The sequence below is a fragment of the Dinghuibacter sp. genome (assembly GCF_035492835.1).
Lineage (GTDB): Bacteria > Bacteroidota > Bacteroidia > Chitinophagales > Chitinophagaceae > Dinghuibacter.
The window spans coordinates 1-50038 of the sequence record NZ_DATJIY010000182.1 but is presented as its reverse complement, the minus strand read 5'-3'; the positions used below and the strand labels follow the sequence as shown (position 1 = coordinate 50038).

Genomic DNA, 50038 nt, shown 5'->3' with positions numbered 1-50038 from the left:
GAAACGTTTCGCAAAACGGGGTAAAAGAGGCACCCCACCCCTCAGACACCGCCGGCAGGCTTTAGACAAGAGAGCCCCTGGACAGGGGCCCTCTGGGTAGGACTTAAACATCAAAAATTGAGAAAACTACCTTAACCGTGTCATGACTTCCTGAACGACGGACGAATCCCCCGAATAAGGATCGACAAAGCCGTAACTGAGCGTGAACACGTGTTTAACAGGATCATAGGTCGAAGACCCTCCCACGAGGTTATACGTCTGTTTCCCAAATCCGTAAATATTGTCATTCGTCACTGACACCGAGTTATCCGGGTTGACCGTCAGGTCCATTTGCTGCCCGATCGAGAGATAGATCGTCTGGTCCGCGGCGTTAGCGACCACAGCATTACCGATCAGGGAGCTGACGTAGGGCCCGTAGGGATTGGGATTCGGCGCCGTGGGATAGCCACCTTGCACCACGAAAAATGCCGACAGGTCGTACACCTGTTTGAGGTCGTTGATGGAGTATACATTGTCTCCCATCACGCGGTTGCCCACGGACTGATAGAGACCCATGTACTGGTTCCCGGGGATGAGGGTATAGATCGTGGTGCCGTAGTTACCGCTGATCGTCTGACCCTGGGCGTCGGTGATGGCGATGGGGAGGACATAGGGCTGGGTGAAGTCGATCTGGTCGGTGTGAAAGGTCAGGTAACAGGCCGCGGTGCCCTTACCCGCCGGGATCGTCGCGGTATTACCGTTGGTCCACGTGTAGGCGGTGGAAGGCAACAACACATAATTGCCCCCATTGGCGGTGTTGAAGGCATTGAAAGCGTCGGTGTCCACCCCAAGCGTCACCGTTACGTTCTGACCGATCAACGGCCCCCCGACGTCTACGGTGATCGAATCCGAAGCGGCGTGCGTGCTGTCGACGCGCAGCTGCATGAAGTAGGAATAGAGGTTGGCGATACCCGCGGTATTTTGATTGAGGTAGTTGGCGGAATTCAACTGCTCTATGACCGGTTTTACGGTATTGAAATTCACCGTGGAGGCGGTGTCCTTGAGACAGGCGCTTAAAGAGCAAAGCGCCAGCAAGGATCCAATTGTTCTCTTCATATTAAAAAATTTATGGCATCCAGAAAATCTTCGGCGACACCGGGGATACGGTGCCTTCCTTGTCTACATTGTCTTTGTTGGAGTCATACTCGCTCTGCGGATAGATAAAGCGGAGCACCCGGGGGTACAGGGCCGCCGGGTCTGTAGACAGGGGCAGGTCGCCCGGGTAACCGGTGCGCCGGTAGTCCGTCCAGGCCTCTTCCACGTTGGTAAAACAAAGCGAAATGTACTTCTGGGTGATGATCGCCTGGATCTTGTCCGGGCTCGACGTCCAGCCGACGTTGACCAAAGGCTGCCCGAAATAGGCGCTGGCAAAGGACGACGGGTCGCCGCTGATATTGCCGTCGGTGTACACGTTGAGATAGGTGAAATCGTCGGTGATTGCCGCTTCGTAATCCGAACGCGCCGCCGCGTCCCCGCCCGGCAATAACCCGCGCTCTACGGCCTCGGCCTGAAGGAACAGGCTTTCCCAGGAAGAGACCAGGATGGACGGCTGGGTCGGGCTTTGCAGGATACCCCACAGGCTTTGCGACGTGGCGATATTATACGGATAGATCGTGTTGCCATTCGCATCGGTCTGCGCCCCGCTGCCCACATAGGTGGAAGAGGCGTTGGTGGGTATGCCGAAAGGGTTGCCCGCCGGCAGTCCGGTGGACGGGTTACACAGATAAAAGAAGCCGACCCGCGGATCGTTGTACGCCCTCAGCTTGGCGATAAAGTAGGAGTTCGCGCTTTGGTCCGCGTTGGCCAGCGCCCCGGTGATGGTATATCCCATGGTCGACCAGAGCGGGTTGAGGTGGCTGGAGGCGTCCGTGGCATAGCCGGGATTGACGAAGGCCGTCTGACCCGCCCCGAGACAACCGTTGGCGTCGGACGCGATTTTGGCCGCCTCGGCTTGTATGGTAGCCGACTGCGACGACACGTTGACCTCGTGAAGCAGGATACGCAGCTTGATGGTATTGGCCAGCTGTACCCATGACGTGGAGGCCCCGCCAAACATGGGGTCCGCGCTACCGGGGTTGTACATGCCCGGACCGGTTACGCTGTCGCTTTCCAGGATCGTGATCGCCGTGTCCAGTTCACCCAGACAGGCATTATATACCCCCTGCGCGGCATCATACGCGGGATTCGTAACCCCGCCTGGCAGCTGGAGCGCCTGAGAAAAGGGTACGTCGTTGTACGCGTCCACCAGCATCTGGTAGTCCAATGCCTCCATGACCTTCGCCGACGCCACCAGGAAAGGTTCGCCGCCGACGGAAGCGCCCTGCTCGACCTGGAGATAGTCGTTCAGGTTATGGTATATGTCCGTCCATACACCCGCGAAATCGGTGCTGGTATAGTTATTCCGCGTGATGTTGTAGGCCACCTGGTAGTTGCTGCTCAGGGCCTCGTACGACATGGGGTAGTTCAGGTTGAAAAAGTCCCCGTACCCCGAGCCGCCGTTGCCGTTGATGATGGTCGCCGTAAAGGTGACGGCGTTGGTAAAGATCAGAGAGGGCGCTCCGCTCGATGGCGCGTTGGGGTTATTGTTGACGTTCAGGAAGTTTTTGTTGCACGCCAGCGCGAATAAAACCAGGCCGCAAAAAGTATACTTCATGGTGTAAGAATTAAAAGGTGATGTTGAGATTGGCTCCGTACGTCCGTGTGGGCGGTGCCTCGTTGATACTGTTCGTACCCGTGGCGTTCCCCTTGTCCTCGCTGAATTCCGGGTCCTGCCAGGTGTTGAGCTTGGGCAGGAAGAGGAGGAGGTTGGAGCCGACGATACCGATCTGTATGCCTTGCACGACCTTCAAACGACGCAGCGCACTCTTGGGCAGGTCGTAGGTCAGGCTAACATTCCTGAGCGACCAGAAGGCGGCGCTGGTGATGAACATGGAGGGTGGGAAATACCCGAAGTTCCCCCAGAACCCTACGCCCCCGTCGTTGATGGTGACATTGGTGTTGGGTACGTATTTACCTGGGGAGACTTCGATCACCGAATTGGGATACACAAACCGGCTGTGCTGGAACATCGCGGACCGGGCCGATAAGCCGTCCACGTCCAGGAAGGTGCCCGTCCCGTTGTAGATCACGTTCCCACCACGGTACTCCGCCACCGCGCCGAGCGTAAAGCCCTTGAAGGAGACCGACGTGTTGATCCCCAGCGTATGCGTGGGGTTGGTGGCCCCGAAGTTGACCAGGGTAGAGTTGACCGAAGGCAGACCCGTATTGGCGTTGACGATGACCCTGCCCAGGCTGTCCTTGTTCCAGTCCGGCACCTGGAGGACCGGGTAGGGATTGCCCTTGACAGCATAGGCGTTGCTCTGGTTGACGCTGGGTATGAAAAGCGAGTTCGTAGGCCCCAGGTCGACGGCCACGTTCTTGTAGTGCGTGTAGTGGAGGCCGACGTCCCAGCGGAGGCCGTTGTTCAACCGGAGGATGTTCGCCTTGAGGTCGAGCTCCAACCCGCGGTTGTCCATGCGACCCACGTTCTCCAGGTAGCTCTGGTATCCCGACGCGTCGGACACGCTGACCGATACGGTTTCATCCGTAGTCTTCTCATAAAAATAGGTGCCCTGCAGGTCGAAGCGGTTGTGTAAAAACGCTATCTCGGCCCCGACTTCGTTGGACAGGGTGAACTCCGGCTTCAGGTTGTTGTTAGCATACGTCGAAGAGGTCGTCAGACCCGTCGTTTGTCCGTAGGGGAAACCGGGACCCGCGCTCTGGACGTTTTGTATCTGGTAGGGGTTTACATTGAGGTTCCCCGTCTTGGTCACCCCGCCCCGGATCTTGATATAGGAAATGACCCGGCTGTTTTTGACGTCCGGGATCACGTCGCTCAACACCAGCGACGCGTCCACGCCCGGGTAAAAATAGCTCCGGTTTGCCGCGTTGAGGAGCGACGTCTTGTCCTGGCGGCCGCTGGCGTGGATAAACGCCCAGTCCTTGTAGTTCAGCGTCAGGTCGGCATAGTTCCCGTAGTTCCGGGTAAGGAAGGAGTATTGGTTGACGCTGGGCGTACCCGAACGGAAGTTGACGTTATACAACCCCGAGATGTTCAGGAGCGTGGTCGATCCGTTGAGCAGGTAGTTCTGTTTCTCCTGGTTGATCGTGTTCCCCAGGATCAGCTGTCCGCCAAAGTTCCCGATGCTTTTGTGCAGGGTCGCCTTGAAATTGGAATAGATTTTCCGGTCGGTAACGTTGTCTGTGGACACCGAAGGCAGCGCGTCCCCTACATAGACCGACTCGTTCCCCGCCAGCGTGGCGCTGGCCAGATAAAAGGCGTATGGGCTGAAATTCAGGGCGGCCACTGTGGTTTGCTCGTAGTAGGAATAGTTCTCTATACCCAGCTGGTAGTCGATGTTGAGCCATTTGGTGGCATCCAGCGACAGATCGCCGTTCGCCAGCAGGTCCTGGCGGTTACGCGTATAGCGGTCGTTGTCGATGTACCAGTACGGGTTCAACGCATAAGCGTTGTAATAGGTGTTGATGTCGCCAAAGAGCGCGTCGCTATTGGCGTAGTTGGTAAAGGGCACGGAGGTCGCTATGTTCTGCACCTGGTAGTAGGTGTTATAGAGGCTCCCCGCCTGGTTCAGGTTCGACTCCCCATAGCTGACATTGCCGGTGGCCTTGAAGGCCCCGTACCGCTTGGAACCGTTGAACCGCACGGTGGTCCGGTTGTAGGTGTCTCCCGGCGTGATCCCCGTTTTCTTGATATTCTGGCCGCTCAGGAAGTATGACCCGTTGTCGTCCCCTTGCGAATAGGAAATACCGTTCTGGTAGGTTGCGCCCGTCTTCCAGAATTTTTTGATTTCATCCGCCAGGGGCTCGTAGGGGATCTTTTGCACTTGTCCGTCGGGACCGGGAAAACCGATGATCACCGAATCCCCGCCCCAGGGTGAACCGCTGGCGTAGGGCGAAGCAAAACTTTGGTTTTCGAAGGGCACATAGCCGTTCTGGTTGTTGGCCGGGTTTGAATAGGAAATTGCGTCCGTCGACGAGTATTCGCTGGATGCGGGGCCGTTATAATACTGCATTTTCGGAAAGAAGGAAACCCTGTCGAAGGTCACGGTCGAGCTCAGCTGGATCGTCGGTTTCCGCGAACCCATCCGGGTGGTGACGACCATGACCCCGTTAGCGGCCGAGGAACCGTAGAGCGCCGCCGCGGTCGCCCCTTTGAGGACGTTGACGCTGGCGATGTCCGCGGAGTTGATCTCCGCCAGGTAGGAGATGTCCACCGGCACCCCGTCCACGACCAGCAGGGGCTCGTTGTTCCCCAGGAAGGACCGGTTACCCCGGAGCGTTATCCGGATGTTGTCCGGGTCCACCCCACTGTTGGTCAGGTCCACGTTCATCCCCGATACCTTACCGGTGATACCATTGGCAAAGTTGACCGGTTGCGAGGCGTTCAGGTCCTTGTTGTCGATCTGTGCAGTGGCATATCCGAGCGAGCGGGCCTCCCGCTTGATCCCCAGCGCCGTCACCACCACGGCGGCCAGCTCCTGGGACGTCTTTGCCAGGGTCACGACCAGCGTGCCGCTACCCGTCACTGTTGCCTGTTTGTTATCATAACCGGCGGAAGACAAGATAAGTACGTCACCCTGTTTTGCCTTCAGGCTAAAGACCCCGTCGGCGTCGGCGACGGTCCCTCCCCTGGACCCCTTGATTTTTACCGAAACAAAGGGGATCACCGCCCCCTGTTCATCGACCGCCTTTCCTCTGACGGTCAGCACCTGCGCATGCAAAGCACTGGCATAGAAGCAAATAGCCCCTAAAAAGACTAGAAGTTTACTCATATCTCTGAAAGTTTAAGCCATGGGTATCCCCATCCGCAAACCAGCGTTTACAGACAAAAGGGAGTGATTAAGCAGCGAAACGCAAGGTGGGTAAATCGGCGAGAGTGAGAAAAAACAAGATAAGTATAAGACATGAGCTTAGCAAGCCTGATGACATAAAAAAACCGGTCCAAATTTGGACCGGTTTCCTAACTGTATAGGTTATTCTTTTAATTATCATCGTCGATCTGCCCGGTACGCGCATACCCCGACACCACGAAGGTATCCACCGGATTCTTGGAGAAGACGATCTGGAAATAGATACTATCGGTCTTGACGCCGGTCCTGGAGGTCGTCCCCTTGGGAAAAACCCGGCCATTATAGATGGACAACGTCTCGGAGGAAGAGGTATCCCCGGACCAGTAGTTGTTTTCCAGGTTCGTCCCGCTAAAGGTCAGGGCGGTGTATTGCAACCCGGCTTTTACCTTGAAGCTGGCATAGCTTATACCATAGGTATAATAGACGAGGTTGCCGCCATCCAGGTCCGCGTTCAGGCTTTGGAGCGGATCGTCCACCCAGATCGAATCCTCCGTGTTGGAGGAGGTGTTGTACGTCGTCAGGAAAAAGTAAGGCGACAGCGTCGTCGATCCCTGCTGCAGCGTCACCCACCAGTTCCCCGCGGCGTTCTGCGCCATGGTCTGACCCGGGCTGGGCAACGTCCTTTTACAGGCCGTCATGGACAGGAGGGTCAGGATGCCGAGGCCGTATATGATGTTTATCTTTTTCATTGTCTACTGTTTTGTTGATGATCCAATCCTTACTTTCCCCACCATACCGGCGTCTGCATCGGTACCTGGGCTGGTGTGTTTGTGTTCCGGGAACGCTCGTCGTAAGGGAAGACAAAGCGCTTGGGCAATTCGCCTGCCGGCAGCACCGAGTTCTTGCCGACGACCAGCTGGCCGGGGATATAGTTGGGATCGGTGGAATACACCGGGCTTTGGGTGGGGAAACCGGTCCGTACGAAATCGAAATAACTTTCGATCCCGTGACAGCCATAGGGCGCCGCGGCCCATTTCTGCCGGAGGATTTGCTGGAGCGGGGTCAGGGCCGCGCCATTCTCCATTTCAGCCCCCCAGGCATAAACGCCGCCGGGCGCGATGTAGGAAGACGCGTCGAGGCCTAACGCGGAGAAAGCAGCGGTTACCCCTTGCTCGTACAGCCCTTTCGCTTTAGACCCGCCAAAGTACCGGACGTCGGCCTCGGCTTGCATGAAATACGACTCCGCCGTGGAAATGAATTCCACGGGGTCGGTCGAGGTCTCTACGAATACGGCGGCCTTTGAATACGTGGGATCGGCGCCGTGGTAGTCGCCCTGGTTGACGGAATAGGGGTTTGATGAACCGAAGAAGGAATTCACGCGTGGGTCGCTGTTCTGCACCAGCCAGGACACGAAAGTGGTGCTCGCCCGCAGGTTGTCCCCGGTATTCAATTCCCGGATGTTCTGCTCGTACATCGGGTTTTCTTTCCCAGGGTTGTCGGTGAAGTTGGTGAAAGCGGCGTCCTTCGTAAGAAAGGTTGCGCCGCCGGTGTACAAGGCCTGGATACCCGACTGCGCGAGGGCCGGCTGGGCGTTCACCATCCGGAGGTACATCTTCAGCTTGAGCGTATTGGCAAAAGCGATCCAGCTGTCGATGTCGCCCGAAAAGATCGGGTCGAGGGAGGCCGACGATACCGTACTGTTTGTATTGGCCGTAAAATCCTTACCCATCGCGTCATCCAGGCTTGCGATCAGCGCCTGGTATACGGTAAAGCCGCTATCGAACTTGGGCTGCAGGTTGTCCTTGCCTTCCAATGCCTGGGTATACGGTATCTGGTCGTACAGGTCTACGAGCACTTCCGTGGTATAAGCCTTCATGACCGTCGCCATCAGGTAGTACGTCCAGTCCTGGGTGGAATCGGCACTGTTGATACAGAACTGGTAGTTGAGCAGACCGCCCGTATACAGGTTGTCCCACGGCCCGTCGACGAATCCGTCCGTGGCGGGCATGTTATAAGAGTCGACGTCGGTGTACTGGTTCGCAAACGCGCTTTGGGCGAAAAATTGCGACCACATCCCGCCGACGATGGCGAGGTCGCCGCCCACATATCCGGTCGTGGCCAGGACGCCTGCGGGAAAGACCACCGCGGGTGTGCCCTGATCGTAGGTCGGGAAGTTCGGGTTGGTGTTGATGTTCAAAGTCCTTTTGCAGCCGGGACCCATGAACGCCATGGCTGCCAAACCCATGCCCGCCGCTATATATTTATTCAAGAGTTTCATACGCTGTTGTTTAGAAAGACAGTTTTAAGATGAGACCATATTCCTTGGTGAGCGGAGCAGCGGCGAATTCACCCAGTTCACCCGTCAGGTCGTTGCCGAGGTTGGTGGCTTCGGGATCGACATAGACGTTATTCTTCGGCGTCCACAGCAGGAAGTTCCGGCCGTATACCCCGATTTGCGCGTTCGACGCGTGGATACGGGTGGCGAAATGGCTCGGCAAGGTATACGTGAGGTTGACGTCGCGCAGCTTCAGGAAGGAGCGGTCGATCATCCGCATCTGGGAAGCGGTACCGGCGTTTTGCGTGGGATAGTAGTAACCCCAGGTGTTGTCGGATTGACCGGAGCCGAGGCCGCCGATGTAGGTGGTATTTTCCTGGTAACCGGTCACCTTACCACTGGCGTCCGTAAGAGCGTTAACGGAATTGGGTATGATAAAGGGCCTGCGGTCGTTGTAGGTCGTCACGACGCTGTTGCCAACGAACATCGACAAGTCGGCGGTTTCGCTATACATCACCCCGCCATAGCGGAAGTCGAGCGAACCGGACAGGGAGAAATCCTTATACGTAAAGGTGTTGGATAAGCCCATCATGTACGTGTACAATCCCGTGCCATAATACCCGTTGGCATTGCCGAACTGGTCCAGCGCCTGGAGGTTCTGGGTCGGGTAACCGGTCGTGGCGTCCACGATGGTTTGACCGTTGGGCGTCTTGGCGGCCACCGGTCCGTAAATAGAGGCCACGGTCTTGCCGACCACCGCCCGCATTTCCACGGCATACGCCGAGGTCAGCAGCGGATTCTGTGTAGCGCCCGAAAGACTCAGCACCTTGTTCCAGTCCCTCGAAAAGGTATAGGTAAAGTTCCAGGTAAAGTTCCGGGTCTCTACCGGTTTGACGTTCAGCGTCAGCTCGATCCCCTTGTTGCCGACCGTACCGAGGTTTTCGACCAGGTACAGATAGCCCGAGGAGGGCGCGATGGGCACGGGGAAGATCTGGCCTTTTGTCTTCTTATCATACAACGATACGTCGAGTCCGATCCGGTCCTTCAGGAACCTTGCTTCGGCGCCCACCTCGAATTCATTGGTAAAGATGGGCTGCAGGCTTTGGTTCCCGATCGTGGTATTCACGCCAAAGGCGCCGATGCTGTTAAAGGGAGCGGTCATCGTACCATACGGCAAGGTTACGGACCCGGTACCCAGCGAGGGCAACACCAGGTAGGGGCTGGGGTCGGAGCCCGTACGACCGTAGGCCGCGCGGAGCTTGAGGAAAGAGATCGCGCTGTTGGAGCCCAGTAGCTGCGATGCCACCCAGCTCAGGTTGGCCCCGGGATAGAAAATGGAGTTGTTGTTGATCGGCAGGGTGGAAGACCAATCGTTCCGGATGTTCCCCGTCAGGAACAACTGGTCCTTGTACCCCAGGGTAGCCTGGGCGTAAGCCCCGATGCGCCGCTGGTTGAAGCTGGCGTCGAGGGGTACCGCCGGGCTGGTGGTATTGGATAGGTTGAAGAAGCTCGGTACCAGCAGGTTGGTGATCGTCGTCGACACCGACTTGGTCTGGCTCTGGTAGAAGTTACCGCCGGCAAGCGCGTCCAGGTGGAAACTGGAGCCCAGGTCGGTTACATATTTTACGATCAGGTCTCCGTTGATGATCCCGAAGTGGTCGAGCCCCTGGGTAACCTGGCCGATGTCGGGCGTCCGGGAAGAACCTTCGGGATTGGTCGCGTCGGGACCATCCCAGGTGCCCGCCAGGGCGGACGCCTTCTGTTTCCAAATGAAGGTGTTGGCGTCCGTGAAGTCGCCACCCAACCGGAACTCGGCGCTCAGGGCGTTGGTGAACTTGTAGTTCATGTCCACGTTCCCGAAGAAACGATCCAGCTTCTGCTGGTTACCGTTCTCGTTGACCCCGAAATACGGGTTCTCCGCGTAGGGGGTGAAGAAGTTGTTGATGTTGTTGTATACGCTGTTGTAGTCCTTGAAGCTCTTGATGGGAATGTCGACCGGGATCTGGAGGAGTGACTCGAAAACGCCCCCGCCGCTGCTGGTGCTTTGCCCGGTGTTGGGCACGTTCAGCTTCTGGTTGACATAATTGAAGGAGGTATTGATCGAGAACCGGCCGTAGTTGCTGTTGGTGCGGAGCGAAAAGGTATTCCGCTGCTGCTGGTCGGACTTGCCAGGGACGACGCCGTCCGCGGTCACGTTGCCATACGAAAAATAGAAACGGTTGGTTTCGGTACCGCCGGAGAGCGACAGGTTGTTGTTGTAGGCAGTCCCGGTCGTGTAGAAGTCGCGGATATTATTGTTGACGAAAGAGAAGGGCTTCTCTTGGCTGACACCGTTGACTTCCGCACCCCAGGGACGGACGACGCCATCCAGGCGCGGACCCCAGCTGCCGTTCTCGTCGGATACGAATACGCCGCCCCACCCTTGTCCGAATTCCTTTTGCATGTCGGGGAGCTTACCCACCCGGCTGAAGTTCGCGGAGCCGCTGTAGTCGACGTGCAGCTTCCCGGCGCGGCCGCGGCGGGTGGTGATGATGATGGCCCCGTTTTTGGCCAGGCCGCCATACAGGGAGGAGGCCGCCGTGCCCTTCAGGACCGTGATGGATTCGATGTCGGCGGGGTTGATGTTGTTCATCCCGTTACCGAAGTCGGCCCCGTCGGTACCCATGACGGATTGTTGGTACTGCCCGTCGCTCATCGGTACGCCGTCGATGACGTACAGCGGTTGGTTGCTCCCCCCGCTGATGACACCATAGCCCCGAAGCACCACTTTCGTGGAAGAACCCGGACCACCGGTGTTGGAGATGTCGGCCCCGGCGATCTTTCCTTCCAGGCCGTCAAGGGCGCCTGTCACACCGTTCTTGGTGATCGCCGTATTGTTAAAGGTCTGGGTGGCATAACCGATCCGCGCCTTCTGTTGGGTCTGTCCCAGCGCGGTTACGACGACTTCCGTCATCGACGTGCTTTTGCGCGACAGGGAGACGTCCAGGCGGTCCTGGTTGGTGATGGTGATTTCCTTACTTTCAAAGCCGGTACCGCTGATAACCAGCACGTCACCGCTTTTTACCTGGAGGGCGAACCGACCGTCGGGGTCTGCGCTTACGCCTTTATGGGTCTTTCTGAACTGGACGGAGGCGAATGCCGCCGGCTGTCCCTGGTCATCTGTAATCCGTCCTTGTAACAGTCTGGTCTGCGCATAGGTCCATAGGGAGCAAAGAAGCATTGCCCCCATTATCGAGAATTTTCTCATGAAAAATGCAGTTTAAGTCGTTTGGAAAAAAGCTGTCTTGAAAAAGGGGAGGTAGGGGCATAGGACAGGTAGCCCCCCAGGAGGAATAGGGATTCTCTCATAATCTCTGATGTTTAGTTTTTACAATGGTCCCATAGCATACTATGGGGAATTAGTCGTCAAATGTATATTAAAGGAATATTAATTCGGAAATCATTAACCATTTTTTTATAGACATTTAAGATTATCCAGATGCTGCATATTATTTTTTTCATTAAAGCTTGCCCACCCGCTACCTGAATTCGATACCTTTGCGGCATGCAAAAAATCGACGGCAAACTGGTCTCCCAGGCAGTGCGGGATGACCTGGCCCAAAAGGTTAAGGAACTGGCAGCCAAAGGACAACGAGCCCCACACCTGGCGGCCATCCTGGTGGGGAACGATGGCGGGAGCGAGACGTATGTAGCCGCCAAGGTCAAGGATTGCGAAGAGATCGGCTTTGGCTCCACGCTCACCCGGCTCCCCGACACCATAACCGAACACGCCTTGCTGGACGAGATCCGGAAGCTCAATCAGGATTCCGAAATAGACGGTATAATCGTCCAACTACCCCTCCCCCGACATATTTCACCGGAAAAAGTCATCAATACCATCGACCCCGGTAAGGACGTCGACGGGTTCCACCCCGAAAGCGTGGGCCGGATGGTCGGGGGCATGCCCACCTTCGTGTCGGCCACGCCCTTCGGGATCATGATGCTGCTGGAGTACTATAAAATTGAAACAAAGGGTAAGCATGCCGTGGTGATCGGACGGAGCGCGATCGTCGGGACCCCGGTGAGCATCCTCCTGAGCAGGAACGCCTACCCCGGTAACTGTACCGTGACCCTGTGCCACTCCGCCACACCGAATATCCGTGACCTTTGCCTCCAGGCTGACATCGTCGTCGCAGCCATCGGCAAGCCCGGTTTTGTCACCGGCGACATGGTCAAACCGGGAGCGGTCGTCATCGACGTGGGCACCACCCGCGTTGCCGACCCATCCAAAAAAACGGGCTTTAGCCTCAAAGGCGACGTGGCCTTTGACGAGGTCGCGCCCCTGGCTTCCTTTATCACCCCCGTCCCGGGGGGGGTGGGACCGATGACCCGCGCGGCGCTGATGAAAAATACGTTCCTTGCCTACGAAGCAAGGCGTACCTTTACACCATGATCGCCCCTGCCGATACCGAAGTTTTACTGCCCGTCATGGAGTCCTTCTACACCCTTCAGGGTGAGGGCGCCTATCAGGGCCGGGCCGCCTGGTTTATCCGCCTGGGCGGCTGCGACGTGGGTTGTGTATGGTGCGACGTCAAGGACAGCTGGGACGCCGCCAGGCACCCGCTCAAAAGCGTACGGGCGCTCGTGGCGGAAGCCTCCGCCCAACCGGGCCGCATAGCCGTTGTCACGGGGGGCGAGCCCCTCCTCCACGACTGTGGCCCGCTCACCCGGGCCCTCCACGAAGCAGGCTTCCGTACGCACATCGAGACCTCCGGGTCCGCGCCCCTCACGGGCGACTGGGACTGGATTTGCCTGTCCCCCAAGAAATTCAAGGCGCCCCTGCCGGAGATACTGCCCCTGGCTGACGAGCTCAAGGTCGTCCTCTACAACCAGCACGACTTCGCCTGGGCGGAACAATACGCGGCCCAGGCCGGCCCCTCCTGCCGGTTGTTCCTGCAACCGGAATGGAGCAGGGCGGACCGGATGACGCCCCTGATCGTCGATTATGTCAAGGCACACCCGGAATGGACCCTGTCCGCCCAGGTGCATAAATTCATCCATGTGCCCTAATCCCATGCGCATCATTCTCTTACTCATATCGCTTTCGTTTTTCCTGCCCACCCGCGCGCAACACTACAACCCCGACAAGATCGATCGCAAGGCCGTCGACTGGTACAACATGGCCCTGAACGAGCTGTCCTCCAGCAATGACCGTAGAAGGGCGTTGCAATACCTGAACGAGGCCCTCGACGCCGACACCGGGTACATAAACGCCCACCTCACCAAGGCGGGCATCTACGCCGATATGAAGGACTACCGCGCATCGGTCGCAGAATACGAAAGGGCCCGGTCCATGGACACCGCCTATTTTTTCGATATGGACCTACCCTACTCCATATCCCTGGCCGGGGTAGGCGACTTCAACTCGGCGCTCATAGCGGTGAAACGATACCTGACGATCCCCAAGTTGAACGACCGCGCCCGGGGAGCGGCCCTGTACCGGCAGCAAACCTACCAGTTCGCCCTCGACATGGCACGGGAGCAACACCTGTCCAGTTACGTATTTGCCCCGGTCAACCTCGGGGACAGCATCAATTCCAAAGCTTCCGAATACCTGCCGTCCCTGACCCTGGACGGCAAGACCCTCGTCTTTACCCGTAACGTGAACGGGAACAACGAAGACTTTTACGAGAGCCACCTGGGCGCGGACGGCAAATGGAGCCTGGCCCGTCCCCTGGGCGGCAACATCAATACCCCTGACAACGAGGGCGCGCAGAACATTTCGCAGGATGGGAAGATGCTCGTTTTCACCGGTTGCAACCGGCCCGACGGCTATGGCAGCTGCGACATCTACTACGCCCTCAAAACCCGCCAGGGCTGGTCCACCCCCTTGAACATCGGCGAGCCGATCAATACCGAGTTCTGGGAATCCCAGCCCAGCCTCTCCCCCGATCAACGCGACCTTTATTTTGCCGCGCGGGACCCCAGCGGTTTTGGCGGAAGCGACATCTGGGTCAGCCACCGGTTACCCAACGGCGCCTGGGGCAACCCACAAAACCTCGGACCGAACATCAACACCAAGGGCGACGAAAGCTGCCCCTTCATCCACCCGGACAACCAAACCCTGTACTTCACCTCCAACGGCCTTCCCGGCTATGGAGGCACCGACCTTTTCGTCGTCCACAAGGACTCCACGGGCCGCTGGGGGAAACCGGTCAACCTCGGCTACCCGATCAATACCATCGACAACGAAGGCGCGCTCACCATCGCCGCCGACGGCAAGACAGCCTACTACGCCACCGACCGTAGCGACAGCCGCGGCGGTCTGGACATCTATACCTTCGAGCTGCGGGAAGGCATACGTCCCTTCCGGACCCTCTGGGTAAGGGGAAAGGTGTTCGACAAAAAGACAAAGGAAGGACTGCCCTCCAGCGTGGACCTCACCGACGTCCACGGCGGCCAGGCCATCGCCCGGGCGCAGACGGACGAGGACGGCAACTACCTCATCACGCTCCCGGTGGGCAAGGAGTACGCCTTTGCCGTCCACCGCAAGGGCTATCTGCTGTATTCGGAGCACTACGACTTTTCCCAAAAAGCGCCCGACTCCACCTATGAGGTCAATATCCCCCTCCAGCCGTTGGAGCCCAACGCCAGCATCATCCTCAAAAACATCTTCTTCGACACCCGGAAATTCGACCTCAAACCCGAGTCCGTCGTGGAGCTGGACGCCGTCGTACAGTTGATGAAAGAGAACCCCACGCTTAAGATCCAGATCAGCGGTCATACGGACAACGTGGGGTCCGATAAGGATAACATGGTACTCTCGAATGCGCGCGCGATTTCTGTCATCAACTACCTGATGGTCCACGGCATCGCCCCCAATCGTCTGGTCGCCAAAGGCTATGGCGCTACCAAACCCATAGCCGACAACGCTACCGAGGCCGGCCGCGCCCAGAACCGCCGCACCGAGCTCACCGTCATCGCCAATTAGCTCCTAGCTTGCACGTCATAACAGACGTAGCATGATCTCCGATGAAGAAAAGTATTACCGCATCGCGCTCTCCGTCACACCCCGGTGCGGCCCCGTGCAGGTCCGCCGTCTGCTCGACCAATACGGTTCGGCCACGGCGATATTCCGTTCGAAAGCGGTCCGCGCCGGCACCGACTTTGCCGCGGTAGACCAAACCCTCGACTTTGCGCGGCGTCACGACATACGCCTGATCTGCCCCGGGGAAAGCGCCTATCCCTGGCTCCTGTCTCAATGTTATGACGCCCCGATCATATTATTTTACAAGGGCGTCGCGGACCTCAACCCCGCTCACACTATCTCGATCGTAGGGACCCGTACGCCCAGCGACTATGGTCGAAAGGCCGTCGGCAAACTGGTGGGGGAGCTCGCGCCCTATGGTCCCACAATCGTCAGCGGGCTGGCCGACGGCATCGATACGCTGGCCCACCGGCTCGCCCTGGAGCACGGGCTGCCGACGATAGGCGTCCTCGGCCATGGTTTGGACATCGTCTATCCCGCGGGTAGCCGGCAACTTTCCAAAGCCATGGCAAAAAAAGGCGGGCTGCTGACCGAGTTCCGCACGGGAGTCAAACCGGAAGCATTTCGTTTCCCGCTGCGAAACCGGATCATCGCCGGTATGACCGAAGCCACCGTGGTGATCGAATCGGGACAAAAGGGCGGCAGCCTGATTACCCTCGAGCTGGCGCGCGGCTATGAACGTACGGTCTTCGTCGTCCCCGGACGGATCACAGACAAAAACAGTACCGGCTGTAACGACCTGCTGGCTACCGGCCATGTACACTGCCTCACGGGCGCGGCCGACATCGCGCAGCAACTGAATTGGCCCCAACCAACCACACCGTCGGATGACCGTGATCCGCTGACGCACCTCCGCCAAAATAGCGACGCCCTCCACATCGACGATCTCCTTACCCTTTCCGGCCTCCCTCCCGCCGAGCTTGCCACAAAACTCCTCGACCTGGAGATGAGACGCGTTGTCGACCGCCTACCGGGAAACCGCTACAGGCTTCATTCCTAGCCGGAAGCAAGCTCGCCATTTGGGTCGAATACCAATTTTACCATACCTTTGCACATGGCGACAAGAATTATTCCCTCGGATTCGCAATCCCTTTCCTCCAGATTTTATGGTGAAGGTCTGACCTTCGATGATGTGCTCCTGATGCCTTCCTATTCCCAGGTACTGCCCCGGGAAGTGGATATCCGTTCCAGGCTTACAGCCTCGATCACCCTGAATGTGCCGATGCTCTCGGCGGCCATGGACACCGTTACCGAAGCCACTTTGGCGATCGCGCTGGCGCGGGAAGGCGGTATCGGCATCCTCCACAAGAATATGCCCATCGACAGACAGGCCGAGCAGGTGCGGAAGGTGAAGCGCAGTGAATCGGGCATGATCATCGATCCCATCACCCTGCACCATGACGCCACCATCGGCGACGCCCTGAAGCTGATGAAGGATAACAAGATCGGGGGAATACCCATCGTCGACAACGCCGGTAAGCTGTCCGGCATCCTCACCAACCGGGACCTGCGCTTCGAAGACGACGTCCGTCGCAAGGTTTCGGAAGTCATGACCGTCGAAAACCTCATTACCGCCCCCGAAGGCACCGACCTGAAGGGCGCGGCCATCATACTCCGCCACCATAAGATCGAAAAACTGCCGGTCATCAAAAACGACGGGACGCTGGTGGGCCTGATCACCTACCGGGACATCCTGCAGGTCCAAAGCCACCCCAACGCCAACAAGGACGGCTATGGACGCCTCCTGACCGGGGCGGCCCTCGGGATTACCCAGGACATGCTCGACCGGGCGTCCGCGCTGCAGCACGTGGGCGTGGACGTGGTGGTGCTGGACAGCGCGCACGGTCATTCGAAGGGTGTCATCGACGCCCTCAGGCGTCTGAAGAATGCCTTTCCAAAATTACAGGTCGTCGCCGGGAACGTGGGTACCGCGGAAGGCGCCAAGGCGCTGGCGGAAGCCGGGGCGGACGCCGTCAAGGTTGGGATCGGCCCCGGGTCCATCTGCACCACCCGTATCGTGGCGGGAACGGGCGTTCCCCAGCTCACCGCCATCCTGGAAGCAGCAGCCGCCACCAAACCGTTGGGCGTACCGGTCATCGCCGACGGGGGTATTCGGTATACGGGGGACATGGTCAAGGCGCTGGCAGCCGGCGCCGGTGCAGTTATGATGGGGAGCGTTTTCGCCGGGACGGAAGAGAGCCCCGGGGAAACCATCATCTACGAAGGCCGCAAATTCAAACAATACCGCGGGATGGGCTCCATTGGAGCGATGCAGCAGGGCAGCGGGGACCGGTACTTCCAGGACGTGGAAGACGGGATAAAGAAATTGGTGCCGGAGGGAATCGAGGGGCGTGTCCCGTATAAAGGTTACCTTTCGGAAATCGTCCAGCAGTTCACGGGCGGTCTCCGGGCGGGGATGGGTTACTGCGGGGCCGGCGATATATCGGCCCTCCAGAGCGCCACGTTCGTCAAGATCACCAATGCCGGGATGAAAGAAAGCCACGCTCACGACGTGGAGATCACCAAAGAATCCCCCAACTATCATCGCTAAACATATGCAAAGAAAAAGCCTCTGGCAGCACCCGGTATTTCTTTCGGTAATATCGGGTGTTTTATTGTGGGGAAGCTGGCCCACCTCCCCCCTGACCCCGCTGATCTTTTTCGCCTGGGTACCCTTGCTCTCGCTGGAGGCGCGCAGCACCCGGCTGTTGCGGTTCTGGCTCCTGACCTGGCTGACGATGCTCGTCTGGAACGTCGCGACTACCTGGTGGGTCGGCAATACCACCGTGCCTACCAGCGGCATCCTGGCCAACGTCCTGAACGCGCTGATCATGACGGTCCCCTGGCTCGGCTATTGGAAGACCCGGCGGCGTTTTGGACAGACGGCGGGTTTCGTGTCGCTGATCGCCTATTGGCTCACGTTCGAGTACATCCATCTCAATTGGGAGCTCAGCTGGCCATGGCTGACGCTGGGGAACGTCTTCGCCCTGCACCCCGGTTGGGTACAGTGGTATGAATGGACCGGCGCCAGCGGCGGAACCATTTGGGTATGGGCGGTGAATATCCTGATATTCGTTTCGCTCAACAGTCCGCGCCGCGCCCGCGCGGCGGCCCTCGCGATCGCCCTCCCGCTCCTGTTGTCGATCAGCATCCGCGCCTACCGGGCCCCGCTCAGGGACATCCCGAAGAACGGGCCCAATATCGTCGTCGTCCAACCCAACATAGACCCCTATAACGAGAAGTTCCAAAACGGCACCGAGGTCCAGCAGCTGGCAAAGCTCATCGCCCTGAGCGACACTGCCGTCGATACCGCCACCGACGCGGTGATCTGGCCCGAAACCGCCATCCCCTTCGCGGTCGACGAGAGCCGCTTCTGGCAAACCCCCGTACTGAAACCGATCGAGGCTTTCCTGGAGCGGCACCCCCGGGTGCGGCTGCTCACGGGTCTGGCGGGGTACCGCACGCTCCCCGCCGATACCAGTACCGCGGCCATGCGGCACGACGACGCGACCGGGCAGAACTACGAAGAGTACAATACCGCCCTCGAAACCGACACCTCCGGTCGTTTGGAGTTCTACCATAAAGGCAAACTCGTTCCCGGGGCGGAGATCATACCCTATACCTGGCTCTTCGGCTTCCTGGAAAAAATGTCCCTGGACATGGGCGGCACCAGCGGCACCCTGGGCAGGGGTGCCGACCGCGTCGTCTTCAGCCCGACCGCCAGCGGCTACCGGCTGGCGCCGATCATCTGTTATGAAAGCATCTACGGCGCTTACGTTACCGGTTACGTCCGCAACGGCGCCACCGTCCTGGCCGTCATCACCAACGATGGCTGGTGGGGGGACACCGAAGGCTATCGCCAGCACCAGCAATACGCCCGCCTGCGCGCCATCGAGACCCGCCGCTGGGTGGCGCGGAGCGCCAATACAGGTATTTCCTGCTTTATCGACCCGCTGGGAAAAGTATACGACGCTCAGCCTTATAATACAATGGCCGCGATCAAGATGCGCGTCCGGCCCCTGACCGTCATGACCCTGTTCGACCGTTGGGGCGACTGGCTGAGCGTCCTGGCTACGGCGTGGACGCTCTTGGCACTGGGCGCCGCGGTGGTGCTCCGCGTACAGCGGCTCTTCGGCCGGCGAGTTCCCGGGCCCAAACCATAGCCCATGCAAAAAACACACAACGCGATCGCATACGAAGACACCGGCAAAGGCCCCATCGTCGTGCTCCTGCACGGCTTCGCCGAAGACAGCACCGTCTGGAAACACCAGGTCGCCCATCTCTCGGTGCACTACCGCGTCATCGCGCCCGACTGGCCTGGTAGCGGCCTGTCGCCCAAAAAGGATACCGCCCCGTCGATGGAACACTTCGCCGACCTCCTCCACGCGATCCTGTCGCACGAATCCATCGACCGCTGTGCCGTCATCGGGCATTCGATGGGCGGATACGTCGCCCTCGCCTTTGCCGAGGCCTATGCGGGGTTACTGACCGGTCTGGGACTCTTCCACTCGACCGCCTTCCCCGACACAAAAGAAAAAATCCAACTCCGGCGGCGCGCCCAGGAATTCATGCGCGAGAACGGCGCCGCGCCTTTCGTACGCCAGTCGACACCCAACCTTTTCGCCGCGACGTTTAAAGAGCAGCACCCGGATGAAGTGACGGCGCTTGTAGACCGCTCGTCCGTCTTTACCGCGGACACGCTCATCGGATATTATGAAGCCATGATCGAAAGGCCCGACAGGACTCGCGTGCTCGCAGCATGCGATGTCCCGGTGCTGCTTATCGGCGGCGCGCAAGACAACGCCGTACCCATCGCCGACACGCTGCGCCAGTCGCCCATGGCCGCCACCACTTTCCTCCACGTGCTGGAAGACGTCGCGCACATGGGTATGTGGGAAGCGCCGATCGCCTCGGAAAAGATCCTGACCGACTATCTTGGATACATCTACAAACGCACTATATGACAAAGATCGTTCTCGTCACCGGCGCTACCTCGGGTATCGGCGCCGCCTGCGCCCGTAAATTCTCCGCCGAAGGATACAACGTGATCGCCACCGGACGTCGTGCCGACCGGCTCGACGAGCTCAAAGCGTCCCTGAAAACTGACATGCTCCCGCTCGTATTCGACGTACAGGACAAGGCCGCCGTATTCCAAACGCTACAGAACCTACCCAAAGCCTGGCAGCCGATCGACGTCCTCGTCAACAACGCCGGTCTCGCCCTCGGCCGGGACTACTTCGATGAAGCCAGCCTCGACGACTGGGAAACCATGATCGACACCAACGTCAAGGGCCTTTTGTACGTATCCCGCGCGATCCTCCCGCTGATGACCGCCCGCGGCCGCGGTCACATCATCAACCTGGGGTCGACCGCCGGAAAGGAGGTCTATGAAAAAGGGAATGTTTATTGCGCTACCAAGTTCTCCGTCGCCGCCATCAGCCAGGCCATGCGCATCGACCTCCTCCGTCACGGGATAAAGGTCACCGCCATCCACCCCGGCGCGGTCGAGACCGAATTCTCCGTGGTCCGTTTCAAGGGCGATAAAACCACCGCCGATTCGGTCTACGCCGGCATCGAGCCCCTGGTTGCCGAAGACGTGGCGGACACCATCTATTACACGACCACCCTGCCCGACCACGTCTGTATCAACGACCTGGTCATGACCTGCACCCAGCAGGCGAATTCAATGTATATGTACCGGAAATAACAGCCCCGCGCGGGCGCCGCCGCCCTCGTTACTGAGACAGGCTCACCTTGAACTCCAACCCCATCCGCGTCAGGCTCGTCGGCGGTGACGACGATATGTACGGTATGATCCGTTGCTTGTCGTAATACAGCCGTACGTTGATCCGCTTGTTGACCGCGTAGTCGATGCTGGGATCGATCTTGATCTGCCGGCTGCCGGCCACGGGCGTCGTCAGGTTCTGGTCGAGGATGCTGTTCGACGTAGCGTTGTTGGAGAAGGTCAGGTCCAGTTTAAAGACCAGGTCGTTGTCCAACCGGTGGGTGTCCTTACCCGTGAACGGCACCTTGAAAGGGAGCAACAGGCCCTTTTTCCGCCACGTCCCGCCGATCGTCACCTGGGAATTGTGAACCTCGCTCACCTGGTAGTCGACGAGGCTCAGGCTGATTGTCCTTCCCTTGGAATAGGAGAACCGGATGTTGGCATTGTTCATCGTCGTCACGTCGATGCCGATCAGGGGGCTGAACTGCTCTGAAATCGTCGTGTTGGGTACGTAAAAGAACGGTACGAAGCTGCGGGAGATAGTATCGATAAAACCGGGCCAGCCGTATCCCATGGGGTCGTCGTACGTCAGGTTCGTGGAAAAGCCGTTCATGGCCAGGTTGCCGACATAGTTGTCGGTTATGTTGATGCTCCGGAATATGTCCGAAAGGAAAGGCAGCTTCGCCAGGCCGCTATACGTGATCTTCCAGTTGGGCAATGGCTTATACCCCGCGAAGGGATCGGTCCTGATGTTCTTGTTCTCCTGGCCCATCAACGCGATCTTGTTGGGGTCCTGACCCGTATAGGCGGCGATAAAGGCCGGCACCAGCACGTCCTGGGCGTACTGTCCATAACCCAGGTAGTAACCGCCGGTGGGGAAGTAGCCCTGGCTGTAGGGATTGGACATCCCCAGGCGTTTGGACAGCGCGCCCCGGTAGGTCTGGAAGTTGAGGAACGTCTGCGACGTCACGTTCGGGTTGAACGGCTTGAACAATGTCTTGAGCGCGATGTATGAAACGTTGAACCCGCCGCTGGCATAGGGCGTCAGGTGACTGAAGTCGCCGTTGCCCAGGGTATCCTTGAACAGCTCCGAGTAGTTCTTCTGGAACGACTTCGTCATCGTCAGGGTTATCTGCAGGTCGCGTATGGGCGAAAGGACAGCTTCGGCCGTAAGCTCCTGGTCATACGTCTGCTGGAGCATCTGGTTGAACGACGTATCCCTCGTCAGCCAGCCCTTTCTGGCCGCGCCTTCCAGCCAATTGGCGTTGGGCTGGCTCCCGAAAACGAAGGGGACCCCCGGGGCGCCCGTGTGCCAGTCGCCGCCAAAGGCGACGGCGCTGTCCGTAAAGCCGGGGAGATAGGTCGAGTAGTTTTCCGAATAGGTAACGCTGACCGTCTTTAGCGAAGTGATCAGGTGCCCGAAGATCACCGCCAGGTCGTTCCTGGCCAGGTTGGAGACCTTGGGCGCCGGGGGTTGGGAAGGCGGCCGTTTATTTTTGGCGGTGGACGTGTCCTTCTTGGGTTTGTTCTGGGCCGCCAGGTCGAGCGCGTTGAGGTCCCGGAAGAACCGCAGCTTGCTGTACAGCTTGTCCATGCTGATCTGCACCTTCGCCGACCGGGCGGAGCTGTTCTGGATCGTGTTCCCGAAATTCAGCCCCAGCTCCTGCTGCAGCTGGCTGGCCGCGGTCCATTGATAGGTCGAATTGTAGCCGATCGCCGCCGTGGTGACCCAGTCGAGCGCCGGTATCTTCGACAAGGGCAGGTTGTACGTAACGCTCGTGGTCTGCCGCCACATCGTATTGCGGCCGCCTTTGAAGAAGTTGTGCCAGACGCTGTCCTTCTTATGGCCGTTGTCGATACGCCCGTCCGGTTCGTCGACGCGCGCGCTGTCCAACGCCTGGATCGAGACGTTGATGGATTTGGTGGGGTCCCAGCCCAGACCGTACGTCTTGGCGATGCTGAAATACTTGTTATAGGTTTCCGGTATCTGGTATACGTTGGAGTCGACCACGCCGGGGACGAGGATGTTCCTGGACTGCTGGGCGCCGAACTGCCGGTTGACGTCTTCCCGGAACAGCAGCAGGGAGGGGCGTCCGTTCACGTTGAAGTCCCGGATGGCATTCAACCACGGTGACTTCCACTTGGGTTTTACTTTTTTGAAGGGTTGCCAGAAGTGCGGCTGACCGTTATAGGTGTACCCGATACCGGCATAGTATTTTTTCAGGAAGTCCTCGCTCAGCGTGGGGCTGTGGTGTTTGCTCTCGGTGAAGGAAAAGCTGAAGTCCAGGTTGGAAATATCCAGCAGCTTCGGTTTCTTGCCGTTGGTCTTCAGCTTTTTGACGTTGGTGAAGTTCACCGTCGTGATCGACTGGGCCTCCACCGCGTAGTTCTTGATCGAGTCCTTGGCCGCCTTGCCCTTGATCAGGCTGTATTCTTCCTTCAGCTTTACGTCCTCGTTGAACGGATCGTACTCCGGCGTACTGACCGTCTGCGAATAATCCGCGAAAAAGGGAACCGATATATTGGCCTTCTTGGGCAGCAGCTTGCCCAGCTCCAGGGTGGTGGATACGTCCAGCTGGGTCGTGGTCGCCAGTGAGCGCTCGCCGACGTTCTGGTCGATCGTCCCCCACCCCACGGTCTTGACGCTCCCCGAGGCGCTGACGCGACCCAGGTCGGCCAGTTGTATGTCGACCCTGCCCTGGGCGGCATACCCGCCCTTTTCGTTCAGCCCGCTCAACCGGAGCTCGTCCACCCACACCTCGGTGCTGATGGGCGTCACCCCCCCGGAGTTCTGGATCGAGATCAATACCCCGCTCACCTGCCCCAGGTTGGGAACACCCATGACCGAATATGTGACGCCGCCGCCGTGCGGTTCGGTATACTTGGCCGTTACCGGCCGCCCGCCACGGCGCAGCTTTAGTTGCACCAGGTCATCCAGCGTGAGGTCGAGCTGGTTGGCCGTGGGCCAGATCGTGGTATCCACCGTAGAGCCGGGCGGAGTTACCTGAAGGGGTATCTTGATTTCATAAAAGTTGTTCACGAAGTCCTGCCCGATACGGATGACGGCCGTCGTCTGCCCGTTTTGCAGGTTGCCTCCCCCGGCTACCGCCTCGGAGTGGATGAACATTTGCATCCGCTTGTACTGGCGGAGGTCGAGGTTCGTCGTCTTGTACACGGCCCGCCCGTCCCCGGGTTGGAGGTTATGTATCTGGAGCGACATCGACTGCTCGTTCTGGAGCAGCGTCACGTTGTTGGAGCTCAGGTACTGCTGGCGCTGCACACCCGGCGGGATCACGTAGGGGATCGGCGAACGCTGGTCGTCCTGCTCGATGTTCACCGAGGTGACGTTGAAGGTCGTCGCCTGGGTGTTGCCGACGGGTTCGTACTGGCCGCTGGAGTCGATGTTGTACGGGAAGGTGCGCCACTGGTTGCGGACCAGCTGCAGCTCGGCAAAACGGAGGACCGTCGCGGTGTCGATAAAGTCCGCCATGTACATCCGCATGAACTGGATGGAAGTGAAGTCCGGGATGCTGCCCACCTTGGCTTCGTAGGATTCGATCGGTATGCGGAACTGGTACCAGACTTCCGTACCCTGGTGGCCGTCGAGATACGTAACGGTGACGTTACGGCGGTCGGTGATGAAGTTCTTCCCGATCTGCATCGACGTATCGTTAGGCATCTTCAGGTCGACGTGGTACTGGAAGTATTCCTCGTCGGTGTTCATGGTATTGTCGCCGTTCAGGTCCTCGTTGTCCGGGTACAGCGTGGCCGCCGTGGAATAGGTGGCGTTGGAGTTGACCACGGGGGAGTTGCCCTCGGTGTTGTTGTATAGCTTATACCGGTTCAGGATACTTGCGTTGTAGGAGTCGTAACGCGCGTCCCGGTAGTGGACGTAGTCGTCGGAGGAGGGGTCGGCTCGTGCGGCCGCCAGGGACGCGGGATTGGTGACCCGCTGCGCCAGCTGCGTCAGGTATGGCCCGCGGGTAATCGCTTCCGCGGTATCGTTCATCCCGTCCAGGCCAATGTCCTGGAACGGCCGTTCACCGGGGTCGTTGCTAAACGCATTGGTGATCTGGATCGGGTTCCGGGGCACGTTCCCCCAGACCGAGGTATCCTCCGGGGCGGGGTTGGCGGGCGTGTTCAACCCGTTTTCGAAGAAGTGCTTGCCGTCCTTTAATATGTCCTCGCTGATGTTCCCGAGGTTGAAGTACAACCGGCCGCCCTTGCTGCCGGATTGACCGGGCTGCTCCTGCGCGATGAAGGGGTCCTGCAGCCAGAATTCGATGTACTCGATGTTCCCCGTCTCGAAGTCGGTCTGGTCGAGCGAGCGCATGATACCGCCCCAGCGGTTCTGCGGGTTGGTCAGGTTGCCGTTATTGTCCACGTCCCCCTGGGCGTTGTCATAGTTGTACTGACCGCGTTGGAAGGGATAATAGGCCAGGTCGAAGGAGACCAGCTGGTTCTGACCGATATCCGTCGTCTGCTGCGGGAACAGCTCCTGGTAGGCAAGGGGACGCACCCTGGGGTCCGAGAGGGCGACGTTGGCGTTCTTGATCGGGTTGTTGCTGCTGTTGGGGTCCTGGAGCGTGGTTTCGATGTTGTACCAGGCCAGACGCGCGCGGTTCTTGCCGTAGTCAAGGTTGTCGTTCAGCGACGCTTCCGGGAACCTGACCCTGCCCGCGGTGTCCGTTGCGCCGTAAGGCGTACTGGCGGCCACCCAGCTCGTAAAGGGGAAACGCATATCCACCCCGCTGGACGAGGCTTCGAAGTCGTCGATATATACCGCACCGCTGGTGCCCGACCCGATCTGGGGCGGGTGCCCGGGTATCAGCTTGGCCACCTCCGCCTGCGCCTGGATGTTCGACGGCGTGGTCGTCGGGTATAGGCTGCTCAGCCACTTCGTCATGCGCGGGAAATCGGCCTGGTAGTTCGCGTCCACGCCTACCATGGCGTTGTTGATGGGGTCTTCCCCGTATTGCACCTTGGTATAATAGGGCCGTTCCGCGAGCTTTTCAAAGGTCGCGCCCAGGGCCAGCTTCTCCGAAGGCCGGTTGATGGCCTGGTAGTCCAGCCGCAACCCCATGAAGTTGCGCTGCTGGAGGCCATAGGTCCCGTTGTTCTCGTAAGAGACGTTTACAGGCACGCCCGAATTGAGGAGCGCCTGGTTGACGATCTTGACGGTGCCGAGGTTATAGTCCACGATATAGTCCTGGCCTTCTTTTAGCGTGGTCCCCCCCGAGGTCACGGTGACCGAGCCCGGCGGGATGTTGAAGGCGCCCAAGCTCACCGAATTGGAAGAAGTCCCCTTGTAGGAACCCTTGAGCTCGAACCGGTCGAGCTGCGGGGATTGCTGCGCCTGCCACTGCAACGAGTCGTACATCAGGTAAAAAAGCGTATCCCGCACGTTGGCCGGAATGGTAGGGTAGATGACGCTTGCCAGGTCCCGCCCGAAAGGTTGAAGGGTCGGGAAGATGATCTTCGAGAACTGCGGCAGGACGGTGAAGTTGGGTATGAAGTCGAAGACCCCGTCCGGCTGGGGGTCGTTATTGCTGTTGAGCTTGTCCAGTCCTTCCAGGGTCAGCAGGGGTGTCCCCTTCGTGGCGCCGCCGCCAAAGGGCACATACGTCTTGGTGCCACCCCCCGGCTGATTATACAGGACGTTCAGCACGAAACCCTGTTGCTGGAGGGTGCCGCTCCCGATGGAATAGACGTTTTTCATCATCAGGTTCCAGATGGGCAGCGACGGCCGGGGTGCGGTGGCCTTCAGCAGTTTCAGGAAAAGCGTCTGCTGGTTACCAGCCGCGTTGGCAGCGGTATCGGGCGTAATGTCGGTGGAGAACTCACCCACCTGGTAGATCTTCCCGTTGTACGAGTATTGGTAGGCCACCGCCAGCACGTCGTTTGGCTGGAGCTGGCTGTTGACGCAAATAAAACCCGCCTGCGGGTTGAAATAATATTCGGAGGCGTTCAGCTTCCGGGCGTATACCTGTTCATAGTCCGTTACCTGGCTCAGACCCAGGCCCTGCAGCCGGGAGCCGACCTGGGTGACGTCCCGGAAAGCGGGGTTGCCGGTCACCGCCGCATACAGGCTGTTGGCGCCATTCTGGGGAAAGGGGGAGGTCGTCAGGGGATGCACCACCGCGGTATTGGCGGGCTGGTTTTCCCCCAGGTCCGCCAGACCCACCACGATCCGGTTGTTTAGGGTGGCGCCCTGCCGGTTGGTGACCCATACTTCCAGGCGGAGGATGTTCACCTGGGAGGTAATCACCGGCGCTGTCGCCATCACCTTATTGTAGTTATTGACGAAGTATTGGGCCAGGAGGAAGTCCCGGTTTACGTCATACTGGCTGGATTTCAGGTCGAAGGTTTGCGACGCCTGTCCGCCCTGGAGGGTCACCGACTGGGTGGCCGCCTTCTGGTTGGCGATGGCCGCGGTCACGAACAATTTCCCGAACTGCAGCTGCGCCTTGATCCCGAACAGGGACTGGACGCTGGGGATCAGCGCGCTTTTGGTGGTGAAGTTGATGTTGCCCGCCTCGATCTTCTTGATGATGTCGTCCGTGGTCCCCGCGTATTCCAGCTTTAGCTGGTTTTCAAAGTCGAAGGTGGACTGGGTATTATACTGGATGGGAAGCTTGAGCTTATCACCTATGCTGGCGTTTACGTTCACATTGGCATTCATCTGGAAGTCGAAGCCGCCGTTCGCCCGGGCCCTCTCCGGGAGGGTCGGGTTGTCGATGCGCTGACCCTGGTAACCAACGGATACGTCTATGAGACCCTGGGTTTTATAGTCGAGCTTCGGTATCCCCGTGGTGGAGAATATCCGGTTGAAAAAACTGGGGTGAACCTGGAAATTGGGATCGTCGATGTTGCGGTTGAGGGCGCTCAAGGCGTCGGCCCGTTGCTGGAAGTAGTTCCGTTCGGCCTGGTCGCTGAGTATTTTGAAAAGCTCGTCGAAGCTATAGCTGACCGGCATACGATAGTAGGTCTTGCCCACCTTCTCGTAAATCAGGTAACGGTTAGTAACAGGGTCGTAAACGATGGAGTCCTTGATGTTGGAGGGATCGCGGAGGTTTATCCCCTGGAGCCGTTGGACGGAAAAAGGGTCCCCTCTCCTGTCTTCAATAGGATAGTGCAAGGTATCCTTTGAAGCCGGCAGTATAGTCGTGTCTGGTTGAGTCCATTTCTCGTGTCCACCCCCCCAGGCCTTTGAGCCCGGCAGGATAGACCAAAAGGCGATAAGCAACAAGGCCACGACAAAGTGCTGTCGTGTACGGGTCAAATTCTCTAAGCTGTTTTTCACGAAATATTAAATCCTAACGGCATTTCTCACAAAACCTGCAGGGCACGCTTGATCAGCTCCTCCACCCCGGCCGGCTCTCCCTCCGCCTTGACCAGCACCTTTTTCAGGGCGGTTTCAGCGGCGGGCCGGGCTATACCCAGGGCCAGCAGTGCATTTAACGCGTCCGTTTCCGTTGTATTGTGCTGGACGGAAGGAATATCTGGACCGCCCCCCGCGGTGAGCGATTTCCGCCCGAGCTTGTCCCGGAGCTCCACCACCAGTCGCTGTGCGGTCTTCTTGCCGATCCCCTTGACCCGCTCCAGGAGGGGCTCGTTCCCCTGGACGATGGCCCGCGTTATCTCCGCGGGCGGCAGTGACGAGAGCATCACCCGGGCCGTCGCTGCGCCCACGCCCGATACGCTGATGAGCTGTTGGAAGAGCTCCTTTTCCTCCTGGTCGAAGAATCCATAGAGGATGTGCGCGTCCTCCCGTATGAGCAGGACCGTCAGCAGGGTCCCTTTATCCAGACCCTGGATTTTCGCATAAGTATGAACGCTGATATTGACTTCGTATCCCACGCCCTGGATGTCAACCAGGACAGTTGTGGGTGTCTTCGCCGTAAAATTCCCCTTTAGATAGGCAATCATAATTGGTGAGCCGCTCGCTTGAAAACCAAAAATACCCTATTTCTCCTTACTTTTGATCCCTGTTTTCACACACAGGACATTGATTAAACAGATTGTATGCAAAAAGTCACCGCCGCGATCACGGCAATAGGTGGATATGTACCTGAATTTCGGCTTACAAACGCAGAACTGGAGAAAATGGTGGATACCACCGACGAATGGATCAGGACCCGTACCGGCATTGAAGAACGCAGGATTCTGAAGGGTGAGGGCCTGGGGACTTCGGACATGGTCGTCCCCGCCGTCCGGGAGCTCCTGGCCAAACGCGGAATCGGCCCCGAGGAGATAGATTGTCTGATCGTTGCCACCGTAACCCCTGACATGGTTTTTCCTGCCACTGCCAACCTCGTTTGTGACAAGATCGGCGCCAGGAACGCCTGGGGCTTCGACCTCAGCGCCGCCTGCTCCGGCTTCCTGTATGCGCTGAGCACCGGGGCGATGTATATCGAATCCGGACGGTATAAAAAGGTCGTCGTGGTGGGCGCCGATAAGATGAGCGCCATCATCGACTATTCCGACCGGGCCACGTGTATCATTTTCGGGGACGGCGCGGGCGCGGTGCTCCTGGAGCCCGATACCGAAGGTTTGGGCGTACTGGACTGCATCCTCAAAAGCGACGGTGGCGGCGCGCCGTATCTCCATATGAAGGCGGGCGGATCTCTCCATCCCGCGACGGTGGATACCGTGACCAACCGCATGCACTATGCCTACCAGGAAGGCAAGACCGTGTTCAAGTTCGCCGTCACCGAAATGGCCGAGGCGGCCGCCCAGATCATGGAGCGCAACCAACTTACCGGGGAGGACATATCCTGGCTGGTGCCCCACCAGGCCAACAAACGAATCATCGACGCGACTGCCCACCGGATGGAGCTTTCCGAGGACAAGGTCATGATCAACATACAACGCTACGGCAACACCACCGCCGGCACCATCCCGCTCTGCCTGTGGGACTACGAGCAACAGCTGAAAAAGGGCGACCTGCTGGTGCTGGCGGCTTTTGGCGGCGGATTTACCTGGGGGTCGATACTCGTGAAATGGGCTTACGATCCGGCGGCGCGTTCCTGACGCAAAACGTTTTTTATGCAAGACACACCCTTCCAACCATCGGGCTTCGGCTCCACCGCCGTACACAGCGGTCACGAGCCGAACTCCGCCTACGCCCACCTGGTTCCCATCTATGCCACCAGCACCTACGTATACGACAGCGCCGAACAGGGCATGCGCCGTTTCAGCGGGGAAGAGCAGGGGTATATATACAGCCGTTGGGGCAACCCTACCTTTACCGAAGCCGAAGAAAAGATAGCCGCCCTCGAAGCCTATGGAATCCCGGGGCTGGAGGTCAAGGGGCTCCTCCACGCCTCCGGCATGGCCGCCGTGAGCACGCTGTTGCTGTCAGTGCTCAAAAAGGGCGACAAGATCCTCTCCCACTATTCCCTCTACGGCGGTAGCCAGGAGCTGATGGAAGGGCTGCTCCCCGGTTTGGGCGTGGAAGCCATCATCACCGACCTGCGCGACCTCGACAAAGCCGAAGCGGCCTTCCGGAACGACCCGGCGATCCGCCTGCTCTACCTGGAGACGCCCGCTAACCCCACCATGCAGTGCGTCGACATCGCCGCGCTCACGGCCCTGGCCAAACGCTACAACTGCCCTGTCGCCTGCGACAATACGTTCGCCACTCCCTATCTCCAGCAACCGTTCCGGTATGGCGTGGACTTCATCGTACACTCCACCACCAAATTCCTCAACGGCCACGGCACTTCGATCGGAGGCATCCTGCTGGGCCGCGACATGGAACGCATGCAGGGCCCCGTATTCAAGACGCTGAAGCTGCTCGGGGGCAACGCCAACCCCTTCGACGCCTTCCTGCTGATCAACGGCCTGAAGACCCTGGAGCTCCGCATGGACCGCCACTGCGACAACGCCGAAAAAGTGGCCGCCTTCCTGTCGCAACACCCCGCGATCGCCCGTGTGAACTATACCGGACTTACCTCCCATAGCGAGCACGCCATCGCCTCGCGCCAGATGCGCCGCCACGGCGGAATGCTCAGCTTCGAGCTGAAGGGCGGGCTGCAGGCCGGCATCTCCTGTATCGATCGCCTGCAAATGTGTACCCGCACCGTCTCGCTCGGTACCTGCGACACGCTGCTCTGTCACCCCGCTTCGATGACGCACTTCAGTATTCCCAAGGAAAAACGGGAGCAATACGGCATCACCGACGGCCTGATCCGCATGAGCGTCGGTATCGAAAACGCCGTGGACATCCTGGCGGACCTCGACCAGGCGCTTTCAACCCGCACATGAAAGGCCCTCAACTATCGCACATGAGTATCACCATACGCCGTGCCACGGCCGCCGATTGTCCTCGCCTGATGGAGCTCGTCGAAGAGCTCGCCGACTTCGAAAAAGCCCCCCCCGGCGCTATTTCCAATACCCTGGAGCAGTTTACCGACAGCGGCTTCGGCCCCAACCCCGTCTGGTGGGCCTTCGTCGCCCTGGAAGACGACTATATCATCGGTTTCGGTCTCTACTATATCCGCTACAGCACCTGGAAAGGCCAGTGCCTCTACCTGGAAGACCTCATCGTCACCCAATCCAAACGCGGCCTGGGCGTCGGCAAGATGCTCTTCGACACCCTCATCCAGGAGACCCGCGACCGCGGCTTCCCCCGCATGGTCTGGCAAGTCCTCGACTGGAACGAGCCCGCAATAGCCTTTTATAAAAAATACGGCGCCTCCCTCGAGCCCGAGTGGGTCAACTGCATCCTCGCGCTCTAACCCTCCCGATTCTGACCCTCTAAACACGCGTGCGCAAGCCCGAAGGGGGGTAGGTGCCTCTTTTCCCCCGTTTTTTCCAAACATTTGGAAAAAACGGGGGAAAAGAGGCACCTACCCCCCTTCGGGCTTGCGCACAGCACGCTTAGGCGCGAGGAACAACGGACTATTGGAACCCGTCGGTGATCACGCCTTTGGCGATCTTGGCGACGAGCCCCTGGAGGACCTTCCCGGGCCCGACTTCGGTGAAATGCGTTGCGCCGTCGCGAACCATGGCCTCGACGCTTTGGGTCCAGCGGACGGCTCCGGTCAGTTGGGCTTCCAGGTTGCGTTTGATGACGGAGGGGTCGGTTTCGGCCGCAGCGGTGACATTCTGATAGATCGGACAGGACGGCGCGGCAAACGTAGTGCGCTCGATGGCGGCGCTCAGCTCCGCGCGGGCGGGTTCCATCAGGGGTGAGTGGAACGCCCCGCCGACCGGCAACACGAGCGCGCGCTTGGCGCCAGCGGCCTTTAACCGCTCACACGCTACTTCCACGGCGCGAACCGATCCGGAAATAACCAGTTGACCGGGGCAATTATAATTCGCGGGAACTACGGTCTCGCCGAGCTCCGCGGTTACCGCCGCACAGATTTCCTCGACCTTCGCGTCATCCAGCGCCAGAACGGCGGCCATGGTGGATGCGGAAATCTCGCAGGCTTTTTGCATTGCGGTGGCGCGGGCGGCAACAAGCGAAAGGCCGTCTGCAAAGGACAAGGCGCCGGCGGCGACCAGGGCGGAAAATTCACCCAGGGAATGCCCGGCTACCATATCGGGGCGGGGAGACTCCAGGGTGGTATAACAAATCACGGAGTGCAGGAAAATGGCCGGTTGCGTGACCCGCGTTTGCTTCAGGTCTTCATCCGTGCCCCCGAACATGATATCGGTGATGCGGAAACCCAGCAGGTTATTAGCCTGCTCGAACATATCCCTGGCCCGGGTGTGGCCCTCGTATAAGGCTTTTCCCATCCCGGAGAACTGGGCGCCCTGCCCGGGGAACACATACGCATGCTTCATTTGCTTAACATTTGGGCGACAAATATAAGGGAATTACCCTCGTAGCGGCGACAGCAGCGTATGCTGGCTAGCCGTATGGATATCACGCCACACGCGATTGATCTCCGCCCCCATGCGCATCATCTCCATACCCCCATAAGGATAAAGCGCATCCGCGCACCGCAACACCGTAGCCGCGGCCGTCCGTGCCACACGCCCGACGCCCGCCAGTAGCGCTTCGTCGGTGGGCGATGCCCAGGAAGCCCGCACCGCGGTATAATATTCGGATCGTATCCTTACAAGGTCCGCCGACGCCGCTTCATACACCGCGGGCATTTTGCGCTCCGCAAAAAGATCGAGGAAATGCCGCGCCATCCCCAGCATCGTCACACTCAGCACCGCTTCCGCCTGTTGCAAAAAGGGATAGTGATAGAGCGGCCCCTGCGCATGCGGGAACGGCTTGTCCACCGTAAAAGTGCGAGCAGCCGGTATATACGCGTCGGCGACGATCATGTCCTGGCTTGCCGTAGCCCGCAACCCCAGGCTCTGCCATCCATCCGACAACCGCACCTGGTCAGGCATCATGATTACCGCGCGTACGACGGGGTCGCCGGAGGGAGAATCGATGCGGCAGTTCGCCGTATACAGCGTCGCCTGCGGCGCCCCGGACGCATACCGCCAATGGCCGGAAACGCGATAACCACCGGGCTCCGGATTCGCCGTTCCAGCAGGGAATCCCGTCCCCGCGGCACACACATCGGGCCGCCCGAACAACGACAACGCAACGTCGTATTCTACAAACCCCGCAAAGAACCCCGCGCCCCCGCACAGCGCAAGCACCCATCCAAAGCTGCCGTCAGCCCACGAAGCGGCCTCCTGCAATTCAAGTAACGAGGGAAGATCGAATTCCAGACCGCCCACCGACCGGGGGATCAGCAGCCGCAGCCACCCCTGCTCCACGAGGATCGAGAACGCCGCCGGCGTCAGGCGGCCCAGCGCCTCCGAAGGCGCGGCCTCGGAGCGGATACGCACGAGCACATCCGGAGCGATAACCCGGCCGATGTCGTGCGGCTCAAAAGGGACGGTCATATCAAGTCCGCCGAAATCAGTTTGATAAATTCATTGCGCGTCTCCATGCGCTCAAACTCCCCCCAAAACGCAGACGTCGTCGTCACGGAGTTCTGCTTCTGCACACCCCGCATCATCATGCAAAGGTGCTTGGCCTCGATAACCACCGCCACGCCGAGTGGGTTGAGGGTCTCCTTAATAGCGTCCAGGATCTCGGTCGTAAGCCGCTCCTGTACCTGGAGACGCCGGGCGTAGACGTCCACCACCCGTGCGATCTTGCTGAGCCCGGTGATATACCCGTTGGGGATATAGGCGATGTGCGCCTTGCCAAAAAAAGGAAGGACGTGGTGCTCGCAGAGGCTGTAGAGCTCGATGTCCTTGACCACCACCATTTCGCTGATGTTCTCCTTGAACTTGGCCGATGCCAGTATCTGGCGGGCGTCCTGTTCATACCCCTGGGTCAGGAACTGCATGGCTTTGGCCAGGCGCTCCGGGGTTTTCAGGAGTCCTTCCCGGGACGGGTTCTCCCCCAGCAAGTTGAGGCATTGCTGGTAATTCTTCATCAACCCCTCGGTTATCTCTTCGTCGTACTGCTCTATCTTTTTGTAGGCCATTTCTGTAGTTTATGTATATATACGGTCTTAGGCCGGATAGGATACGAAGTTACGGTCCGTTTCGTAAAGCGTGACCTCCAGGTCCAAATCCCCGGGAAGCCGGGGCCGCAGCAGCCTGTAGATCACCATGGCGATATGCTCCGCCGTTGGATTGAGGTCCCTGAACTCGACCGTGTCCAGGTTCAGGTTTTTGTGGTCGAAGCGTTGGAGGACGGTCTCCTGGATAAGTTCGCTCAATACCTTCAGGTCCATCACGTATCCCGTATCCGGGTTGGGAACACCGGTCAGCTTCACGATCAGCTCGTAGTTGTGCCCGTGGTAGTGAGGCAGGTTGCACTTGCCGAACACCCGGGCGTTTGTCGCCTCGTCCCAGGCCGGGTTATGGAGGCGATGGGCCGCATTGAAGTGTTCCCGCCGGTAGACGGCGACTCGGTTCATATCCGCGGCGACTCGATTCATATCCATGACGGGGAAAGTTTATGCTCCAAAATATACTATGCTCCAAAATACTCCACGTAGATCCTCGGAGTTTCGTAAAGCTTGATGGCGTGCAGCCGCACGCCGGCCGGAATATGCGGCTCGAGCTGTTCCCAGATACCCTTGGCCAGGTTCTCGGTAGAGCACATTTTACCCGCCAGAAAGGGAACGTCCAGGTTCAGGTTCCGATGGTCCACCACATCCAGCACGTACGTTTTCACCAACCCGCTCAACACCTTTACGTCCATCAGGAAGCCCGTGTCTTCATTCACCTCCCCCTTGACGGTCACGTACAGGTCGTAGTTATGCCCATGCCAGTTCTCGTTGGCGCATAAACCAAAGACCGCCTCGTTCTCCTCCTTGCTCCACCGGGGGTTGTACAGCTTATGGGCCGCGTTGAAATGTTCCACCCGTGTCAGATACACCATCTTCCCTAAAAATTTTGGCAAAGGTACGACAGATGGGATAATTTTGCCACATGCGCATCCTCCTGGCCGCCGCTACCCCCTTCGAGCTGAAGGAGCCCCCCGCGGGGGTCCAAACCGTCATAACGGGTGTGGGTCTCGTGGCCGCAACCTACCACCTGCAAAAGGCCATCACCGAAAAACGGCCCGACCTCGTGATCCAGGCCGGCATCGCCGGGTGTTTCGACCCATTGTATGCACTCGGCAGCGTCATCGCCGTGTCCGAAGAAGTCATCGCCGACCTGGGTGTCGAAGAAAACGGGAGCTTTAAAAACCTCGCGGACCTCAGCCTCGCTAAGGATGATGGCCGGCTGCCCAACCCATACGCCGCGAAGCTGACCGACCTTCCGTCCGGCCGCAGCGTCTCCGTTAACGAAATCACCACCCGGCCCAACCGGATAAGCTGGTACAAAGAACGATACGATCCGCTCGTGGAAAGCATGGAAGGCGCCGCGCTCCACTATGTTTGTATTCAGGAAAACATCCCGTTCCTCCAGCTCCGCGCCATCTCCAACTATATCGGCGAGCGCGACAAAAGCCATTGGCGGATCGGGCTGGCGCTGGACAACTTGAATGCCGCACTAAAAACGCTGTTGACGCACTCATTAAAAAACGCATCACTATGACCCTTACGCTTGGCTTTTCCCCCTGCCCCAACGACACGTTTATCTTCGACGCCCTCGTCAACCACCATATCGACACCGGCGGCCTGGAATTCGACGTCCGCCTGGAAGACGTCCAAACCCTCAATCGCTGGGCGATGGAGGGCACGCTGGACCTGTCCAAGATCAGTTATGGCGTCTTACCGCTGATCACCGGGGAGTACGAGGTCCTGCAGTCCGGGGGCGCCCTGGGTAAAGGCGTAGGTCCCTTGCTGATCGGGAAAAACGACATACCTCACCTTTCGGAAAATATCGGAAACCTGACAATCGCCATCCCGGGGGAAAACACCACCGCCCACATGCTGTTTTCCCTGGCGTATCCCGGCGCCCGGAACAAAAAGTTCGTGCTGTTTTCCGACATCGAACGCATGGTGCTCGACGGCGACGTCGACCTGGGCGTGATCATCCACGAGAACCGCTTTACGTATCAGCAGAAGGGGCTCGTCAAGCTCGCGGACCTGGGCGAATATTGGGAAAAGACGACGCACAACCCCATCCCGCTCGGCGGCATCGTCGCCAAACGCTCCCTCGACCGGGATCTTGTCCGGCGTGTCGACGGTTTGATACAACGGGCCGTGGACTGGTCCTTTGCGCGCTACCCGGAACTGAGCGCCTATATCCGATCACACGCCCAGGAGATGGACGAGTCGGTGATGCGCCAGCACATAGATCTGTATGTAAACGATTTTTCGCGGAAACTGGGGCCCCGTGGGGAGCAGGCCGTGGAAACGCTCCTGGCGGTCTATCAGCAATTACACCCCGAAGTGACCCTGAACCGTCCCGTTTTCGCCGAGGCGGTGAGCGAGGTGCGCTAACGGCCCGGAAAACGCTACATGCCACCCCCTTTCACCGCCCGCGTATACTCATCGAGACAACGCCTGCGGGCGACCTCGTGGTCTACCATGGGCGCGGGATAGTCGAGGCTATCGAGTTCCGGCACCCACCGCCGGATATACATAAGGTCCTTGTCGAATTTCTTTGCCTGTAGCGTCGGGTTGAACACCCGGAACCATGGGGCGGCGTCGTTCCCGCTGCCCACGGCCCACTGCCAGCCGCCGTTATTGGCAGCCAGGTCGAAGTCCAGCAGCTTCGCCGCGAAATACGCTTCGCCCCACCGCCAGTCGATCAGCAGGTGTTTGGCCAAAAAGCTGGCCGTCACCATACGGACCCGGTTGTGCATATAACCGGTCTGGTTGAGCTGCCGCATCCCCGCGTCGACCAACGGATAACCCGTACGCCCTTCACACCAACGTTGAAAATCGGGCTCGCTGTATCGCCAACGGATGTGGTCATACGCCGGGTGAAAGGCCTTGCCCCGCCCCACGTGGGGAAAATGCCAGAGGATCATCTGGTAGAAGTCCCGCCATATCAGCTCGTTCAGGTATACCTCCCCGCGTCCGAGCGCCATCCCCGCCAGTAACCGTATGGATACCGTACCAAAACGCAGGTGCACGCCCATATGTGACGTACCGTTCTCCAGCGCGGGAAAGTCCCGCGTCTCGCCGTACCGCTCCACGAGCGAACGGGAGAGGATACGCGGCGGCCACGGCCTGCCGGTAGCGGAAAAACCCATCGACCCGAGCGACGGCAGCGGGAGGGCGGCCTGGCGGAAAAAGCCGCCCCAATATTTTTCACACGGATAAGGTTTCAGGTAAAAATCATTCACGAGGGCCTTCCATCGTTTGCTGTACGGCGTAAAGACCGTATAGGGACGGCCGTCGTCCTTGAGCACTTCTTCGCGGTCGAAGATCACCTGGTCCTTGTAGGTCCGCAGGCCCTCCACGCCCTTGTCGCGTTCCCGCGCATAGGGCTCGTAGTCGTGGTTCGCAAAAACGGCTTGTACGTCATAACGGTGGCGCCAATGCCGGAAGGCGTCTTCCGGCCGGCCATAGAACACGTCCAGGGTACTGCCCATATCCGCCAGCGTGCGCTGCATATCCTCGAGCGCGGCATAGATGAATTCTACCCTGGCGTCGCTTCCATCCTCGAGCCGGTCCAGGATATTCCGGTCGAAAATAAAGACCGGCACCACCGGGACGCCGGAACGAAGGGCGTGGTAAAGCCCCGCATTGTCCCGGAGCCTCAGGTCTCGCCGGAACCAGAAAAGGTGTACCGTGTTTTTCATATACCCGCGCTAAAGACATGCCCGTATTCCCGCTCCCCAAAACGCCGGACCCATCGCACACCGCGTATCGCATTGGTCAGAAATACCTCGTCCGCCTCCAGCAATGCCGGGGGAGTAACGGTTGCTTCCCGCACGGGGAAACGTTCCATCAACACCCGCCGGGTCACCCCGGCTACCCCCGCCTCGGACAACGGCGGTGTAAACAACTCGCCCGAACGCACCCAAAAAACATTACTGGTTGCCGCGTCGGCCACTCGTTCGTGGGCGTTTAATACCAGCGCCTCGTCCAGCCCCTGCGCCCGGGCCCAATCGGCGGCCAGGATATATACGAGATAATTGTTATGCTTTAGGTTAGAGAAAGCATCAAATGCTTTTCGTCCATGAGGATAGACGCCAATTTCCAGGCCATCCGCCGCCGGGGCGGTCGACAAAGGAAAAGTTTCGATGATGTGATGGACCGGCTCTCCCCTAAAAACGTTCAACCGCACCCGGGCAGAGGCGGAATGTCCATTCAAAGCGCTCAATTCAAGAATCGAATCCATCAGCCCCTGCCGCGAAAACGGCGCCGGAAGCCCCAACACCGAAAGCCCGTCCCACAAACGGTCGAAATGGAACGATGCATGCAGCAACTCACCGTCCCGCACCTTCATGGTCTCGAACAACCCATCCCCATACCGGAGCCCCCGGCTGGAAGCCCCTACCAGGAGCGTATCGGCCGGATAAAATCGGTTATCGAAAACGAGCTGCACTATTATCCCTCCAAAAGGTTGTGCTTGACGGCGTACAGTATCAAACCCGCCGTCGTCTTGATGTTCAGCTTGGCCTTGATACGGTCGCGGATGGCCTCGATGGTCCGGGGACTGGCATCCACCATATCCGCGATCTCGCGGGTGCTGCGCTCTTCGCACATCAACTTGAGGACCGTGATCTCTTTTTCGGAGAGTTTCGCCTCGGGCGAAGCGCCCTCCTGGATGGCCTGTTTTTTATTGCGGAGGTTGTCGATCAACGCCATATTGGTGGTAGCGTTGAAATGGAAGTCGTTATAATAACAATTGCGGATGGCCTCATAGATCGCCTCCAGGTCGGCCGTCTTGGTCAGATAGCCGTTGGCGCCGAGTTCCATCATTCTAGTGATCATGGAGTTATCATCATGCATAGACAAGACGACCACTTTCACGTCCGGAAAGTCGCGCTTGATCTCCTGCAAAGCCCCGATTCCGTCCATCAACGGCATTTGAATATCCAACAAAACCACGTCGGGTTTCTGGTATTTCAGCAAGTGCACGAGTTGAACACCATTGTCTGCTTCCGCCACGATACGGACGTCGGGCTTGGCAGCCAACGCAGTCTTGACACCGGCCCTGTACAAAACATGGTCATCGGCTATCACGACCTTAATCATTCGGCTTTCAGAGGTATGGTCCTGATTCTTTTCCATCTTCCAGAGTATTGCGCCCGCCGGCTGTGGCGCGGCCATCTTATTCTATCAACTTGTTTCTCATGCCGTAAACGATGAGGCCAGCTATTGTTTTGACCCCAACTTTTGCTTTCATATTCTGGCGGATACTTTCAATGGTACGGGGACTTAGGAACACCAATTTAGAGATTTCCTCGGTTGTTTTGTCTTCGCCAAGGAATTTAAGTATCTGTAGCTCTTTTTCCGAGAATTGAATCTGCTTGGGATAATGCTGCCGGACCGTCTTCTTGTGCTGCAATCTAAGCAAAACTGCCTGATTTACAAGATCGTTGAAGTAAAAGTCGTCGTTAACACACGTCAATATCGCCTCATATATCTCGTCCGGGTCGGTTGTTTTAGTGAGATAGGCATTCGCCCCGCTTTCCATCATCTTGGAAATCATCTGCTGGTCATCGTACATGGTCAGCACGATGATCTTTATATCTTCATTCTCCTTGCGAATCAATTGAATAGCGCTGATTCCATCCAATTCCGGCATCCTGATATCCATCAGCAGGACGTCGGGCATCTTGATCGCCATCTTGTGCATCAGGTCTTTGCCGTCATCAGCCTCCCATATTATCTTCAAATGAGGCTTTCCACCCAATGCCATCTTAATTCCCTCGCGGAAGATCCTATGGTCATCTGCTAACGCCAGCTTTATAAAATTATTCCCCGAAGCTGACATAGGATGATTTTAAGAGTTGCAAAATAAAAACCTTATGCATACGTTTTTAAATTGGATCGAATTTTATTTACACGCCCGTATTTCTACGATCCCCCCACCGCAATTCTCCCATTTTTTGGCGTATTAACTTCACTATCAAAATTGAGCGGTTTTGCTCTTTTGACGTTTTAGCAAACCCTTTACATTTGTGTAAGTAATGAAGAAGTTAGTGAAAAAACTGTTTTGATCCTGTTCCTTGAAAACCACTGTTAAAATCCCGTATCCGACTATCCAATCCTGTGAGAACGATCCGTGTCCAATCTCTATGAAACCGAAATTGTCAAACTAACCCATTGAAGGCGAGCCCGAACCGTTCAAATGAACGGTAGCCCGTCGTTTTAATCCGTGTCCTATGGGAGAAACGTTGGTAGTCATGCCCAACAAACTTACCCCAGCAAGGCCAGCTAGTTCTTAGCTGGCCTATTTTTTTGCCCCGGACCTGCTAAAACTGAACCCCAGTTTTGCACATTTTTTACACTCCAGGGTTTTAACGGTCAGATTTCAGGTGGATTTACTTAGATGTTTTACGGAAATTAGGACAGTAAAATTACGGTGTATGTCCCGTACAACCCCGCTGTTTTAACTTCGTTTTTGTCCGATATCCGCCATCTTAACTATTGTATACCAGCCACTTATAAACTACTACAACAAGACATTTTGGAGTGTATGCTCTTGTACATTCTTGTTTTTATTGGGTATTTCGATGCACATTACTCATTACCCACAAACTGAATCCCATGACAAAGAATGTACAAGAACCCGTGATGGTTGCCCGTCCTTTTAGCGCTTCTGTTGGTGAAAACATCGGCGCCGAGCTCGGTGCTAAAATGGTCAAAAACTACTACGACGCAAACCCTGAGCAGGCCTATGGTCACCTGATCGGCCGCGACATCCTGGAACAGCTCCTTGCTCAACCTGGCTGCGCTGGTCTGAGCATTCATCCCGGTTATGAAGAAGGCTCCAACGTCCGCACGCTCGTCTTCGCTGCCGTTGATGTTGACGGTCAGCAGATTCTGAAATATACGACAGTTACCGAAAGCGGCAACATTCAAATGAACGATGGGATCGTAGTCGACCACATCATCACCACCTTCAACGGCGATTCTGCTACCACTTCTAGCTGGTTCTAAAATAAGCACTTACCTTACGGAATTTGTGTTATTGAAGCCTGATATGCTATATTTGTATAAATTTAACATATCAGGCTTCTTCTTAAAATCTTAGGATACACATCCAGGGTTTCACTCCTGATACTCATAGCCTATTTGCTTTTAACCTGGAAACGCTACAGGGGCAAGGGGATATGGGTAATTTTATTGTACCTGTGTTACAGCGTGGTGACCGAATTGATAAACACTTATTACAACATAGTCTACCACGACACCTCCTATTTGAACTTCAACGTATTCGACATTGTAGAATACTGTCTACTTTCCTGGTTTGCTTACATTCTTATACGGAGTAAACGGCTCCGGTACATCATTCTGGGCCTTTCTTCAGTTTTTCTCGTCATAGCGATATCGCGTATTTTCAAACCGGTCTTCAGCACGCAGGTCGATTCGTTGACGAATGTCCTGGAGTCGATCCTGCTGATTATTTACTCGATTTTCTACCTCTTCGAGCAGATCCGGAAACCGGATCACATATTTTTTTACTCTATACCGGAATTTTGGTTTATTGTTGCCATTCTTTTATATTTTAGCGGGACTTTTTTCATAAACCTGTACGCACAAGGTAAACTTGAAAGCGACGAATCTTTCCAACTCCAGTATTCGGTGATTAACACCGCCTTCGACATCCTTAAGAATCTACTTTTCGGCGTAGCTATGATGGTAAAAGGTGGCGATCAAAGCAACAAGATATCGAGAATAGATTTTAATAACCTCGATGAGCACCTGAACCTTAACCGTTAACTGCATTACCCCTGGAGTAGGTAAGAATGATGTTTTTGCAAATCAATTCGAGCGACGGGCATAGTATACCTTATATCCTGTACTTCGGTACCTTGGGCATGTTTACCTTAGCCATAGCCCTGGTTGTCTTTATCGTCTTTTACCAGCGCAGGATCATTCAATACCAGATGAAGATGCAGCGTATGGAAGAGGAGCAACAGAAGCTCCTGCTGGCCGCTTCCATACAGTCCCAGGAAGAAGAACGGCAACGTATAGCCGCCGACCTTCACGACGACGCCGGCCCGCTGCTGGCCACCGCCCGCCTTTACCTCAACGAGAACCTCGTACACCAGGAGGTCACCACGCAGCTGCAGGCAATCTTCAGCGCCAAGCAGATCATAGACGAAGCCATACAACTGATACGGAACATCTCGCACAGCCTGATGCCTTCCACGTTGAAGAACTTTGGATTGGAGTCCGCCATAAACGACGTATTTCAAAAGATAAACGGTTCGGGGTCCATCAACGCCAGCTGCCGCTTCCACGACTATCGCCGCCGGCTATCCACGGAGAAGGAGCTGTTGCTTTTCCGGATCATCCAGGAGCTGATCAACAACACCCTCAAGCACAGCCATGCCAGCTTCATTCACCTGATCCAGGGCCGGAACAACGACCAGTTTTTCATCCGCATCCACCACGATGGCTATGGCATCACCCAGGATACCTACGAGAAGTACAAGATCATTCCCGAGGGGCTCGGGTTAAAAAATATACACAGCAGGGTTAAAATCTTGAAAGCAAACATTACTTTTGAGAAAGATCCATCTCAGACATATTTTAAAATATCGATCGAGCTACCCCTGGAAGCGCCTCTCTAATGATGATGAGCACCTGACGACTGCAACCTGGAGAACATAATATTATGGCCAATATAAAGGTGGCTATAGCGGACGACCATCAGATATTCCGGAAAGGGGTAATTCTGTCGCTTCGCCACTATGCCAACATTCAATTTGTACTGGAGGCGAGCAACGGTGAGGAGCTGTTAAAAGGGATTTCAACCACGGATACGGACGTGGTCTTGCTTGACCTCAGAATGCCCGTTAAGGACGGCATCGAAACCACGAAGTGCCTCGCCAGAGATTATCCATATATCGGGGTGATCATCCTCACTATGTATGAAGACGAGCGTTTCGTAACCCACCTCATGGAGAATGGCGCCAACGGCTACCTCCTCAAGAGCGCGGACCCCGCCGAAATAAAACGGGCCATCATCGAAGTAAAAAGTAAGGGATACTACCTGAATAACTACGTCAACCGGATCCTCCTCCAAAAGTCCCACTACCGCGTAAAGTTCACCCCATCGCTGCACACGGAAATCGTCCTCAACGACAAGGAGAAGCAGGTGATCAAGCTCCTCTGCATGGAGCTTACGGCCCAGGAAATTGCCAAGGAAATGGGGATCAGCCCCCGAACCGTCGAAGCCATCAAGGACCGGCTGATGGACCGTTTTGGCGTCAAGAACTCGGTCGGCCTGGTTTTCTTCGCGATGAAGAACGCGCTCATCGACTAGCCATTTCCGGCACGTCCCCCTCGATCGTCAGCTTTCCCAACGTCTTAGCCTTTATCTCCTCCACGCTCACCCCAGGCGCCCGCTCCAGCAGCCGGAAACCAACCCCGGGTACCACGTCCAGCACGGCCAGCTCAGTCACCACCTTTTTGACACAGCCCACCCCCGTCAGCGGCAGCGTGCAGGCCGGGAGCAGCTTCGATTCCCCCTTCGGGCTGGTATGCATCATGGCCACGATGATGTTTCGGGCGGAAGCCACCAGGTCCATGGCGCCCCCCATCCCTTTGACCATTTTCCCGGGGATCTTCCAGTTGGCGATGTCCCCATTCTCGGAGACCTCCATCGCGCCCAGGACGGTCAGGTCTATCTTGCCCGAACGGATCATCCCAAAACTTTCCGCGCTGTCGAAAAACGCGCCGCCGGGAAGGACGGTCACTGTTTCCTTACCCGCGTTGATCAGGTCGGGATCGACCGAATCTTCGTCCGGATAAGGTCCCATGCCGAGTATCCCGTTCTCCGATTGGAGCATGATGGTCATCCCCTCCGGTATGAAATTGGCCACCAGGGTCGGGATACCGATCCCCAGGTTTACGTACATGCCGTCCTTCAATTCGAGGGCGATCCGTCGGGCGATGCCGAACTTATCCAACGCCATAGTCCTATTGTTTTGAAAGCTTTTGCAGGTTTTTGTCAAAATGCGCGGAGAGCCGTGGATTTAAGTCGTCCAGCGTCCGGAAGTGTTCCCGGAGCATGTCCATGGCCCGGGCAAAGGCTTCCGGCCCTTCCCCCAGGAAACGGATGGCGTTTTCCTCGCCCAGCCGCCGGTCTTCTTCCCAGTCCTCTACGTCGTCCATCAACAGGAACGCCCCGATCAGAGCGTACCAATGACCCAGGAAAGCGCGCGTGGACGTCTCGTCCATCTCCAGGTCGCACAGTGAAAAAAGGAAGGTATCCGCTCGGTTGAGGGGAGGGATGGGGTGCCCGAAGGGTTCCGCCGGCCCCTCCCTGAAATAGCGCTCGAGCGATGTCCACAACCAGGGGTTTAGTACCGACCCCCCCATAACGGTCCGGCAGTTCTCCACGTGGGCGCCTCCTGCCAACGCGTCGAATTCAACCTTCCCGGCGCTGTCCAGGACCCGTTCCATGCGTTGTATGTGCGCTTCGTCCAGCAGGGCTTTCTTATCCACCCCCAACCGGAATAGTATGTCGTATACCAGCGGGATAAAAAGGAAACCGGTACCGATCGCTACATACAGGTGCCTGTCCTTCCAATACCGGTTGTTTTTGGGCACGTCGCGGTCCACGAAGAATTTGGCGATATCGGGGTCTATGTCGAGCTGCTGGGTCAGGAACCGGATGCTGGTGAACATGGTATGGAGATGGTTTTGCGTTCGATGCGTTTGGCGTAGTTCCGGCCCTGGAAGACCCGATGGACGTAAACGCCCGGGACGTGGATGTGGTCCGGATCGAGCGCGCCCACCGGGACCAGCTCCTCGACTTCCGCTATGGTGATCTTGCCCGCCCTGGCCATGGACGTGGAAAAATTGCGCGTGGTCTTCCGGAAAACGAGGTTTCCCATGGCGTCTCCCCTCCACGCCTTGACCAGGCTGAAGTCGGCGTGCAGGGCGAGCTCCATGAGGTACATCTTGTCGCCGAACTCCCGCGTTTCCTTTCCGATGGCGACTTCGGTACCGAAACCCGCGGGGGTGAAAAATGCGGGGATGCCCATACCCGCCATCTGGATGCGCGTAGCCAGCGTTCCCTGGGGCACCAGGTCTACCTCTAATTCACCGCTCAGGAGCTGGCGTTCGAATTCGGCGTTTTCCCCGACATAGGAGCTGATCATCTTCCGGATCTGGCGGCGCTTGAGCAGGAGTCCTAAGCCAAAGTCGTCCACGCCCGCGTTATTGGAGATACAGGTGAGGTTCAGGACGCCCTTGTCCACCAGGGCGGCGATACAGTTTTCCGGTATGCCGCAGAGGCCAAAGCCTCCCAGCATCAGCGTGGCACCATCCGGTACGTCCTCGATGGCCGCGGCTGCGTTTTCAAAGATTTTATGCATACAGCAAGCAGTTAGCGAATTAAAGATCGGCGGGTTTACCCGTGGGGGTCTTAGGGCCAGGTTTCGGTTTGGGCGGCGGCGTCGTGCCCGGTCGCTGCGGCATCCCCGGCGGATGAAAGCCACCTGGCGGGCTGAACCCCCCGGGCGGATGTCCACCGGGAGGGTGTCCACCAGGAGGGTTCACTGGCGGCGTAGGATGCCCGAGCGGCTGGTTTCCCCGGTACGGTGCAGGATGCCCCGGAGTACCCGTCGGCGGACCTTGCCTTAACGCCCGGCTTTTCATCTCGACAAGCGAATCGACCATCTTACGAAGGACATCCGGCTGTCCCATGTAGTAGGTGTAGCTGTCGTTAAAATCCGACCGGGTGACGTGGTGTGCCCTGAAAATATCGGTATAGAGCGACGCGTAGGCCGTGTCGTGCCGGTAGTTGGTGTCCAAGGCGCTTCGGGTCTCGTTATAGGCGTCCGCCTCGAACATCTCCCACATCAATGTCTGCATCGTATCCTGTGGGATGGGTATCCGGCCCGAGGCCGTCCTGCCCTTGCAGGCGGCGCCGAGGATACAACAAAGAAGCAACCCCGCTGCGTACTTCCTCACTTCATTAATTGTTTGTACTTATTGATGTTGCTTACGTCGAGCCGCTGGAGCAGGTCAAGCGCCCTGGCCTTGTCCTGGCCGTCCGCCCGGGCGAAGAGGTTGCCCAGCTCGGTCGACTTACCCTGGAAAAAGAACTGTCGTATGGCAGTGCCGGGCGTCTCCTGGTTGATATTGTCCATATCGGTCAGCGCCGCCAGCACGCCTGACCGCGCCTTGGATTCATCCGAGGTCATCTGGTCCAGGCCTTGCCGGTAGTATTGATAGTACATGTCGTGGAGCAACGAGTATTTCGAGTTCTGGAGGTTCTCGGCCAGCCAGTACCGGTTGACGGTCCCGTCAAAGGCGGTCCATCCCTTGACACCGCTCCCGTCCGGGGCATTGTTGACGATGTTCCATGCCTTTTGAAAATAGGGGTCCCCCGATTTCAAGGCAAAGGATTCGTCGTCGAACCCGACGATGAGGTACGCATAATAGGCGAACAGCGCGGTTAAGTTGGCGGCCAGCGGATCGGTCCCTTGTACGCGGTTGTCGTCGAACAGCAGGGAGGTAAACAGGACGTATTTGAACTGGACATCGGCGTCCTGGTAGTTGATGAGGGGGGAATTATAGCTGGTGCCGTAAATCGGCCGGGCCGCCTGGACCACCAGCGTGCCGGTATATGTATCGACGTCCGGCGAGCCCGTCAGGGTCAGCAGAAAGGAACACTCGATCTTTTCATTGGCCTGGTAAGCATCGCCGGTCCACTTGCGGTTATTGAGGAAATCGGACAAACCCGTTTGCAGCGCCTGGAACACCCTCCGGTCTACCGTGGTCGGCAGTCGCGCGCCCGATACGGATACCTTGGCCTGCAACTCCTGGCCCAGGGCCGGCCTAAAGAAGGCCAGGGCGAGCAATAACAATGCTGTTTTCACATTCATCGCAAAACGGTTTTACGGCTCTCCAGCGTATGCACGATGACATCCGCGATGTCCCGGGCCACCGCGTCCTTGGACTTGAGCCCAAAGGAATGCTCCGTACCCTGCCGGTCAAAAATAGTGATTTTGTTGGTGTCGTACCCAAAGCCGGCTCCCGCGTCACGGAGGCTGTTGAGGACGATCAGGTCGGCGTTCTTGGCTTCCAGCTTACCCAGGGCATAGGACTTTTCATCCCGCGTCTCGAGGGCAAAACCTACCAGGAGCTGATCGCCATGCTTGGCTGCGCCCAGCGCCTGGAGTATATCTTTTGTCTTGGTCAGCTCCAGCGCCCAGGTGCCGGGTTGCTTTTTGATCTTCTCCTCCGCTACCGTGACGGGCGTATAATCCGCTACCGCGGCGGCCATGACGCCAATATCCATCGCCGGCCACCGGGTCACACAGGCATCGTACATCTCCGAGGCCGTAAGGACGTCGATCACCTCCAATCCCGGAAGCGATGGCCGCTGCGTTACCGGGCCCAGCACTAAGGTAACTAAGGCCCCCTTGTCCGCCAGCGCCATAGCCAGAGCTATCCCCATTTTACCCGAGGAGTGATTCCCTATAAAACGTACCGGATCGATCGGCTCGTGGGTGGGGCCGCCGGTGACCAGCACCCGCTTGCCCTGTAGCGCCTGTCCGGCGTGAAAGAATGTCTCCAGCCACGCAAGGATGGCTTCCGGCTCCGCCATACGTCCATCCCCCACCAGGCCGCTGGCCAGCTCCCCGCGGACCACCGGGATCACCCTGTTGCCATAGGAAATGACCTTGGCCAGATTCTGGCGCGTGGCTGGATGATGCCACATATCCTCGTCCATCGCCGGCGCCAGCACCACCGGGCAGGTAGCGGACAGGTACACGGCCAGCAGCAGGTTGTCGCACTGCCCCGAAGCCATCTTCGCCAGCGTATTACAGCTGAGGGGCGCCACGACCATCACGTCCGCCCAGCGTCCCAGCATCACGTGGTTCGCCCAGGTATCCGCTGTCGCCAGGTCGGTCAGCACCGGCCCCTTCGACAGGGTCCCCAGCGTCAACGGGGTGATAAATTCCCCCGCCGCCCTGGTCATCACAACCCTGACCTCCGCCCCCGCCTTGACCAGCAGGCGCACCAGCGTAGCCGTTTTATAGGCGGCGATGCTGCCGGTGATCCCCAATAATATCTTTTTGCCTTGTAGCATAAGCGTCTTGTATAAACGCCACAAGCGGCGCCGTTTGTATACGCACCGCTTGTGTAAAGGTAGTTATTTTCGACAGCCGTCGCCGGCCCAGGCAGCCTTCGCGTCCCTGGCGGCTTCCGCCGCCACACCGGCCCTAGCTGAACAGGTCGTTGTCGTTCTTCCTGTAGTAGATCTTGTTCTCCAGGAATTCCTGGGTCGCCAGCAACGCCGGGTTCGGCATCCGCTCGTAGGCCTTGGATATCTCGATCTGCTCTTTATTCTCGTGCACTTCTTCCAGGCTGTCCGTATGGCTGGCGAATTCTTCCAGCTTGCTGTGCAGTTCCTCCTTGATCACGATGTTGATCTGGTTGGCCCGCTTGGCTACAATGGCGATAGACTCGTACAGGTTCCCTGTCTTGTTCTTGATGTCTATCACATTCCGCGTTTCTGCAACGTTGGGCGTATTAGCCCCCAGCTGCCTCCTTAGCTTGCTCATTCAGTAGCTCCTTTATTAAGTTTTCAGATAAAATATTGAAGTGTTTGGCTTCCGGAAGCAGTTTGGATTCAGGAAAACGGTCCACCATATCCCGGTATTCCGTCTCCACCGTCTCGTAACGCTCCTTCTGCTTCCACTCCACGCTGATCTTGGCAAATTCGTAGTCCGACCTTACCACCATCAGCTTGTAAAAATCCCCTTTCTTGGAGTCGGGGTAGTCTTCCAGGACCTGGGCAAAAGTGATCGCCGCCGCCCTGAAATACCCGATGTTGAAATACAATTGCGCCGCCTGTTCTTCTTTATCCTCCAGCTTCTGCCGGCAGATGTCGATGATGTTGCCTGCTTCCTTTACCCGGGGCGATGTAGGGTGCATGTTGATGAACGCCTGCATGGCCCCCATGGCCTTCTCCGTATTGCTCTGGTCCAGCTCCACCTTCGGGGATTGCTTGTAGTAGCAATACGCCCGCATAAAGTCGACTTCTTCTACCATCTCGCTCTTCGGATAGGACTCGATGAATTGCTTGAAAATCCCCTCGGCGCTCAGGTAATCCTCCAGGTAATAGGCGCAGTATGCATACTTGTACAGCATGTTCTCCGCCTCTTCCGTCCCCTTATAAATCGGCAACAATTCCTCGAACAGCTGCTGGGCGAAGTTGTACTTCTTCTTTACAAAATATTGCTCCGCCATGCGCAACTTGTAACTGTAGTCGTTACTCTTCTGAACCCTGGAAAACGGTGAACAACCGCCCAAAGTCAACAAAACCGGTACCATAAGCAAAAGCCCGATGCGCTTCATCATAAAGGACTGCAAAGTTACTGAATTTCGCCAAAAATGTGGTTAAAATCCCTTCCCACCAAATTTGCGTCCCTAAATCTTTCCCAAATCCCTGTCCCGCAAACGTCTCGGTCTATTCGGTGTCCGCCCCCGCGCCTCCCCAAGCGCGTAGGCGTCGCGGAGTGGGGTTGGATGCCTCTTTTACCCCGTTTTGCGAAACGTTTCGCAAAACGGGGTAAAAGAGGCATCCCACCC

The 50038-nt window shown here is 57.7% G+C and carries 41 protein-coding genes; 16 read left to right on the top strand and 25 right to left on the bottom strand.

What is annotated here, in order from left to right; translation table 11 throughout:
• Positions 1 to 126 precede the first annotated feature (126 nt).
• From VL547_RS17600 to VL547_RS17575, 6 genes are all read right to left on the bottom strand, one after another.
• Entirely contained in the window at positions 127 to 1095 is a 969-nt protein-coding gene (locus VL547_RS17600) for a BT_3987 domain-containing protein (protein ID WP_325580289.1), read from the bottom strand.
• A gap of 10 nt (positions 1096 to 1105) precedes the next feature.
• A complete protein-coding gene (locus VL547_RS17595; RefSeq protein WP_325580287.1) occupies positions 1106 to 2692 on the bottom strand; it encodes a SusD/RagB family nutrient-binding outer membrane lipoprotein in 1587 nt (528 codons plus the stop codon).
• A 10-nt stretch (positions 2693 to 2702) separates the two neighbouring features.
• Entirely contained in the window at positions 2703 to 5870 is a 3168-nt protein-coding gene (locus tag VL547_RS17590) for a SusC/RagA family TonB-linked outer membrane protein (RefSeq protein ID WP_325580285.1), read from the bottom strand.
• A 209-nt stretch (positions 5871 to 6079) separates the two neighbouring features.
• Positions 6080 to 6637, bottom strand: coding sequence for a lipid-binding protein (locus VL547_RS17585; protein WP_325580283.1), 558 nt, complete (start codon positions 6635 to 6637; stop codon positions 6080 to 6082).
• 29 nt (positions 6638 to 6666) lie between these two features.
• Entirely contained in the window at positions 6667 to 8166 is a 1500-nt protein-coding gene (locus VL547_RS17580) for a SusD/RagB family nutrient-binding outer membrane lipoprotein (protein WP_325580281.1), read from the bottom strand.
• Positions 8167 to 8176: 10 nt separating this feature from the next.
• Positions 8177 to 11392, bottom strand: coding sequence for a SusC/RagA family TonB-linked outer membrane protein (locus tag VL547_RS17575; protein ID WP_325580280.1), 3216 nt, complete (start codon positions 11390 to 11392; stop codon positions 8177 to 8179).
• A gap of 315 nt (positions 11393 to 11707) precedes the next feature.
• Between VL547_RS17575 and VL547_RS17570 the strand changes: the two genes are divergently transcribed.
• The 8 genes from VL547_RS17570 to VL547_RS17535 are packed head-to-tail and all read left to right on the top strand — an operon-like array spanning position 11708 to position 20897.
• A complete protein-coding gene (locus VL547_RS17570; RefSeq protein ID WP_325580278.1) occupies positions 11708 to 12595 on the top strand; it encodes a bifunctional 5,10-methylenetetrahydrofolate dehydrogenase/5,10-methenyltetrahydrofolate cyclohydrolase in 888 nt (295 codons plus the stop codon).
• On the top strand, positions 12592 to 13212 hold the full coding sequence (locus tag VL547_RS17565; protein WP_325580276.1) for a 7-carboxy-7-deazaguanine synthase QueE: 621 nt from the start codon (positions 12592 to 12594) through the stop codon (positions 13210 to 13212). The genes VL547_RS17570 and VL547_RS17565 overlap by 4 nt, the downstream gene beginning before the upstream one ends.
• Before the next feature lie 4 nt (positions 13213 to 13216).
• Complete coding sequence (locus tag VL547_RS17560) at positions 13217 to 15133, top strand: OmpA family protein (RefSeq protein WP_325580274.1); 1917 nt, start codon at positions 13217 to 13219, stop codon at positions 15131 to 15133.
• A gap of 31 nt (positions 15134 to 15164) precedes the next feature.
• Positions 15165 to 16190, top strand: a complete 1026-nt coding sequence (dprA, locus tag VL547_RS17555) for a DNA-processing protein DprA (protein ID WP_325580272.1) — start codon at positions 15165 to 15167, stop codon at positions 16188 to 16190.
• A 54-nt stretch (positions 16191 to 16244) separates the two neighbouring features.
• A complete protein-coding gene (gene guaB / locus VL547_RS17550) occupies positions 16245 to 17741 on the top strand; it encodes an IMP dehydrogenase (RefSeq protein ID WP_325580270.1) in 1497 nt (498 codons plus the stop codon).
• A 4-nt stretch (positions 17742 to 17745) separates the two neighbouring features.
• Positions 17746 to 19353: an apolipoprotein N-acyltransferase gene (gene lnt / locus VL547_RS17545; RefSeq protein WP_325580268.1), complete on the top strand. Its 1608-nt coding sequence runs from the start codon at positions 17746 to 17748 to the stop codon at positions 19351 to 19353.
• Positions 19354 to 19356: 3 nt separating this feature from the next.
• Positions 19357 to 20154, top strand: a complete 798-nt coding sequence (locus tag VL547_RS17540; RefSeq protein ID WP_325580266.1) for an alpha/beta hydrolase — start codon at positions 19357 to 19359, stop codon at positions 20152 to 20154.
• On the top strand, positions 20151 to 20897 hold the full coding sequence (locus VL547_RS17535) for an SDR family NAD(P)-dependent oxidoreductase (protein WP_325580264.1): 747 nt from the start codon (positions 20151 to 20153) through the stop codon (positions 20895 to 20897). The genes VL547_RS17540 and VL547_RS17535 overlap by 4 nt, the downstream gene beginning before the upstream one ends.
• A gap of 28 nt (positions 20898 to 20925) precedes the next feature.
• Here VL547_RS17535 and sprA read toward each other — a convergent pair whose 3' ends face one another.
• Together sprA and ruvA are read right to left on the bottom strand one after the other, a co-directional pair.
• The gene (gene sprA, locus VL547_RS17530; RefSeq protein ID WP_325580262.1) at positions 20926 to 28197 is read right to left on the bottom strand and encodes a cell surface protein SprA; all 7272 of its coding nucleotides are present in this window, start codon (positions 28195 to 28197) and stop codon (positions 20926 to 20928) included.
• 47 nt (positions 28198 to 28244) lie between these two features.
• Positions 28245 to 28844, bottom strand: coding sequence for a Holliday junction branch migration protein RuvA (ruvA, locus tag VL547_RS17525; protein ID WP_325580260.1), 600 nt, complete (start codon positions 28842 to 28844; stop codon positions 28245 to 28247).
• 96 nt (positions 28845 to 28940) lie between these two features.
• Between ruvA and VL547_RS17520 the strand changes: the two genes are divergently transcribed.
• The 3 genes from VL547_RS17520 to VL547_RS17510 are packed head-to-tail and all read left to right on the top strand — an operon-like array spanning position 28941 to position 31657.
• Positions 28941 to 29948 (top strand): beta-ketoacyl-ACP synthase III, encoded by a 1008-nt coding sequence (locus tag VL547_RS17520; protein ID WP_325580258.1) that lies wholly within the window; start codon positions 28941 to 28943, stop codon positions 29946 to 29948.
• Positions 29949 to 29963: 15 nt separating this feature from the next.
• Positions 29964 to 31184, top strand: a complete 1221-nt coding sequence (locus VL547_RS17515; RefSeq protein WP_325580256.1) for a PLP-dependent aspartate aminotransferase family protein — start codon at positions 29964 to 29966, stop codon at positions 31182 to 31184.
• A 20-nt stretch (positions 31185 to 31204) separates the two neighbouring features.
• Positions 31205 to 31657 carry a GNAT family N-acetyltransferase gene (locus VL547_RS17510; protein WP_325580254.1) on the top strand — a complete coding sequence of 151 codons (453 nt, stop codon included), beginning with the start codon at positions 31205 to 31207 and terminating at the stop codon, positions 31655 to 31657.
• A gap of 163 nt (positions 31658 to 31820) precedes the next feature.
• Here VL547_RS17510 and fabD read toward each other — a convergent pair whose 3' ends face one another.
• From fabD to VL547_RS17485, 5 genes are read right to left on the bottom strand one after another with little or no spacing between them, the layout of a single operon-like run.
• Positions 31821 to 32711 (bottom strand): ACP S-malonyltransferase, encoded by an 891-nt coding sequence (fabD, locus tag VL547_RS17505; protein ID WP_325580252.1) that lies wholly within the window; start codon positions 32709 to 32711, stop codon positions 31821 to 31823.
• A gap of 33 nt (positions 32712 to 32744) precedes the next feature.
• Positions 32745 to 33779: a hypothetical protein gene (locus VL547_RS17500; protein ID WP_325580250.1), complete on the bottom strand. Its 1035-nt coding sequence runs from the start codon at positions 33777 to 33779 to the stop codon at positions 32745 to 32747.
• A complete protein-coding gene (folE, locus tag VL547_RS17495) occupies positions 33776 to 34372 on the bottom strand; it encodes a GTP cyclohydrolase I FolE (protein ID WP_414648342.1) in 597 nt (198 codons plus the stop codon). Before folE ends, VL547_RS17500 begins: the two co-directional genes overlap by 4 nt.
• A gap of 27 nt (positions 34373 to 34399) precedes the next feature.
• Positions 34400 to 34837: a 6-pyruvoyl trahydropterin synthase family protein gene (locus VL547_RS17490; protein WP_325580247.1), complete on the bottom strand. Its 438-nt coding sequence runs from the start codon at positions 34835 to 34837 to the stop codon at positions 34400 to 34402.
• A 29-nt stretch (positions 34838 to 34866) separates the two neighbouring features.
• A complete protein-coding gene (locus tag VL547_RS17485) occupies positions 34867 to 35277 on the bottom strand; it encodes a 6-pyruvoyl trahydropterin synthase family protein (protein WP_325580245.1) in 411 nt (136 codons plus the stop codon).
• Positions 35278 to 35327: 50 nt separating this feature from the next.
• On the opposite strand from VL547_RS17485, the gene mqnB reads away from it, so the two are divergent.
• Both mqnB and VL547_RS17475 read left to right on the top strand, forming a co-directional pair.
• Entirely contained in the window at positions 35328 to 35939 is a 612-nt protein-coding gene (mqnB, locus tag VL547_RS17480; RefSeq protein WP_325580243.1) for a futalosine hydrolase, read from the top strand.
• Entirely contained in the window at positions 35936 to 36790 is an 855-nt protein-coding gene (locus tag VL547_RS17475) for a 1,4-dihydroxy-6-naphthoate synthase (protein ID WP_325580241.1), read from the top strand. Before mqnB ends, VL547_RS17475 begins: the two co-directional genes overlap by 4 nt.
• Before the next feature lie 14 nt (positions 36791 to 36804).
• On the opposite strand, the gene VL547_RS17470 is transcribed toward VL547_RS17475, so the two are convergent.
• Genes VL547_RS17470 through VL547_RS17455 form a run of 4 tightly spaced genes read right to left on the bottom strand, consistent with a single transcriptional unit; the run spans position 36805 to position 40244 of the window.
• Positions 36805 to 38100, bottom strand: coding sequence for a deoxyribodipyrimidine photo-lyase (locus VL547_RS17470; protein WP_325580239.1), 1296 nt, complete (start codon positions 38098 to 38100; stop codon positions 36805 to 36807).
• On the bottom strand, positions 38097 to 38849 hold the full coding sequence (locus tag VL547_RS17465; protein WP_325580237.1) for an aminotransferase class IV: 753 nt from the start codon (positions 38847 to 38849) through the stop codon (positions 38097 to 38099). The genes VL547_RS17470 and VL547_RS17465 overlap by 4 nt, the downstream gene beginning before the upstream one ends.
• A gap of 2 nt (positions 38850 to 38851) precedes the next feature.
• Positions 38852 to 39538, bottom strand: coding sequence for a response regulator transcription factor (locus VL547_RS17460; protein ID WP_325580235.1), 687 nt, complete (start codon positions 39536 to 39538; stop codon positions 38852 to 38854).
• Positions 39539 to 39578: 40 nt separating this feature from the next.
• Positions 39579 to 40244 (bottom strand): response regulator transcription factor, encoded by a 666-nt coding sequence (locus VL547_RS17455; protein ID WP_325580233.1) that lies wholly within the window; start codon positions 40242 to 40244, stop codon positions 39579 to 39581.
• A gap of 776 nt (positions 40245 to 41020) precedes the next feature.
• Here VL547_RS17455 and VL547_RS17450 point away from each other — a divergent pair.
• The 3 genes from VL547_RS17450 to VL547_RS17440 all read left to right on the top strand — a co-directional run bounded on the left by VL547_RS17450 (position 41021) and on the right by VL547_RS17440 (position 43748).
• Positions 41021 to 41413 (top strand): hypothetical protein, encoded by a 393-nt coding sequence (locus VL547_RS17450; RefSeq protein ID WP_325580232.1) that lies wholly within the window; start codon positions 41021 to 41023, stop codon positions 41411 to 41413.
• An 881-nt stretch (positions 41414 to 42294) separates the two neighbouring features.
• A complete protein-coding gene (locus tag VL547_RS17445) occupies positions 42295 to 43053 on the top strand; it encodes a sensor histidine kinase (protein ID WP_325580230.1) in 759 nt (252 codons plus the stop codon).
• A 44-nt stretch (positions 43054 to 43097) separates the two neighbouring features.
• The gene (locus VL547_RS17440) at positions 43098 to 43748 is read left to right on the top strand and encodes a response regulator transcription factor (RefSeq protein WP_325580228.1); all 651 of its coding nucleotides are present in this window, start codon (positions 43098 to 43100) and stop codon (positions 43746 to 43748) included.
• Here the strand turns inward: VL547_RS17440 and VL547_RS17435 are convergent.
• The 8 genes from VL547_RS17435 to VL547_RS17400 form a co-directional block, all read right to left on the bottom strand.
• On the bottom strand, positions 43738 to 44400 hold the full coding sequence (locus tag VL547_RS17435) for a 3-oxoacid CoA-transferase subunit B (protein WP_325580226.1): 663 nt from the start codon (positions 44398 to 44400) through the stop codon (positions 43738 to 43740). The two genes, VL547_RS17440 and VL547_RS17435, sit on opposite strands and share 11 nt — an antisense overlap.
• A gap of 4 nt (positions 44401 to 44404) precedes the next feature.
• Entirely contained in the window at positions 44405 to 45115 is a 711-nt protein-coding gene (locus VL547_RS17430) for a hypothetical protein (protein ID WP_325580224.1), read from the bottom strand.
• Complete coding sequence (locus VL547_RS17425) at positions 45091 to 45807, bottom strand: CoA transferase subunit A (RefSeq protein WP_325580222.1); 717 nt, start codon at positions 45805 to 45807, stop codon at positions 45091 to 45093. Before VL547_RS17425 ends, VL547_RS17430 begins: the two co-directional genes overlap by 25 nt.
• Positions 45808 to 45826: 19 nt before the next feature.
• Positions 45827 to 46405 carry a DUF4296 domain-containing protein gene (locus VL547_RS17420; protein WP_325580220.1) on the bottom strand — a complete coding sequence of 193 codons (579 nt, stop codon included), beginning with the start codon at positions 46403 to 46405 and terminating at the stop codon, positions 45827 to 45829.
• A complete protein-coding gene (locus VL547_RS17415) occupies positions 46402 to 47322 on the bottom strand; it encodes a DUF4835 family protein (RefSeq protein WP_325580218.1) in 921 nt (306 codons plus the stop codon). Before VL547_RS17415 ends, VL547_RS17420 begins: the two co-directional genes overlap by 4 nt.
• Positions 47319 to 48533 carry a bifunctional phosphopantothenoylcysteine decarboxylase/phosphopantothenate--cysteine ligase CoaBC gene (coaBC, locus tag VL547_RS17410; protein WP_325580216.1) on the bottom strand — a complete coding sequence of 405 codons (1215 nt, stop codon included), beginning with the start codon at positions 48531 to 48533 and terminating at the stop codon, positions 47319 to 47321. The genes VL547_RS17415 and coaBC overlap by 4 nt, the downstream gene beginning before the upstream one ends.
• A gap of 133 nt (positions 48534 to 48666) precedes the next feature.
• Positions 48667 to 49008, bottom strand: coding sequence for a DNA-directed RNA polymerase subunit omega (locus tag VL547_RS17405; protein WP_325580215.1), 342 nt, complete (start codon positions 49006 to 49008; stop codon positions 48667 to 48669).
• Entirely contained in the window at positions 48977 to 49807 is an 831-nt protein-coding gene (locus VL547_RS17400) for an outer membrane protein assembly factor BamD (protein ID WP_325580213.1), read from the bottom strand. Before VL547_RS17400 ends, VL547_RS17405 begins: the two co-directional genes overlap by 32 nt.
• Between the last annotated feature and the right edge of the window lie 231 nt (positions 49808 to 50038).

Coding starts and splice junctions, on each gene's coding strand:
- VL547_RS17470 (WP_325580239.1), bottom strand. CDS start 38,100: ATGAAAAACACGGTACACCTTTTCTGGTTCCGGCGAGACCTGAGGCTC.
- VL547_RS17595 (WP_325580287.1), bottom strand. CDS start 2,692: ATGAAGTATACTTTTTGCGGCCTGGTTTTATTCGCGCTGGCGTGCAAC.
- VL547_RS17490 (WP_325580247.1), bottom strand. CDS start 34,837: ATGGATATGAATCGAGTCGCCGCGGATATGAACCGAGTCGCCGTCTAC.
- guaB (WP_325580270.1), top strand. CDS start 16,245: ATGGCGACAAGAATTATTCCCTCGGATTCGCAATCCCTTTCCTCCAGA.
- VL547_RS17415 (WP_325580218.1), bottom strand. CDS start 47,322: ATGAATGTGAAAACAGCATTGTTATTGCTCGCCCTGGCCTTCTTTAGG.
- VL547_RS17600 (WP_325580289.1), bottom strand. CDS start 1,095: ATGAAGAGAACAATTGGATCCTTGCTGGCGCTTTGCTCTTTAAGCGCC.
- VL547_RS17450 (WP_325580232.1), top strand. CDS start 41,021: ATGACAAAGAATGTACAAGAACCCGTGATGGTTGCCCGTCCTTTTAGC.
- VL547_RS17510 (WP_325580254.1), top strand. CDS start 31,205: ATGAGTATCACCATACGCCGTGCCACGGCCGCCGATTGTCCTCGCCTG.
- VL547_RS17565 (WP_325580276.1), top strand. CDS start 12,592: ATGATCGCCCCTGCCGATACCGAAGTTTTACTGCCCGTCATGGAGTCC.
- VL547_RS17405 (WP_325580215.1), bottom strand. CDS start 49,008: ATGAGCAAGCTAAGGAGGCAGCTGGGGGCTAATACGCCCAACGTTGCA.
- VL547_RS17435 (WP_325580226.1), bottom strand. CDS start 44,400: ATGGCGTTGGATAAGTTCGGCATCGCCCGACGGATCGCCCTCGAATTG.
- VL547_RS17440 (WP_325580228.1), top strand. CDS start 43,098: ATGGCCAATATAAAGGTGGCTATAGCGGACGACCATCAGATATTCCGG.
- folE (WP_414648342.1), bottom strand. CDS start 34,372: ATGGCCTACAAAAAGATAGAGCAGTACGACGAAGAGATAACCGAGGGG.
- VL547_RS17580 (WP_325580281.1), bottom strand. CDS start 8,166: ATGAAACTCTTGAATAAATATATAGCGGCGGGCATGGGTTTGGCAGCC.
- VL547_RS17425 (WP_325580222.1), bottom strand. CDS start 45,807: ATGCATAAAATCTTTGAAAACGCAGCCGCGGCCATCGAGGACGTACCG.
- VL547_RS17585 (WP_325580283.1), bottom strand. CDS start 6,637: ATGAAAAAGATAAACATCATATACGGCCTCGGCATCCTGACCCTCCTG.
- VL547_RS17590 (WP_325580285.1), bottom strand. CDS start 5,870: ATGAGTAAACTTCTAGTCTTTTTAGGGGCTATTTGCTTCTATGCCAGT.
- VL547_RS17570 (WP_325580278.1), top strand. CDS start 11,708: ATGCAAAAAATCGACGGCAAACTGGTCTCCCAGGCAGTGCGGGATGAC.
- VL547_RS17535 (WP_325580264.1), top strand. CDS start 20,151: ATGACAAAGATCGTTCTCGTCACCGGCGCTACCTCGGGTATCGGCGCC.
- ruvA (WP_325580260.1), bottom strand. CDS start 28,844: ATGATTGCCTATCTAAAGGGGAATTTTACGGCGAAGACACCCACAACT.
- VL547_RS17575 (WP_325580280.1), bottom strand. CDS start 11,392: ATGGGGGCAATGCTTCTTTGCTCCCTATGGACCTATGCGCAGACCAGA.
- VL547_RS17560 (WP_325580274.1), top strand. CDS start 13,217: ATGCGCATCATTCTCTTACTCATATCGCTTTCGTTTTTCCTGCCCACC.
- VL547_RS17475 (WP_325580241.1), top strand. CDS start 35,936: ATGACCCTTACGCTTGGCTTTTCCCCCTGCCCCAACGACACGTTTATC.
- lnt (WP_325580268.1), top strand. CDS start 17,746: ATGCAAAGAAAAAGCCTCTGGCAGCACCCGGTATTTCTTTCGGTAATA.
- VL547_RS17460 (WP_325580235.1), bottom strand. CDS start 39,538: ATGGAAAAGAATCAGGACCATACCTCTGAAAGCCGAATGATTAAGGTC.
- VL547_RS17515 (WP_325580256.1), top strand. CDS start 29,964: ATGCAAGACACACCCTTCCAACCATCGGGCTTCGGCTCCACCGCCGTA.
- fabD (WP_325580252.1), bottom strand. CDS start 32,711: ATGAAGCATGCGTATGTGTTCCCCGGGCAGGGCGCCCAGTTCTCCGGG.
- VL547_RS17400 (WP_325580213.1), bottom strand. CDS start 49,807: ATGATGAAGCGCATCGGGCTTTTGCTTATGGTACCGGTTTTGTTGACT.
- VL547_RS17445 (WP_325580230.1), top strand. CDS start 42,295: ATGTTTACCTTAGCCATAGCCCTGGTTGTCTTTATCGTCTTTTACCAG.
- VL547_RS17520 (WP_325580258.1), top strand. CDS start 28,941: ATGCAAAAAGTCACCGCCGCGATCACGGCAATAGGTGGATATGTACCT.
- VL547_RS17485 (WP_325580245.1), bottom strand. CDS start 35,277: ATGGTGTATCTGACACGGGTGGAACATTTCAACGCGGCCCATAAGCTG.
- mqnB (WP_325580243.1), top strand. CDS start 35,328: ATGCGCATCCTCCTGGCCGCCGCTACCCCCTTCGAGCTGAAGGAGCCC.
- VL547_RS17455 (WP_325580233.1), bottom strand. CDS start 40,244: ATGTCAGCTTCGGGGAATAATTTTATAAAGCTGGCGTTAGCAGATGAC.
- dprA (WP_325580272.1), top strand. CDS start 15,165: ATGATCTCCGATGAAGAAAAGTATTACCGCATCGCGCTCTCCGTCACA.
- VL547_RS17540 (WP_325580266.1), top strand. CDS start 19,357: ATGCAAAAAACACACAACGCGATCGCATACGAAGACACCGGCAAAGGC.
- VL547_RS17430 (WP_325580224.1), bottom strand. CDS start 45,115: ATGTTCACCAGCATCCGGTTCCTGACCCAGCAGCTCGACATAGACCCC.
- coaBC (WP_325580216.1), bottom strand. CDS start 48,533: ATGCTACAAGGCAAAAAGATATTATTGGGGATCACCGGCAGCATCGCC.
- VL547_RS17500 (WP_325580250.1), bottom strand. CDS start 33,779: ATGACCGTCCCTTTTGAGCCGCACGACATCGGCCGGGTTATCGCTCCG.